Raw genomic sequence first — 57,671 nt, forward strand, 5'->3', positions numbered from 1 at the left:
GAGTATAGCTCAGCTGGTAGAGCGCGACCTTGCCAAGGTCGAGGTCACGAGTTCGAACCTCGTTACTCGCTCCAAATAAAAAAACGCAGCCGGTTGGCTGCGTTTTTTTATGCCTGAACACTATGGTTTAAAAATCAAAGATATAAGCCGCCAAATACAGCACGGCCAATGTAATAAGCAGGATGCTGGCTAGGTTGAGCACCAATCCGGCTTTTACCATATCTATGATTTTTAACTTGCCTGAAGCAAACACTATAGCATTGGGCGGAGTGGCAACCGGCATCATAAAAGCACAACTGGCCGCGACAGCGGCTGGGATCACCAGCATAGCGGCAGAGGTATCAAGTGATACGGCGACAGGGCCTAGTAAAGGTAAAAAAGCTGCCGCTGTGGCAGTATTACTGGTGATTTCGGTCAAAAATAGAATGACCGTGGTCACCAGTACAATTAGCATTACCAGATTAATATGGCCGAGCTGGCCAATTTGTGCCGCAATATAGGCGGATAAACCAGAGTTATCTATCTGGCTTGCTAATGTCAGGCCGCCGCCAAACAGTAGCAGCACGCCCCAGGGCAGTTTCTGGCAATCTTCCCACTGTAAAATACGTTGCCCGCTGCGCAGTGATACCGGCAAAATAAATAGCAAGGTTGCGGCACAGATTGCAATCAGGGTGTCATCAAGTTTAATGCCGCTAAGATCACTTAATAGTTTACGCAATATCCAGCACGTTGCCGCCAGCAAAAATACCGTCAATACCAATTTTTCAGCATTGTGCATAGCGCCTAGTGCCGCGAGTTTTTTCCGGTACAAGCTGCGGCTATCGACGCTGGCGACGTTATCCAGTCTGAAGTGAATTTGGGTTAGCCAAAACCAGCACACCAGTAATAAGCTGACGGACAGCGGCACACCAAACAGCATCCAGTCACTGAAACTAAGTTGTATCTGGTAACTACGTTCCAGATAGGCCGCTAACAATGCATTGGGGGGGGTGCCAATTAATGTAGCTACACCGCCGATACTGGCGGCATAGGCGATCGCCAGCAAGATTGCTTTGGCAAAGTTATCGTCAGTAACACCCTGTTCCTGTTGCATTGCAATAATGGATAATCCTATTGGCAGCATCATAACGGCGGTGGCGGTATTAGACATCCACATCGACAAAAAGGCGGTAACCAGCATAATGCCGGCAACCTGTTGGCTGGGTTTGCTGCCAACCAGTAACATCGTCATTAACGCTATGCGCTTGTGCAGGTTCCAGCGCTCCATCGCGATTGACAGGACAAAGCCACCAAGAAACAAAAAAATCAGTGGGTGCGCATAAGGCGCAGTGACATTAGCTATGGTATCCAGGCTAAGTAAAGGCACTATAGCAATAGGCAGTAGTGCTGTAACAGGAATAGGCACCGGCTCTGTGATCCACCAAAGTGCCATCCAACTACTAAGGCCGGTGATTAACCAGGCATTTGCTGACATACCGGCAAACCAGGGCGGACTCAGCAGTGTCAGCAAAAACAGTAACGGGCCTGCCAGCAAGGTTACATAGTATGGTAATTTAAGCTGAGCAGGCATAGCAGATCCTTGTGATGTTAGTCGTCGAAACTATTATTAGCGGCTGCGGCGTCAGCTGTTTTGCTGGAGGTCAATAATTGCGCTTCCAGCATACGAATTTCGATATCATCCAATAGCCGCCATTGGCCTGGCTTTAAGCCGGCTAAGCGAATATGCATAATACGGCTGCGTTTGAGCGTTTGTACTTCATATCCCAGATGTTCACACATACGGCGGATTTGCCGGTTAAGTCCCTGAGTCAGAATGATGCTGAAACTTTGTTTTGATTTTTGCGTGACAGTACAGGGCAGGGTAACAGTGTCCAGGATGGGCACGCCACTGCTCATTTGCCGGATAAAACGCTCAGTGATGGGTTTATTAACGGTCACCACGTATTCTTTGTCATGCGCATTACCGGCGCGCAGTATTTTATTTACGATATCGCCGTCATTGGTCAGAAAGATCAGCCCTTCTGAGGGTTTATCCAGCCGGCCGATCGGAAAAATCCGCTCCGGATAACGGATAGCATCAATAATGTTGCCATGAATATGCCGCTCAGTGGTACAGGTGATACCCACCGGTTTATGGTAGGCGATGTACACTCGTTTCGGCTTGTCTTTTAACGGCTTGCCATCGACCATTACATTGTCTTGCGCACTGACTTTCAGTCCCACAGTTGCAACCTTGCCGTTTACCGTTACCTGACCATTGTCGATAAACTTGTCCGCTTCACGGCGTGAACAAAAACCGGTGTCACTGATAAATTTGTTTAACCGGTACAGTATTTCTTCAGACATAATAACAAAACATCTCTAAGCACTTTTAATTGCTGCTAGTGTAGGGCTTGAGGGCATTTTTCGCTACACTGTCGGGTGCTTAAATCAATTTGGGGTAGCTATGTTGGCATTAGCAACACACTTGCCCGGTGTCAGTCGTCTGGCACTGGGATGCATGGGCTTTGGTGGCAGCTGGGATAATACGCCGACAACAGATGAACAGCAGCGTCAGGCATTTAGTGCTATTGATGCGGCTTTAGACAATGGCATTAACCTGTTTGACCACGCTGATATTTACACCCGGGGCAAAGCTGAACAGGTATTTGGTCAATATCTGGCACAGGCACCGGCAAAACGTGCACAGATGTTTATTCAAACTAAGTGCGCCATCCGTTTCGCGGACGATAGCGCGCCGGGGCGTTATGATTTTTCGCCTGAGTATATTGTTGCCTCGGTAGAGCAAAGTTTGCGCCGGTTAAATACCGGCTACATTGATATATTGCTGTTGCACCGCCCCGATCCTCTTATGCAGCCCGAGCTGGTGGCACAAGCTTTTGAGCAATTACAGCAGCAGGGTAAAGTGCGGCATTTTGGTGTATCCAACATGGGCTGGGCGCAAATGCAGTTGCTACAAGGTGCGCTGGCTCAGCCGCTGCTGGTTAATCAACTGCAAATGAGCCTGGCAGACATTAATTGGTTAGAAGAGAGTGTATTGGTTGGTATGCCGCAGGGTGGTCAGCGGCATTTTGGCTACGGCACTGTTGAATATTGCCAGCAACAAGGCGTACAACTGCAAAGTTGGGGCAGTCTGGCCAAAGGCGTATTTAGCGGGGCAGCGGTTCAAACGGCTCAGCAAGCGGCGACAGCGCAGCTGGTAGCGCAATTAGCTGGCCATTACAACTGCAGTGCAGAGGCAATAGTATTGGCCTGGCTGATGCGGCATCCGGCTGGCGTTCAACCTGTTATCGGCACCACTCAGCCAGAGCGTATTATCGCCTGCAGCCACTCAACTGATGTAAGGTTAAGCCGTGAGCATTGGTATCAGTTGTATGTCAGTAGCCGTGGCGAGGCTTTACCGTAAAAAAACAGACCCATAGTCGGGTCTGTTAGCTTGTTTTAGCTGACGTAAGCCGGTTTATTCGCTCTGCTCGGTATTTCTGCTATGGCTGGTTTTGTTGCCAGCCGGCGCATTAAGTGAAATAACCTTAGTTTTACTGATTTTATGCCGGTAAATTTCCCGCAGATATTTAATGGCTTTTTTGACGCTGTCGCGGCTTAAACGAATATCATTGATCGAGACAAATTTATCTTTGTTATGGATAAGTTCGCGGTACTTTTTCTCGTACATAGGCTTAATGGCATACCAGTTGGTATCGAGAATCTTTGCCGGATTTTCATGCTCATGTAGCATTTTATCTAATGCCACTTCGTCAAATTCGTCGGTGCGGATAAAATCAAGCATGGCTTTATCCAGTTGCTCATCAAAGCGGTAATTGTCTTTGGCAAAACAGCGTTTAATGTAGGCTACAATCAGCGTTAAAAAATCATCACTTAAACAGGGGCTTTTGACAATTAATGTCGTCAGCGAAATATTAGCTGAAGCACCAATGACCAAGGCGTAGCGCTTTAAGGTGGTATTGGGGAATAAGGCATTTAAATGCGATTTCAGCCGGTTTAAATCCATATAGGATAATTTATAGTCCTTCGGCAAGGAGATAATCGATACCACCGACGAGCAATTTTTAAAAAAGTGCAGATCTTTTAACTCAGAGGCGTTATAACCATTTTTTACATAACCTGCCAAAGTTTCGCGATAACGTGCCGATTCAATGGGTAGTAGGCTAATACCTTCAATAGCCTGGGTCACTTTATTAAAATGCGGCAAATCAATTGAGCGGAAAAACAAATCGTCAATATTTAGCCCGCCACTGGATTTATCAAACATTTTAAGTTTTTCGCCAGCCGCATCGGCTGGTACAACGGATTCAGCATAAGCCACCGCCACCGGGCCTGCCAGGCTCATAAATAAATCATTGGCGTCTAAGCGGATCGTTTCGCCAATGTCGATACCGGCACGGCGGAAGTAATTTTCATCGTAATCAGTGGTAACCGCCTGTGCGGTTAAAATATTAAAAATCTGCTGCGAAATATACTGGTTGGCATATTTCTCCATGGCATTGACGTCGATATGCTGAATGCCACCGTCGTCTGTTTCTTCTGCATATCGCATAATATCATTGGAAATCAACATCATGGCGTTCCATGGCCGGATGCGATGCATCACGCTGGATTCACTGCTGTCTTCATTGTCGAAGTTGTATGAAAAATCCCATTCCTCAGCCAGATACTTACACAGCAGGCGGCCAGCATTAATATGCAATGCTTCAGACATCTCCACGCCGTGGTCGGAAATATTCGGTAAAATACAAATGCCGCTGGTGAATATAGGTTCGAAAACAAAAGAGTGGCCGCGATTTTCTTCATCTTCTGCCAGAGTGCGGGTATCAAAGGTTTTACTCATATAGGCATATTGTTGTGCCAGGCCAAACTCAGAGGCCATACCTGAACCGGTACCGCCACCAGCACTGAAAATATAAAAATACAGCCTGGATTGGTTAGCCTTAATACCACAAGAGTCGATAAGGTAAGAATGAATAAACTTCCAGTCTGAGTTTGAGAAGCGCTGGGTATCCTTATTCAGGATTATTTTTGCCAGATATTGCCCCAAAATAGGGGCATTACCGGCACCACCGGCGTGCACTTCAGACAAATCCATAATTTTCATTTTGGTGTAATCATGCAAAAAGCCGCTTTTTTCGCCTTTGTGCGAAAAACGGATGCGTCCCTCGATGTCTTTGTCCAGATCGCCGAGCATGACCAGCGGCTCAATTAAAAACACTGGTTTTATCGTTTGCGAATTAGACAGATGTAAGCTGCGCTTGATCCAGCGCATTGGCCGGTATTCCTGCTCGCGTACCTGCTTTTCTTCGTTGTTAAACTCATTTAAATAAAAATTGCGGGCGTTATACACCAAAGAAGCCACATCGAGCGCTATATTCGAGCCACAGCGGCCTAAGCCAATCAGGCAGACTGACGGAAAGTGTTGCTGTTTTCTGCTTTGAATTTCATTGTCCGGGTTAGGCGCCGGAAACACACTGCTGCGCAAAGCATCCAGATTGGTCAAAATTTTGTTTAAGTCGCGCTCAGTAAAATACATATAGCGGTCGCTGGCGAAAGACGGCGTTATAGCCTGGGTTGCCGCTGATTTTCTCACCGCGCTTTTCAATACGACATCATCAGTAGTGGCGGTTTCAGGCTTTATCTTATTGTTCATCATGCTACTTCCTGTCTCTGGCGAGGCATTACTGCACATCATTTAAGTGAGTTCAGCATTAAAAGTAGTTGCTGGATAAAATTAAGGCAATGAAACAGCTTGAAAAAACGTCGCAGTTAAAAGAAGGCGTTGATGTTATTCGACAATACAAAACAATAAGTTAGTAAGTGGTCTGCTATTGTTGAGCAGACCACCGTGCCGTGCTGGTTACATATTAGGGTAATTGGGACCGCCAGCGCCCTCAGGTGTTACCCAGGTAATATTTTGCGACGGATCTTTAATGTCACAGGTTTTGCAGTGAATACAATTTTGAGCATTGATTTGAAATTTAGGCTCATTATTGTCGTCTTGTACTATTTCGTAAACACCTGCAGGGCAGTAACGCTGCGCCGGCTCATTATACTTAGCCAGATTAACCTGCAACGGAATGTTGCTGTCATGCAGTTTTAAATGACAGGGCTGCTCTTCTTCATGATTGGTGTTCGATAAATATACTGAGGATAACCGGTCAAAACTTAACGTATTGTCTGGTTTTGGATAGCTGATCTGTGCTGCTTCGCTGGCCAGTTTCAGCTGGGCATGATCTTGCCGCTCGTCTTTTAGGGTAAACGGTAATTTACCGCCAAACCAATTTTGCTCCAGAGTGTTAAAAGCGCCACCCCAGAAGGTGCCAAACTTGTGCAATGCCGGGCCAAAATTACGTGAACGATACAGTTCGTCATAAAGCCAGCTGTTTTGCAGGGCATCGGCGTAAGCCGTTAAGTCTTCACCGCCTTCGCTGCCTTGCTGCAATGCATTAAACAAGGTTTCCGCCGCCAGCATGCCGGACTTCATCGCGGTGTGGTTGCCCTTAATCTTGGCAAAATTAAGCGTGCCGGCATCACAACCAATGAGTAAACCACCATTAAAGCTCATTTTAGGCAGGCTATTCAGGCCACCTTTGGCGATTGCCCGGGCGCCGTAGCTGACGCGTTTACCACCAGCCAGATACTGGCTTATTACCGGGTGATGTTTATAGCGCTGAAATTCATCAAACGGGCTTAAATGCGGGTTGCTGTAATTAAGATCGATAATTAAACCCACCACCACCTGTTGGTTTTCTGCATGGTATAAATAACCACCGCCACACGTATCGCTGCTCAGTGGCCAACCTGCAGAGTGCACCACCAGGCCAGCCTGATGCTTGCTGGCCGGTACATCCCAGATCTCTTTAAAACCGATAGCATAGTGCTGTGGTGACTTATCCTTATCTAAGCTGAAATGCTTGATAAGTTGCTTACCCAGGTGGCCACGGCAGCCTTCGGCGAACACAGTATACTTGGCGCGTAACTCCATTCCGGGTATAAAGCTGTCTTTGGGTTGCCCCTGTTTATCCAGCCCCATATCGCCAATTAAAATACCTTTAACGGTATTGTCTTCAATTAATACTTCACTGGCGGCAAAGCCGGGGAAGATCTCTACGCCAAGTTGTTCGGCCTGTTGCGCCAGCCAGCGGCACAGGTTAGCGATGGAAACAACATAATTACCGCCATTGTGCATCGTTTTAGGTACGGCAAAGGATGGCAGTTTTACGGCATTATCGGCATTTTTAAACAGGTAAATATCATCATGAGTTACTGCGGTAGTTACCGGTGCGCCCTGAGCCTGCCAATCGGGCAGTAATTCATTTAACGCCCGGGGTTCAAAAACGGCACCAGACAGTATATGTGCACCAACCTCAGAGCCTTTCTCAACTACGCATACAGTTAGCTCAGTTGCCGCAGCACGGGCTTGTTGCATCAATTTAATGGCAGCTGATAATCCGGCCGGGCCTGCACCGACAATCACTACATCGAATTCCATTGATTCTCTTTCCACGGTACCGACCTCTTGGAGTTTATTATTTACAGCCATAGCTGCTTTTATCATGCTGTTTAGGGTATTGCAGGTTGACGTTAACGTCAACAGTAAGTAGATTGTGCCAAGCCAAACTATTATAGCTTTACCTTAACGTAAACCTGCGCTACTTAAGCCTGTTTGCGCAGGAAAAGAACGAGGACATTATGAAAATACTGGTGCCGGTAAAACGGGTTATAGATTACAACGTAAAGGTGCGGGTAAAAGCTGATGAAACAGCAGTTGACCTGGCAAACGTAAAAATGGCGTTAAACCCTTTTTGTGAAATCGCAATAGAAGAAGCCGTGCGTTTAAAAGAAGCCGGTACGGCGAGTGAAGTTGTAGTGGTGTCTATTGGTACTGCAGCAGTGCAAGAGCAACTGCGTACTGCATTAGCGCTGGGAGCCGATCGTGCGCTTCATATTGATACTGATTTAAATCTCGATTCGTTACAGGTCGCAAAATTACTGGCCAAAGTGGTAGCTGAAGAGCAACCGGGCCTGGTGATCTTAGGTAAGCAGGCCATCGACTCGGATAACAACCAAACAGGCCAGATGCTGGCAGCGTTAACAGGCATGGGGCAGGGTACTTTTGCCTCGGAAGTTAAAGTCAGTGGCGACAAAGTACAGGTAACCCGTGAAATTGACGGTGGTTTACAAACGGTAGAACTGACGTTACCTGCAGTCGTTTCAACCGACTTACGTTTGAACGAACCGCGTTATGCGTCGCTGCCAAATATTATGAAAGCGAAAAAGAAACCGCTGGAAACGAAAGCGGCTGACAGCTATGGCGTTGAGCTGAGCAGTAAAGTTAAGGTGTTAAAAGTTGCGGCGCCTGCGGTGCGCCAGGGTGGCGTCACAGTGGCGTCGGTGGCTGAGCTGGTTGATAAGTTAAAGCATGAGGCTAAGGTGATCTAATGGCTATTTTAATTATTGCAGAACATAACAACCACAGCTTGAAAAGCGAGACTCATAAGGTGGTGCAGGCCGCCAGCCAGATCGGCTCGGAGATTACTGTGTTAGTTGCCGGTGCCAACTGCAGTGCAGTCGCGACTGAAGCGGCAGCTATAAAAGGGGTGACCAAAGTATTACTGGCTGACAATGCTGTTTATCAGCATCAGTTGGCAGAAAACATTGCCCCTTTGGTTGCTGAGCTTGGTAAAGATTTCAGTCATATTCTGGCGGCCGCCACTACGACAGGTAAGAACTTTTTGCCCCGCGTTGCGGCGATGCTGGACGTGGCACAGATTTCAGATGTTATTGCTATAGAATCAGCTGATACTTTTGTCCGGCCTATATATGCCGGTAATGCAATTGCAACGGTACAATCTGCAGATACGATTAAAGTGCTAACGGTACGCCCGGCGGCATTCAGAGCAGCAGAAAGTGGTAACAGCGCAGAGATAACAACTCTGAGCACTGTACACGATGCCGGTGTGTCCAGCTTTATTGCTGAAGAGTTAACCAAATCTGAGCGTCCTGAACTGACAGCAGCTCGGGTGGTGATTTCCGGTGGCCGTGGCATGCAAAACGGTGAGAACTTTGCCTTATTAAACGGCATTGCGGATAAGCTGGGCGCCGCCATAGGTGCCTCGCGTGCGGCGGTAGATGCCGGCTTTGTGCCAAACGACATGCAAGTTGGCCAAACCGGTAAAATTGTTGCACCAGAGCTGTATATTGCGGTAGGTATTTCAGGGGCTATTCAACATCTGGCCGGTATGAAAGACTCTAAAGTCATAGTAGCGATCAACAAAGATGCAGATGCGCCAATTTTCCAGATTGCCGATTATGGTTTGGTAGCGGACCTGTTTAGCGTATTGCCAGAGCTTGAACAGCAATTGTAAACCGGATTAATTTGCCTGAAAGCCAGCATTTTGCTGGCTTTTTACGTTCTGGCTCTTGTTGCTGTTGAATATTCCGATTTAAGATAACCGGGTTTATGTTGACAGGATGCCATTATGCCCGCCGTGATCCGCCATGCAGAGCCAGCTGATATAGCAGCAATAAAAGCCATTTACGATCAGCCCAGTGTCTATGCCAATACACTGCAATTACCCTATCAGCCGGTGGCGAACTGGCAACGACTGTACAATGCGGACAGTGATTTTTATAACCTGGTCGCTGAAGTTGAAGGTAAAGTAGTCGGGCAGCTAGGTTTACAGGTGTGCCCGCGGCCGCGCCGGCGTCACGTGGCTGAACTGGGTATGGGGGTGTCAGAGCATTATCAGGGCCAGGGTATAGGCTCAGCTTTGCTGCGTTCAGCACTGGAGCTTTGTGATAACTGGTTGAATATACGCCGGGTAGAGCTGACAGTGTATGTAAACAATGAGGCGGCAATAGCCTTGTATGAACGTTTTGGCTTTGAGGCGGAAGCGGAGTTAACAGATTATGCGTTTCAATATGGTGGTTATGTTAATGCGCTGAGCATGGCACGCATTACCAGCCGTGATACCTGAGTAAAAAAACGGCGCCAAATGGCGCCGTTTTTAATGCGATTAGTTCATATCGCTGTTTTTCTTACATTGCACGGTGTCTACGCATTCGCCGTACAAATATAAACTATGATGGGTAAGTTTAATGCCGTTTTTCTCGGAAATTTCCAGTTGTTTGGCTTCTATTACATCATCTTCAAACTCGATAACTTTGCCGCATTTTAAGCACACCAGGTGGTCATGATGGTGGCTGCCGGTCAGTTCAAATACCGATTTACCACCTTCAAAATGATGGCGGGTTAAAATACCGGCATCATCAAACTGGTTTAACACACGGTATACCGTCGCTAAGCCTATGTCTTCACCAAGATCCAGCAGCAGCTTATATACGTCTTCGGCACTGATATGTTGGTTTTTTGGGTCCTGCAGGATCTCTAAAATTTTCACCCGTGGCAGGGTAACCTTCAGGCCGGCTTTACGTAATTCGCTGTTGTGATCTGACATAATAACTCTAACTCTGGCTTATATTTGCAAAAGATTATAGAGACATTATGCCGTGATTGAAATGGAAAAGCATCCCTTAACTGCAAGCATGGCTCTTGTGCTTGCCGCGTCAGTCAGTACAATAGCTGTCAACAGGTCATACCAGAGAAATAGCATGAAATGGGCTTTTAAACCGGCAGTGATGCGCCACCTACTAAATTTTTGGCCACCGTTCTTCTTTAGCGGTATACGTGTCGCCAAGCTTAGCGATGACTACCGTTATTGCAAAGTGGAGCTTAAATCACGCAAATGGACGCGTAATATTAACAATAGCCAGTTTGGTGGCTCAATGTTTGCCATGACAGATCCGATTTATCCGTTGATGTTGATGGGCGCCTTAGGAAAAGAGTATCTGGTATGGGATAAACAGGCCGATATTAATTTTATCAGCCCGGGTAGGGGGAAGCTGTGCGCTGAGTTTTGGTTGTCAGATGAAACCCTGGATGCGGTTAAAGCGGCAACAGCAGATGGCACTAAGCATTTTCCAGAGTTTTTGCTGCACATTAAAGATAGCCAGGGCCAGGTAGTCTGTGAGGTTAACCGTAAGGTTTATGTGCGCAAAAAAGCGCAGTACCGGCCAGAATAAAAGACATATAAAAAACCGGCGCTAAGGCCGGTTTTTAGTTTTACAGTGCTTCGAACTCTTTTAAGCTCATTTCTTCGTAAATCTGCTTGCACCACTGTTTAACGCGTTGTTCGGTAAGCTCAGGTTGACGATCTTCGTCAATGCCTAAGCCTACAAAGTGGTTATCATCAGCCAGAGCTTTGGAGGCAACGAAGTTGTAACCCTTAGTTGGCCAATGACCTACGATAATTGCGCCTTTAGGCTCAATAATGTCGCGCAGTGTACCCATAGCATCAAGGAAATACTCAGCGTAGTCTTCCTGATCACCGCAGCCAAAAATTGCCACCAACTTATTACTAAAGTCGATATTGTCCAACTCGGGGAAAAAATCATCCCAATCACACTGCGCTTCGCCATAATACCAGGTTGGAATACCCAGCAATAATAAGTCAAAAGCGGCGATATCTTCTTTGCTGCTTTTGGCGATATCACGCACATCAAACAAGTGTTTACCCAGCTCTTTCTGGATCATCTTGGCGATATGTTCAGTGTTGCCGGTATCGCTACCGAAAAAAATGCCTACAGTTGCCATTAATCTAACCTTCTTACCTGGTTAAAACTTGTGTCAGAATACTTTCAATATACGCACTGCGTGTCAAACCTGCTTTATCAGCCTGTTGCTCTAATGCGCTGTACAGCTGATCAGACAATTTAAACTCAATGCGCTTTAAACCTTTACTGCGATCACGCTTGACCTGATTACGTTTGTTCAGCCTAAGCTGCTCTTCTCGCGGTAACGGGTTGGTTTTGGGCCGTCCCGGACGCTTTTCCTGCGCAAACAAATCAATCGTGGTGCGATCAGTGGCAATTTTAGCCATTAATCCAAACCTTACTACTCGATAAAATAGGGCACTATGCTCTTGATAACAAACACTGCCGGCGATAGAAACAACACCAGCCAGACAAAAAATTGCCCCAGTTTGGGAGCATTACTTTTTTTTAGTACGTCTCTTATGGCTAAGATGATAAAGATGTATAACACACCCAATCCAAGCCACAAGCCTAAGCGTTCAAACTGCTCTATTGACACAGCACTTTACCTGAGCGGAAAAAAGTGCGCGCACTATAGCATAACTGCAGCAAAAATTTAGTGCGTTAGCTCAATAAAAAGTCCTTTACCAGCTTAGTAAAGGCAGCCGGCTTTTCGGCATGCAGCCAGTGGCCGGTGCCTTGTATCACTTTGGCCTGCGCCTTTGGAAATAACTGCATAATTTGCGCTTTATGCTCTGGCAAAATGTAATCAGAGTCACCGCCTTTTATAAATAATACCGGGCCTGTATAACAGCCCTTTAGCAGAGGGGCGCCGATAAGTTGCTGATAATTTGCTTGCAATGCCGCCAGGTTAAAGCGCCAGCTAAATTTATCATCTTGTTTTAGCAAGCTTTTTAGTAAAAACTGTCGCACGCCGGCTTCATTAATATGTTGGGCTAACTGAGTGTCGGCTTCGTTGCGGCTGGTGATAGCGTCCAGCTTTACTGCATTTAAACCGGCAAAAATATTGTTATGTCGCGCCGGGTAGGCTACGGGGGCTATATCGGCCAGGATCAGTTTGCTTACCCGCTGCGGCTGCTTAAGTGCAAAGGCCATCGCCAGTTTTCCCCCCATAGAGTGGCCAAGCAGTACGGCGGTATCAATACCAAGATTATCCAATGTTTGCGCCAGATCATCCGCCATTAACGGGTAGTTCATTTCATCACTGTGATCAGAGCGGCCATGGTTACGTACATCAATATTAACTACCTGGTACTGTTCACTTAAGCTGCGTTCAATCACACCCAGGTTTTCAAAGCTGCCAAATAAACCATGGATCAATACTACCGGGGCCTGGCCGGCTACCGCCTGGCCACTAATGTGGTTATATAAAAGCATAAAACACCTATCTTAGTATCTTTGCCTGAAGTCTATCAAATCATGCCGCTGGCGTCTGTCGGCAAGGCTTTATATAATGGGGCGACTTTTAAGTGCGCGGAATAAATATATGAAAACCATCGAAATAGATGACGAGCTATATCAGTATATTGCAGGTCAGACCCAACGCATCGGCGAGAGCGCTTCTGATATTCTGCGCCGTTTGCTGCTGGGCGATAGCAGTATTCAGCCAGAACCGCTAGCAGAGCCTGTGGTAGTTACGCCGGTGATTAGCAGTAATATTTTTGACTTAATAAACCGGCAGGATCTGCAGGCAGAGCAAAGTGTGGTAGGGCGGTTTTTATTTATTTTGTCTACGTTGGCACGGGCGCATAAAAAGCAGTTTGCTAAAGTGCTGGACATAAAAGGCCGTAACCGTTTGTATTTTGGCCACAGTGCTGAGGAGTTGTCAGAGGCGGGTAGTAGCACTAACCCGAAATTGATCCCGAATACCAATTTTTGGGTCATTACAAACTCTAACACGACCAGGAAAAAAATGATGCTAACTGAAACCGCTCTGAAACTGGGCTACAGTGAGCAAGACGCTGAACGTATTCGTGATTTGTTATAACAAGGAATTTATATGTCGCTACATGAGCTGGCAGGACAGCAGGTGCCTTCTGCGTTAGTACCCAACATCAGTCGGCTTATGACTGCCTACTATGTGCTGGAACCGGACGTTCATCAGCATGCAGAGCACAAAGTCAGCTTTGGTACCTCGGGCCATCGTGGCAGTGCATTGAAATGCTCTTTTAACGAGCCGCATGTGCTGGCTATTTGCCAGGCCATTGCCGATTACCGCAAACAGCAGGGCATTACCGGGCCCTTGTTCCTTGGCAAAGACACCCATGCCTTATCGGAAGCGGCTTTTGCCAGCGCTTTAGAAGTACTGATCGCCAATAAAATTCAGGTTTGTATTCAAAAAGATCTGGGTTTCACACCCACACCGGTAATTTCTCACGCTATTTTAACGCAAAACCAAGATGCCAGCGGCCGGTTAGCCGATGGTATTGTCATTACACCGTCACACAATCCACCGGAAGATGGCGGCATTAAATACAATCCGCCACACGGCGGGCCGGCCGATACTGACGTAACAAACTGGATTGAACAGCGTGCTAATCAGCTGCTGGCTAAAGAGCTCGAAGGCGTAAAGATGATGCCTTATGCACTGGCGCTGCAATCCGGCTACTGCCAGCATATTGATTATATTCAGCATTATGTAGACGATTTACAAAATGTTGTTGATATGGCGGCGATAGCTAAAGCGGGCATTAAAATTGGTGTCGATCCGCTGGGCGGTTCAGGTATAGCCTACTGGCCACGTATTGCTCAGCGTTATGGCCTGGATATAACCGTTGTTAATGACAAAGTAGACCCGGCATTTGCTTTTATGCCGCTGGATAAAGACGGCCAGATCCGCATGGATTGCTCGTCGGCTTATGCGATGGCCAACCTGATTCAGTTAAAAGATCAGTTTGATATTGCCATTGGTAATGATCCGGATTTCGACCGTCATGGTATTGTCACCCGCAGTGGTGGCCTGATGAACCCGAACCATTATCTGGCGGTGGCAATAAATTATCTGCTGGCAAACCGGCCGGATTGGGCGCCAGAATTAGCCATAGGCAAAACGCTGGTGTCCAGTGCCCTGATTGATCGCGTTGTCGCCGCGCGGGGACGTAAATTGCTGGAAGTTCCGGTTGGCTTTAAATGGTTTGTCGAGGGTTTGCACAACGGCAGCGTGGCTTTTGGTGGTGAAGAAAGTGCCGGTGCCAGTTTTTTACGCTTTGATGGCAGTGCCTGGTCTACCGACAAAGACGGTATTATTTTAGGTTTATTGGCAGCAGAAATGTTGGCAAAAACCGGGGTAGACCCTTACCAGCAATATCAGGCGCTGACCAAAGAGCTTGGCTCGCCGCTGTATCGGCGTTTGGACGCACCGGCAACGGCTGAGCAAAAAGCCGCGCTGAAAAAGCTTGATGTTAACAGCGTGACGCAAACCAGTTTGGCTGGCGACGACATTTTAGCCGTGCTGACCAAAGCAGCGGGCAATAACGCTGATATCGGTGGCGTTAAAGTAGTAACCCGCAATGGCTGGTTTGCTGCCCGGCCGTCGGGCACAGAAGATTCATATAAAATTTATCTGGAAAGCTTTGTCGGTGAAGCCCATCTGCTACAGTTAGAGCAGGACGCTAAGGCTTTTGTTGAATACGTATTCAGTAAAATATAAGCCATTGAAAACGCTACGAATTAAATTGTAACTCAATTTCAGACGTAGCGTTTTATTTTGCTAAGATGCGCCCATTAAGGTATTTTTTTGTAATAAGTCTACATTTGCCGCTATTTTGTTGAAAATTCAGGCATTAACAATTCAGGATTTGTAATGAAAAAACATACCGCGACAGAGGCAACGCCGGTTGCCCGGCTCAATACTGAGCAATTAAAAGACAATATAGTGCGGCATTTACATGCCAGTTTAGGTACTGACGTTAATAAAGCCAGCCCACAAGCCTGGTGGCGTGCCACCTGTGCGGCGATTAACGAGCAGGTATTTGATGGCTTACGCAATACCCAGCGCACTCACTATGAAAAAAACACCCGGGCATTACATTATTTCAGTCTGGAATATTTAATGGGCCGTTTGTTTAGCAATAATCTGCATAACCTCGGATTATACGACCAGGCGCGTCAGGCACTTGGCGAACTGGGAATGAATATCGCCGATCTGGAAGATCAGGAAGAAGACATGGCGCTGGGTAATGGTGGTTTGGGCCGCCTGGCAGCATGTTTTATTGATTCCCTGGCGACCCTGAACTATCCGGCTATTGGCTATGGTATTCATTATGAGCACGGCTTATTTAAGCAAAGCTTCCAGGATGGCCGGCAGATAGAGCGACCGGACAGCTGGCGTGAATACGGTAACCCATGGGAAATTTGCCGTCCTGAATCGGTGCAGGAAATTTCGGTGTATGGTTATGTCGAAACGGTCTATGACCTGCAGGGGCGAATGAAAAAAGTCTGGCACCCCGGCCGCATTATTAAAGGTGTGCCCTGGGATATTCCGGTAGTAGGTTATAACGGCAGTTCAGTTAATGTGTTGCGTTTATGGGAAAGCCGGGCCAGTGATTTTTTCAACTGGGACGTATTTAATTCTGGCGGCTACATTGATGCAGCGCGCGAGAATATCGAAGCTGAAACCATTTCTAAAGTATTGTATCCAAATGATGAGACCGATGCCGGTAAAGAGTTAAGGCTGATCCAACAATATTTCTTTGTGTCGTGCTCGCTAAAAGACATTATCCGTCGCTATAAACGCAGCCATGGTGATGATTGGAGCGATTTTGCCAAGCAGGTGGTTATTCAGCTAAACGACACCCACCCGGCCGTCGCCATTCCCGAACTGATGCGTATTTTAGTCGACCGCGCTGAAATGCAGTGGGATCAAGCCTGGAATTTGTGCCAGCAGGTATTTGCCTACACCAACCATACGTTATTGCCAGAGGCGTTGGAAAAATGGCCGGTAAGGTTGTTTGAAAAGGTCCTGCCGCGGCATATTGAAATTATTTATGAAATTAACCGCCGCTTCCTGGTCGAACAGGTAGATGTGCTGTGGCCTGGCGATAATCAGAAAAAGCGTAAGCTTTCTATCATCGAAGAAGGTCACGACCCTATGGTGCGGATGGGGCATTTGTCAGTTGTTGGCTCGTTTCGTGTTAATGGTGTTGCTGAAATACACTCGACACTGGTTAAATCCGATTTATTCCCCGAAATGGTGGCACTGTGGCCGGACAAATTCACTAACGTTACCAATGGTGTTACGCCAAGGCGTTGGCTAAAGGCGTGTAACCCCAGGTTATCGGCGTTACTGGATAAACAGGTTGGCACTAACTGGCCAACTGACTTAAAGCAGCTGTCAAAGTTTGCTGCCTTTGCTGATGATCCGGCAATTCAGGACGCCTTTATGGCGATTAAGCAGCAAAATAAAGCTGAACTGGCCAGTGTAGTTAAAAAACTAACCAATATCGATATTGACCCACATGCCATTTTTGATATCCAAATCAAACGTTTGCATGAATATAAGCGTCAACATCTGAATCTTTTGCATATCCTGGCACTGTATCGCCGTATTTTGCAGGAGCCTGACTACGACATGGTGCCACGGGTGTTTTTATTTGGCGCCAAAGCAGCGCCAGGTTATAAGCTAGCGAAAGAAATTATCTACGCTATTAATAAAATCGCCGATAAGATTAACCATGATAAACGGGTAAAAAACCGCATTAAAGTGGTGTTTATGCCAAATTATCGCGTTACCCTGGCCGAGAAGATGATCCCGGCAGCTGATGTATCTGAGCAGATCTCAACAGCGGGTAAAGAAGCCTCCGGTACCGGTAATATGAAGCTGGCCTTAAACGGTGCTGTTACCGTAGGTACGCTGGATGGTGCCAATATTGAAATTGCCGAAGAAGTGGGCAGTGATAATATTGCTATCTTCGGTTTAACGGTTGATGACGTTAAAGCGTTACAAGCTAAGGGTTACAACAGTAGCGATTATTACTATGCCGATCCGGAAATTAAAGCCATCCTCGATTGGCTGGAAACGGATTATTTTACTCCGGGTAAACCGGGTGAACTGGCAGCGATAAAACGCAGCTTGCTGGAAGGCGGCGACCCTTATCTGGTACTGGCCGACTTTGCCAGCTACGTTAAAGCTCAGGAAAAAATTGACCTTTGGTATCGTGACAAAACGTTGTGGGCGAAAAAGGCCATGCTAAATACAGCGTCGGTAGGCAAATTTACCTCAGATCGCTCTATTGAAGACTATGTCAGCCGCGTTTGGCAACTGCAAAAATGCGCAGTTAACGTAAAATAAGCCGTCGCAATACAGATAAAAGGCCTGTTGCATACAGGCCTTTTTTTATCAAACAAATATCATACAAGTCGTAAAGCTTTGTACCGGAAACATCATAAGCTTGCCTGAGTATTAGCTCAGGAGTTGTTATGATGCGTTACCTGTTAGCCTCAGTCATTTTGCTGCCACAACTCTTGCTGGCACAGCCTAACGAAATCAGCCAAATTAATTGGGCGATTAATACTGCACCGCCGTTTCATATTGTCAGTGGTGACTATAAACAACAGGGGTTGTGTGATGTGCTGATAGACGCCGTGCATCGTTACGTGCCCGAGTTGAAAAAACACCGTGAAATTTTACCGCAACCGCGTATTGGCCGGGCGCTTGAACGCGCAGAAAACCTCTGTTTCGCCTGCATGATCCATAAAAAGCAGAGTGAGCAGGGCGCTTACTACAGTGTGCCAACGCATGTGTATCTGCCGCATCAGATTATTGCCAATAACGCAGCGGCGCAGCGGATCCGAGAAAAATACCCGTTGCCGGTACCCTTAGCTGAATTACTGGCGGATGAAGAGTTTCATTTTGGTTACCCGGCCGGCCGCCGTTTTGGTGTGCTACAACCCTTAATAGAAGGCCAGGATAGCCGGCCCGGTAACCGGCTGGTGCGTTCGGGTGACAATGGCCCTGAGGCTATTTTGCAGATGATAGAAGCACAGCGACTGGATTACACCATAGATTACAGCATTATACGTCGCTACCATGAACTTAACACCGGCCAACTGTTGCAGCTATTACCTATCGCAGAAAACCACCAGCAACTGGTGCACGGTGCTATCGGTTGCAGCGACAGTAGCTGGGGGCGCAGCGTGATAGAAAAAATAAATCAGGCTATGCCACAAATTCGCGCCGACGCCGAGTTTAACCAAAGCCAGGATCTGTGGTTTGAACATCATCCACAATACCGCCAGCTTAATAAACGCGCGCTTGCGACAATTAAACCCAGATAGCCACTTGCCAGTTAATGGACGGCAACTTATAGTGGAAAAAAAGCTTACAGGGAAGCATAGTGTCAGCAGGTAGTTTAGTTTGTGTCGGCACCGGCATGACGTTGGGCTCACATATCAGCCCGTTATCCCGCAGTTATATTGAACAGGCCGAGGTAGTGTTTGTACTGGTGGCCGATGGCATTACCGAGAAGTGGATAGAGCAGATGAACGCTGATGTGCGCTCACTGCAGCCGTATTACCTGGAAGGTAAATCACGCATGATCACCTACCGTGAAATGGTGGCAGCCATGCTGGCCGAAGTTAAAGCCGGTAAAAAAGTGGTCGGCGCCTTTTACGGCCACCCCGGCGTATTTGCCTGGGTACCACACAACGCCATTAAGCAAGCGCGCGAGCTGGGTTACAAAGCCCATATGGAGCCAGGCATTTCAGCTGAAGACTGCTTGTATGCCGATTTAGGCATAGACCCCGGGAGTTCGGGGTGTCAGCACTTTGAAACCAGCCAGTTTATGTTTTATAAGCGTAATATCGATACCGCAGCCTATTTGGTGCTGTGGCAAGTCGGTATCGCTGGCGATCGGTCTTTGGCTAAGTTCACTACTGACAGTGAATACCGTAAAGTGCTGATAAAGCTGCTGGCAGAATATTATCCTCTGGATCATGAAGTGATTTTATACGAAGCGGCAACCCTGCCTATCCAGCCCAAACGCATTGACTATTTGCCTATAAGCGCCTTGCCCGATGCCAGTATGGATTTAAAAACCACGCTGATCATACCACCGGCAACTAAAGCGGAGCTTAATCTGACGTTATTAGAAGAATTGGAAAACTTGGTGCCGAGTGCGTAATGGTAATACTACCGGCAGCTGATCAGTTTTATTTTCAAGTAAAAGATTTGAGCGTTATTCCGCTTAGTGAAGAGCATGGTAATTTTTATACGCAAATCTACCGTGATGGCAAACTGATGAAACATATTGCGACACCCTTGTCGCAGGACAAAGCGCATCAGAGTTTTATCTTAGCGCTTAAACTGACTGCAGCTGTACCAGCCAAGCGATTGTTTTTGGTTATTCAAGCGCCACAGGTCGGGGGTTATGCGGGACTACTCTGTGTGTCGACAGTGCCTTCACAACCAAACTGTGTCGAAGTCGGTATTATGTTGATGCAGCAGTTTCATCGTTCTGGTTTGGCACAAACTGCTTTAGCAACACTATGTCACAAAGTATTTTCATTAATACCAAGTGTAACTATTATAGGCAGAATAGATCCGCATAATGCTGCTGCTAAAAAACTGGTTGCAAAGCTGGGTTTTGTGTATTGTAACAAAATCGGCTGTTATAACTTGTTTGCCGGTACATTTCAGTTTCAAGAAAAGCACAGAGGGAGTTAAATGAAGAATATAATTAATCTGCTTGATAAGCTTGGTAGTAGCGCTGAATTGCAGCAACTGGATATTGCTACCCTTGCGAAAATATCTAATCCACTCGACCTGGATGAGCAAGTACAGAAGGCAATTTTGAACCACGATAATAAAGCGCTCGAGATGTTGCTAAATGTCCGGAACAAAGTAGTGTGTGCGATTTGTCCGGCAGAAGAAGAGCCATCTGACACCCCACAAAAAGATGACGATGATCAAGACGACGCAGAAAAAGCTATCGCTTGTAATGGCTAATACCGGCAAATTTGGCAAGCGACGCTTGCATAAACCAGCAAAGTTTTTTTTTGCTGGTTTTTTTGTTTTTTGCAGTCTGAGCGCTATAGCTGATGAACGATTGGAAAAACTTGATGATCTTAAAGTCGTTGATGTGGCTGCATTTAGACAACAGCTTGCAATCTTAGAGCGCGAAAGCGATACATTATCTTTGGAAGAGCAGAACTATATTCGGCTATTGCAGGGTTACAATTTATTGCTTTTGGGAGACTTCAAATCTGCCCAGTCACATTTAGAATCAATGTTACAAAGTGACATTACCCCAGATCTGTTGTTTCGCGTAAAGGCGCTTTTAATCAATGCGCAAGCTGTGAGCCGAAACTATCACTCTGCTTTTTTATATTTGGAAGAAATTAGTCGGGCTCTACCACACGTTAATGATACGCGGGCAAAAGAGCATGGCCTTAGTGTTATTGCCTACACTTACAATCAACTAGAAGAATTTGACATTGCAAAGTACTACTCGCAAGCATTGGTAAATACTGCAACCTCTGAACGCGTGCGTTGCCATGCAAACCATCATTTACTTGAGTCGTTATATGGTCTTCAAAATTGGCCTGCATTTAATGAACTGGTTGAAAATGCTGTAGAACATTGCTTGCAGTTAAATGAACATGTTTTTGCAAATCTTATCAGAGTTAAACGCCACAGTTACCTGCTAGAAGTGGGTGATGTTGTAGCAGCAGAGCGTTATTACGCTAGCTATAAAAATGCATTGGAAAAAGTGGGTTATCCAATGTTAATAGCCAGTGCTTCTGCATTGGCTGCTAAAGGTGCTGTACAGCACGGACAATATGAAAAAGCTTTGCAACTGGCCCGGAACGCTTTACTACATTTGGATACTGAAGAATTTACTATCCCATTGGTTAATGCTTATTACACTCTATACAAAGTTTATGAATTAAAACAGAACTTTGGAAGTGCCCTACAGTTTTATATTAAGTATAGTGAGGCGGCAAAAGCGAACAGTGACAATAGGTTTATACAGCTACAGGCATACCATACTGTAAGAGCTGAGATTGAAGTAAAGAATCAGCGAATTGCTATGCTAGACAAAGACAACGAGGTGTTATCATTACAAAAAGATCTATTCGAGCAGGAAGCCAAACAAAATCGTCTTATTGTTCTGATACTGGCGTTTGTGTTGGTAATCGCTACGACACTAGCCTACCGCGGAATGACAGGACGTAAGCGTTTTAAAAAGATTGCCGAATACGACCAGCTTACCGGTATCAGTAACAGATACCACTTTAATAACCAGGCAAAAATAGCGCTGGATTACTGCGAAAACAATGCTAAACCAGTTGCGGTTATGTTGTTTGACCTGGATTTTTTTAAAACCATCAATGACACCCATGGTCATGCTGCCGGCGATTGGGCCCTGCAGCATGTAGTAAAAACCTGCCGTAATTTTATGCGTAACAATGATGTGTTTGGCCGTATTGGCGGTGAAGAATTTGCCGTGGTATTGCCGGGCTGTCACACCGATAAGGCAGTGTTGTTGGCTGAAATATGCCGTGATGCCATAGCGGCAATTGACAGCAGCGATAGCGGCAAGCAGTTTCCGCTCAGTGCAAGTTTTGGTGTTGCGGGCTCGGATACTTCCGGCTATCAGCTAAAGCAGCTATTGGCCGATGCTGATCATGCAATGTATCAGGCAAAAGAGTCAGGCCGCGATAAGGTGGCCGCTTATGCTGATTACCGTCCAGTCGTTTAGTCCGCTGCGGTTATAGGGTAGAATCAGCGCCAGTTTTATTACACGGAGCTGGCGTATGACCCAACAACCGATAGCAAACGGTGATTTTTTAACTCTTAGCTTGCAACATCCCGATGGCCTGGCGCCAATGCATTTTAATCTGCCTGATAACACTACCGTATCGGTATGGGATAGCGGTGTCATTTGCTTTGAACCTCAGCAGCCTGGCAGTAAAGATATCGTGCTATCCTGCGGTGTGCATGGTAATGAAACCGCGCCGATTGAAATTTGTGCTGAACTGGTACAAGAGCTGTTAACGGGTCAGTTAGTGCTGAAACAGCGCCTGCTGGTGTTGTTTGGTAATCCGGCGGCAATCAATGCCGGCACACGCGAAATCAATGAAAACCTAAACCGGTTGTTTTCCGGCCATCACAGTATGGGCGCCGGGCTGATTAATGCAGAACGTAAGCGGGCTAAGGCGCTGGAGGGCTATGTTAGCCGGTTTTATTCTGAGATACGCGTAACCGACGCGGTGCCGCGTAACCGATATTTATATGATCTTCACACCGCCATTCGTGGCTCCCGCTTTGAAAAATTCGCCGTATATCCGTTTTTACATGGCAAGCCCTGGCAAAAGGCAGAGTTTGAATTTTTACAGGCCTGTGATGTAACCACAGTACTGCTGATGCAAACCCCGGCATCCACTTTTAGTTACTACGCTTCAAACAGCCACGGTGCAGACGCTTTCACGATTGAACTGGGTAAAGTGCAGCCGTTTGGTCAGAACGATATGCAACGCTTTACCAAGGTGCGTACAGCACTGCGTCAACTGGTAACAGCCGATAATGTACAGACGCAGCCGTTTGATGAGCGGCAATTTCAGTTGTATCAGGTGTACCGTGCTATCAATAAACAAACTCAGGAATTTAAACTGCACTTTGCTGACGATGTGGAGAACTTTACCAGTTACCCGCTGGGTACGTTACTGGCAACAGATGGCGATACAGAGTACCGGGTAGAGCGCGAAGGTGAAGCTATTATTTTCCCCAATGCGAAAGTGGCTATAGGCCAGCGCGCTATGTTGATGGTGGTGCCGACTTCGGTGGCTAGCAACATTAGCTAAGGGGTAAGTACGGCAGTACAGCGCTGTAAAGAGTAAATTTATGCTGACAGTCGCTACTGACACCTGCCGCTGCAAACCTGAACGGCGGTTGCAATGCAGTTTACGTAAAGGTAAAGTTGCCGCCGATAATAATCAGAACACACCGGTGCATTTTAAAATGGTGCACAAAACGGGGAAAGCGGTAAAACCGCTATACTGAGTCGGTATAAGCAGAGTAGCGTCAGCCCGAAACCAAGGCCGGGCTGGTGCTACCAGCGACTTGTCTAATACGTATAACAAACAAGAGACACCCTATGAACAACCCAAATAACGCCACCATCACCACGGTGCACACTGCAGAGTTTACTGCCGGTGATGCGTTAAAAATCCCGACACTGCGCATTTTACGTGACGATGGTAGCTTGTATGACGGTGCTACTGCACCTGAGTTGGATAAAGCAACCGCGCTTAAAATGTACGACACCATGGTGTTTATCCGTGTATTGGATGAGCGCATGCTGGCTGCGCAGCGCCAGGGCCGCATCAGCTTTTATATGCAATGTCTGGGTGAAGAAGCCGCAACTATTGGCAGTGCCGCAGCATTGGATGATAAAGACATGATTATGGCGCAGTACCGCGAGCAGGGCGCGCTGCGTTATCGTGGCTTTACGCTGGAGCAGTTTATGAACCAGCTGTTTTCCAACGAAAAAGATTTGGGTAAAGGCCGCCAGATGCCGGTGCACTATGGCAGCAAAGATATTTACTACATGACCATATCATCACCACTGGGCACGCAAATTCCGCAGGCCAGTGGTTATGCCTATGCGCAGAAGTTGCGCGGCTTAAACAACACTACGATCTGTTACTTTGGTGAAGGTGCGGCCTCTGAAGGTGATTTCCACGCTGGCTTAAATATGGCTGCAGTACACAAAGCACCGGTGATTTTCTTCTGCCGCAACAATGGTTATGCCATTTCCACCCCGGCTAACGAGCAGTTTGTCGGCGATGGTATTGCCTGTCGTGCTGTTGGCTATGGCATGAAAGCACTAAGGGTTGATGGCGCCGATATCTTAGCCGTTTACCAGGCTACTAAAATGGCGCGAGACCATGCGCTGGCGCACAATGAGCCTGTACTGATTGAATCTATCGCTTATCGTTTAGGCGCGCATTCTTCGTCAGACGATCCAAGCGGCTACCGTTCAAAAGAAGAAGAAGAAAAATGGCGGCAAAATGACCCTATAGCCCGCTACCGCTTATGGTTGATTGACAAAGGCTGGCTAAACGATGCAGATGATAAAGCCACTATTGAAAAACTGCGCACTGAAATCCTTGATGCATTAAAGGTGGCAGAGAAAGTGGCCAAGCCTGGCATAGAGCATCTGATTTCAGATGTTTATGCGCAGCCGATACCGGCACTACAACAACAATTAGACGAATTAAAAGCGCATATCCGTAAGTACCCGGATGCGTATCCGGTAACGGCGGGGAGACTGGACTAATGGCAAAAATGAACATGTTACAGGCCATTAATAATGCGCTTGATTTAGCGATGGCCAAAGATGATGGCGTAGTGTGCTTTGGTGAAGATGTCGGCCATTTTGGCGGCGTATTCCGCGCGACCAGTAAATTGCAGGAAAAATACGGTAAAGCACGTTGCTTTAATACGCCGTTAACCGAACAGGGCATTGCTGGCTTTGCTAATGGTATGGCGGCGCAGGGCATGAAGCCGGTGGCCGAGATTCAGTTTGCTGATTATATCTTCCCGGCGTTTGACCAGATAGTAAATGAAACCGCGAAATTCCGTTACCGCTCAGGCAATGAGTTTAATGTCGGTGGCATAGTATTTCGCAGTCCTTACGGTGGCGGTATAGCCGGTGGTCACTACCACAGCCAGTCACCGGAAGCCTATTTTGCGCATACCCCGGGTTTAAAGGTTGTGATCCCACGTGATCCCTATCAGGCTAAAGGCTTGTTGCTGGCCTCTATTGCCAGCCCGGATCCGGTTATATTCTTTGAACCGAAGAAACTGTACCGGGCATCGGTTGGTGAAGTGCCGGAAGAATACTACGAAATTGAACTAGGCAAAGCCGAGGTGACCCAGCAGGGCAAAGATATTACTGTGCTGGCCTGGGGCGCACAGATGGAAATTGTGCAAAAAGCGGTAGAAATGGCAGAGCAAGACGGTATTTCCTGCGAAGTGATCGACCTGCGCAGTATTTTACCCTGGGATGCCGATACAGTAGCGGCTTCAGTGAAAAAGACCGGCCGCCTGCTGATAAACCATGAAGCGCCGCTAACCGGTGGCTTTGCCGGTGAAATTGCCGCAACCATCCAGCAAATGTGCTTCCTGCACCTGGAAAGCCCGATTGAGAGGGTCTGTGGTATGGATACGCCATACCCGCTGGCGCTGGAAAAAGAGTACGTGGCCGATCATTTAAAAACCTATGAAGCGATCAAACGCTCAGTAAACTTTTAACGGAGGCAGCAATGAAAAAAGATTTTATTCTGCCGGATATCGGTGAAGGTATTGTTGAGTGTGAAATTGTTGACTGGCTGGTTGCCGAGGGCGACACCATCACTGAAGATCAGCCGGTATGTGATGTGATGACCGATAAGGCGCTGGTACAGATTCCGGCGGTACACAATGGTGTGGTATCAAAACTGTATTACGCCAAAGGCGATATAGCCAAAGTGCATGCACCGCTGTTCGAAATGCAGTTGGCAGGCACCGATAACACTGAAGTCGCTGCGACGCCGGTAGCTGATACACAAGCGGTAGCGGCGTCTTCAGTCAGTGAAGATTTTATTCTGCCGGATATCGGCGAAGGTATTGTCGAGTGTGAAATTGTTGACTGGCTGGTTAGTGAAGGCGATGACATCGTTGAAGATCAGCCGGTATGCGATGTCATGACCGACAAAGCCTTGGTGCAAATTCCGGCCAAGTACTCGGGTAAGGTTACCCGCTTGTATTATGCCAAAGGCGATATTGCTAAAGTGCATGCACCGTTGTTTGCTATGCAACATGGCGGCCTGACAGCTGCGGCGCCAACGGCGGCAGCTAGTACAACCCCTACTGCAGCACCGGCTAAAGCCAGTTGTGCATTGCAGCAAAGCAGTGCCAAAGCCAGTGCCAGCACAATTATTAGCAACAATGGTAAAGCTCTCGCCAGCCCGGCGGTGCGTCGTTTAGCCCGCGAGCTGAGTATCGATATCAGTAAAGTGCCAGGCAGCGGTGAAAAAGGCCGGGTATACAAAGACGACGTGCGTGCTTTCGCCGATGGCAAAGTCGCTACTACGGCTGGCGCTGCAACAACAGCTAATGCAGTCACTACTGCCAGCGCGACAGCAGCGGCTGTAACAAGCGCTGGCGGCAGCCGCACTGAGCCAATTAAAGGCATTAAAGCGGCAATGGCGCGGCAAATGGTCGAATCGGTATCAACTATTCCGCACTTTACTTACTGTGAAGAGATTGATTTAACAGAACTGATAGCACTGCGCGCCAGTTTAAAAGATCAGTATGCCAAGCAGGGCGTGAAGCTGACGATGATGCCGTTTTTTATCAAAGCGCTGTCGCTGGCGATTAATCAGTATCCGATCATGAACGCCAAAGTAAATGCAGACTGCACTGAACTGACCTACTTTGATGATCACAATATTGGCATAGCGGTAGATTCTAAAATCGGTTTGTTAGTGCCAAATATCAAAGGTTGTCAGCATAAATCTATTATTGATATTGCCAACGATTTAACCCGCTTAACTGAACAGGCCCGTGAAGGTCGTGTTAGTCCGGCTGATTTAAAAGGTGGGACTATCAGCATTTCCAATATCGGCGCGTTGGGCGGCACAGTAGCTACCCCCATCATTAACAAGCCAGAACTGGCAATAGTGGCGCTGGGTAAAGTACAAACCTTGCCGCGCTTTAACAGTAAGGGCGACGTAGAGGCGCGACAACTGATGCAAATTAGCTGGTCGGGCGATCACCGTGTAATTGACGGCGGTACCATAGCGCGCTTTACCAACCTGTGGAAACAATACCTGGAGCAGCCATCGGCAATGCTGGTAGCAATGCGTTAACACTACGCTTGTTTTGCTGCTTGGTTTTAACCACGCTTTCTGCTAAAACCCACTCATTGTAGTGGGTTTTTTATTTTGTTTTGCTTTAGGAAAATTATGCACGAATTTGATGATTTACGGGTGCTGATGCAGGCACATAGCCCATTGATTGTGATTGAAAGTTACGAAGAGCCGCGTGCCTTACTGCTGATTAAACGCCTGGCGGTCAACTTAATGCGGCCGGTGTTTAAATGGACCATTACCGACGGCTTACAGCGGTTGGATAGCGAACATAGTGCACAGGCATTTAACGCCGAGCCCACCAATTTACTGGCGCAAATTAAAGGTACCCGCAATAGTGGCATCTATGTGTTGTGTGATTTTCACCCATTTTTAGCCGATGCCAAACATGTGCGTTATATCAAAGAAATTGCATTGGCACATGAACAATTGGGTCATACCCTGATTTTGCTCAGTCATGCCATTACTATACCGCCAGAGTTGAGCCGTTTAGCCTATCGTTTTGAGCTTAGCCTGCCGTCGGATCAGCAAATACGTCAACTGATACATGATATGGCTGACAGCTACACTGCCAGGCATGGCATGCTGGCTGAGCTAGGTGCTGAAAGTGTGGCACTACTGGTACAGAACTTACGCGGTTTAACCTTTGAAGAGGTGAAACGTTTAGCCTATAAAGCCATCGCTGATGACGGCGCTGTAACAAAAGACGATATACCGCGTATTAACCGTGCCAAATTCAGTTTATTACAAACCGATGGCGTGTTGTCGCAAGTGTTTGACAGTGTCGGCTTCGACAGCGTTATTGGCCTGACAAACCTGAAACATTGGATAACGCAGCGCCATAGCGCGTTTATCGACAATGCTAAAGATACTCCCAAGGGCGTATTACTAACCGGAGTGCAGGGTACAGGGAAAAGCCTGGCAGCAAAAGCGATTGCCGGTAGCTGGCAATTGCCGTTACTGCGCTTAGACATGGCTGCGCTGTACAATAAATATATTGGTGAAACAGAAAAAAACCTCGCTCAGGCTCTGGCGCTGGCTGATGCTATGTCGCCCTGCGTGCTGTGGATCGATGAAATTGAAAAAGGTCTCTCCGGTGGTGATAGCGATAACGGCGTGACACGGCGCTTACTGGGCAGTTTTCTGACCTGGCTATCCGAGCGTAAGTCGCAGGTGTTTCTGGTCGCCACGGCGAATAATATTCATGAGCTGGCACCGGAGTTGCTGCGTAAAGGCCGTTTTGATGAAATTTTCTTTGTCGATTTGCCGAACGAAACCGAAACGTTGCAGCTGCTTAAGTTACACCTGGCAAAACGCCAGCTTAACCTGGCCGACGAGGCGTTTCAGCCTGTATTGGCTTTGTGTAGCGGTTTCTCAGGTGCCGAGCTGGAACAAGCCGTGGTTGGGGCCAGTTTCCGTGCCAGGGCCGATGGTACTGCTTTTAGCCTGCGGCATTTAATGGACGAGCTGGCGGCGACCCAACCGCTATCAGTTGTTATGGCAGAACAAATTAATGCACTGCGTCAGTGGGCGTTGCAGCGCTGTGTACAGGCCTGAGGCAGATGCAATATAAAAACCAGCTACGAAACTTTTACATCCCGGAAGAGCAGTCTATTTACCTGCTTAATGCCAATGATGCTAAAAAACTCAAAGATTGGGTGGCGCTATGCGTCTCTGAGTTGGAAAAGCTCGGTTACAGTGACATAGCCTTAATAGGCAAGGGCGCCTATGGCTTCGCTTTTGCCGGACTGGATCGTGGCAATCAGGCTTGTGTCTTTAAGTTTTCGCGGATTAATTTACCGCAACATATACAGGAACGTTTGGCTGACGAGGCCTATATGTTGTCGCAGGTTCAGCATCCTAACGTACCGCGTTATATAACCTATCAGGTGATTAAAAAGCAGGGCATTCTGATGATGCAACGCGGCGCCGGCATCGATTTAGAGCACTACAGCTTAAAGCATGGCCGCTTAAGTGCACGTTTGCTGGTGGATATTGCCTGTCAGTTGGCTGACGTACTGCTGGCACTGCGCAGCCATAACAAAGATGGTGAACTACAACCCATAGTACACGGCGATGTTAAACCCTCTAACCTGGTGTTTGACGAGCACAGTGGCCATATCAGCCTGATAGACTGGGGCTCGTCAGTGTTTGCTCAGCTAGATGCCAATGGTCAGTATTTAGCCAATAACGTAATGCAGTTAATGTCCTCGGATCTGCAAAACTCAAATGCGCGTATGGGCGATGTGTATTTTATTGGCCCCGAACAGCGTATCGGCGCCTTGTCCAGTCCGCGATTTGATGAGCAAGGTGTTGCCGGAACATTATATGCACTGGCATCCGGCCAGTCTTGCCGTTTTGGCAACAAAGCCATTCCGGCACGTAGTTTAGGCTTGCCGGTTGAGTTTGCGACGATGCTCGATAGTATGTTGGCAGATGATGCCGGCTTGCGCGCTCAGGCCGGTGATTACTTTTTGCAGCATATGTCGCGATTAAAACACCTGGTGCTTCCTGAGTTGCCATTGTTTGATGATACGGCACAGTTGCCGGTGTGGATAAGCCCTCAGGTGCGCGAGCTTGACACCGTGGTGTATTCATCGCGCAAGTCGTTTTTGCGCGAACACAGCGAGGAAGAAGGCATAGCTTATGTTGATGACGTGCAGCTTGAGCGTTACTACAAAAACTATTTGCAGGGCATGGGCGAAACAGAAAAAGCCTTTGTTGCTGCAGTCAGCCGATTGGCGCGTTACCCGGTAGTGGGTGGTTTGGCTATTCACTGGCAGGCGGGTGGGGTGTACATTGACTCGAGTCTTAACTTATATGATGAGAGTCTGGCACAATCGTTTGCCTTGTCTGTCAATAATGTCGTCGCACTGGCCCGCGCCATAGCCAAAGTGGGCATTTTTAAAGCCTGTTTATTTAATGCCCGCAATACTATTCATATCAGCCGTGATAGTACGGCACAGCCTTTTATTGCCGCAGCCGATGCTGCTATACCCTATCAGTTGGCACCGGTGCTAAGTAGCGAAGATGCCAGCAAACAACATTCGTACTTTGAAGATGGCAAAGATCCGGACGAGCAACTGGTATTGCCCGATGCCATTATGGACGATATCGCCAGGCTGAACCTAATCCGGCATACCGGTTGTATTATTTTTGAAGTAAGCAGCTTGTATATGAAGATCCACAGCTATTATCGCTTATTAGATCCGGCGGCAGAGTCGGAATTTAACCGTCTGCTGCAAAGTATTTTGCGTAAGGTGGCATTAATTAGTGGTGAAGGCGTCGGTGGTTTTATGAAATTGCCTTACAAGGATACGCGGTTTTTTAGCCATCAGCCGCAACAGCCTCCTTGCTACTATCCGGCAAATCCGGCGAAACAGCTAAGCGGTAACGCTAAAAATTGTTCGAATCTCAACCAATCTGGCGATAGCTAATCAGAAAACGGTCCATTCGCTGAAATCTTTGCCGTCAGGTGGTTTAAATTCACAGGTAAAACGAGTAATGTACGGGTTTTGAGCATTAGTCAGAACTTCATATTTAATGTCGAATGATAAAACTGCGTTATACCGCTTACTGAACCAGCAAGCGCGCGCTCTTATTGAGCAGGAAAGCGATCTTATTGCCAATATGGCAAATCTTAGTGCGTTACTATTTAACCAACTGCCTGACCTAAACTGGGCCGGTTTCTATATTATGCGTAATGGAGAACTGGTGTTGGGGCCATTTCAGGGCCAGGTGGCCTGTGTGCGTATTGCCGTAGGAAAAGGCGTATGTGGCACTGCCGTGGCGACCGGCGAGGTGCAACTTGTTAACGACGTACATGAATTTCCGGGTCATATTGCTTGTGACGCTGCCAGTAACTCTGAAATCGTCTTACCTTTGCGCCATAATAATGAAATTATTGCGGTATTAGATATTGATAGCCCGAAGCTGGCGCGATTTGATGCCGACGATCAGGCCGGGCTCGAGCAACTGATCAGCGTGTTCGAACAACATCTGGCAGCATCACTATGAAAGATGCAATCTCTATTCACGATTATTTGTTTGATATTGCAGATATTGGTGACTGGGAAGGTGACGAAGAGCTGGTGACAGATAAAATTAACAGTATCTATCACAGTGTATGGCAGGCATTACCGACAGATATAACCGCCAGCCAGGTTGAACATTTGCTTCCCGGCATTTGGGATCAACTGCGCGGTGGTACCGTGCTGCTAGAAGCGGATGAAGACGAATTAATAGATTGGGCTTTGGCTTATGTGCGCCAACAGCTGGAAGAAGGTATACCGGACGCGGATACCGTAGATGAAGAAGAGTGAAGCGTTAATGACCACCCCAACTGAACAAAATGTTAAAACGACAAATGTAAAAGACGTATTGGCTTACCTTGCTGATAAGTTTCCCGCCTGTTTTAGTTTAACAGGTGAAGCAAAACCGCTGAAAATTGGTATTTTTCAGGATTTAGCTGAACGCTTGCAAACAGACGAAAGCGTGAGTAAAACCCAGTTACGTCAGGCGTTGCGGGTGTACACATCCAGCTGGCGCTACCTGGAAGCCACTAAAGAAGGTATCGCCAGGGTAGACTTAGATGGCGTCGACGGTGACCTGATTGATGCTTCACAAGCAGAACACGCCAGCAAAACGCTGGAACAAAGTAAGGCCAAAGCGGCCGAAAAGCGTAAAGCACGTATTGCTGAAGCTAAAGCAAAACAAGTTAATACGGTAGCAGACAAACCTGCTTACAAAAAAAATCAGAACAAAAAGCCGATTCCGGCTTCTAAAGAGGCTAAGGTTAACCAGAAACCAGCCAGAGCAGAACCCGTGGCGGCAAAGCCAGTGACTCTGCAACCGGTAGTGATGTCTGCAGTGGTTGCAGGTGCAAAAGTACTGATTAAGCTTGGGCAGAATCCAATGCCGGCAACAGTACTGGAAGTCAACAAAGATGATGTCACTGTGCAGCTGGGATCTGGTATGGTAATAAAAACCCGGCAGGATAGTTTGTATCTGGCCTGACTAATACAGAGTAGCTTATGAAAAAATGTTCAGTACTTGCGACAGCACTGTTTGTTACGTTTGGCACTAGTGCCTCAGATGTAAATACGGAACCGCTGGTGCTGCCGGTTGTTACGCAGGCAGCTCAACATGCAACGGCCAGTAAGCGAATTACTGCGCTGTTTACCCGCGGCCACTACAGCAAAGTGCAGCTTGATGATGCCTTGTCTTCAAAGATGTTTGATACCTACCTGAAGAACCTGGATTATTATCGCAATGTACTGACCAAAGCCGATGCGGCAAGCTTTGAAAAATACCGTACACAGTTTGATGACGCCATCAACAAGGGCAACTTAAATCCGGCTTTTGAGATGTTTAATCTTACGCTACAACGGCGGGCAGAACGTTTTGACTATGCTTTGTCGTTGCTGGAATCCGAGTTTGATTTTTCTGTTTCCGACCAATATGTCTATGACAGAGAGAACGCCAACTGGCCGGCGGACACCGCAGAGCTGAATGAAATTTGGCGGCAGCGGGTAAAATTTGATGCGCTTAATCTGAAACTGGCCGGTAAAACGGCTACAGAAATCAAAGATATTTTAGCTAAACGCTATCGCAATACTAAGAAGCGCCTGACACAAACTGAAAGTGAAGACGTCTTCCAACTGGTAATGAATTCCTTCGCCCGCAGTATTGAAGCTCATACCTCTTATCTTTCTCCGCGCAATGCTGATCGTTTTCAGCAAGAGATGAATTTGTCGCTGGAAGGTATTGGTGCTGTGCTACGTGCTGATGAGGATTACACCGTGATCCAGAGTCTGGTTCCTGGTGGTCCGGCTGATATGACGCAAAAACTGAAGCCGAAAGACAAAATTATTGGTGTAGCGCAAGACAAAGCCGATTTTGTCGACGTTATTGGCTGGCGTTTGGATGATGTAGTTGATCTGATCAAAGGACCCAAGGGCAGCACAGTGCGGCTACAAGTGGTGGGAGCCAATGACATCGGTACCAGTCAGTCGCAGGTTATTAGTATAGTTCGTGACAAAATCCGTTTAGAAGACCGTGCTGCAAAAGCAGAAGTATTTGAACCTCAGCTGTCAGAGCTGGACCAAAAAATTGGTGTGATCAGCATTCCAGGTTTTTATAACAATCTGGCAGAAGACGTTAAAAAGCTGCTGGCTGAGCTGAAACAAGCCAATGTTGACGGCATAATCGTTGATTTACGTGGCAATGGCGGTGGTTCATTGCAGGAGGCGACCTTACTGACCGGATTATTTATCGATCGCGGCCCGGTGGTTCAAATTCGTGAAGGTGATGGCAAGGTATCAGTGTCACAGGACAATGACGGCGTCAGCTTTTATGATGGTCCGTTAACCATTATGGTCGACCGCTACAGTGCTTCAGCGTCAGAAATTTTCGCTGCTGCAATGCAGGATTATGGCCGGGGCCTGGTAGTAGGTGAGCAAACATTCGGTAAAGGCACAGTGCAGCAACACCGTGGTCTTGGACGGATATATGATATGTTTGACAGCCCGCTTGGCAGTGTGCAATACACCATAGCGAAATTTTATCGTATCAATGGTGGCAGCACGCAGCACAAAGGTGTGATCCCGGATATTCTGTTTCCAACTGCCATTGACCCGCAGGAATGGGGCGAAAGTAAAGAAGAGTACGCCTTACCCTGGGACTCTATCAACGCCGCACATTACGACAGCCTGTATGATATCGGTACTTTAGTGCCAAGCCTGCGTGAAAAACATCAGGCTCGCATTAACGCAGAGCCGGAATTTCAGTATCTGCTTGAAGACATTAAAGAGTACAAACAGAACGCAGATGATAAAACCGTGTCATTGAAAGAAGCTGAGCGTGTTGCCGAGCGCGACGATAGCAAAGCACAGCAGCTTAGCCGGGTTAACCAACGTTTACAGCGCCTTGGCATGCCAACGGTTGACTCGCTTGACGATGTGCCGGAAAAACTGGAAAAAATTGATCCATTTTTAGAAGAAGCGGCCAATATCACCGCTGATTTAAAAATGGTGAGCCGTCTGGCGAAAAAATAAATAAAAAGCTACAAAGATACAGCAAGGCGGTAGCAATACCGCCTTCTTTTTAAGTGCAAAAAACATAATAATTATAAAGGTTTACTATGAGTTCACGTGGTGAGTTTTCTTCGAGACTGGGGTTTGTATTAGCCGCCTCAGGATCGGCAGTCGGTTTGGGGAATATCTGGGGCTTTCCGACGCAGGTTGCCAGCAATGGCGGAGCAGCTTTTGTATTGATGTATCTGATATTGGCCTTTTTGTTAGCTTATCCGGTACTGATGGCCGAGTTGTTAATAGGTCGGGCGACTAAGGCCAATGTTGTCGATGCGTTAGGTCAGGTTGCCAGAGGTAACACCGGCCGCTGGGTAGGCGGCTGGGGTATTGTTACTGTGTCGCTTATTTTAGCCTTTTACAGCATTGTCGGCGGTTGGATGCTGGCGCACACCATTGAAGCCATTGTTAATTTACTGGGCTTTGAACAGGTATCACAGTGGCTGCTGGCTTTTTCGCTGGAGCGCAACTTACTGTTTTGTGCGGTATTTATGGCGCTGACAGTGGGCATAGTCAGTGGTGGCGTGGTAAACGGTATTGAACGCTGGTCGGTGCGTTTAATGCCGACACTTTTCGTCATAATGTTGGTTTTGTTTGGTTATGTCATGACGCAAAACGGTGCAATGGACGGCCTGAAAGTGTATCTGTTACCTGATTTTACCCAGCTGCTTACCCCGGATTTATTGATCAGCGCTATGGGGCAGGCATTCTTTTCGATGTCGCTTGGCGTGGGGACTATGTTGATTTACGGCTCTTACGTCAGCCATAGCGAGAATTTGCCGCGCCTTGGCGCTGCGGTATCGCTGGTTGATATAGGGGTAGCGGTGCTGGCTGGCTTGTTAATTATTCCAGCTATGTATGTCGCTTTGCATAATGGTGTGCAGATCTTCGCTGAAGATGGCCGTTTATTGTCTGAAGATACGCTTATTTTTACCGTATTGCCGTCATTGTTTGCCACTATGGGGGTTGTTGGTGGTGTTGTTGCCTGTGCGTTTTTTCTATTGATGTCTATAGCTGCACTGACGTCGTCAATCTCTATGCTGGAAGTGCCGGTATCTTATGTGGTTGAAAAGCATAATATTGCCAGACAAAAAACGGTATGGCTGATAGCGGCAATAATCTTCGCGCTAAGCTGCCTGATCATTATGAACTTTGCCACCTTATTTGGATTTGTGATTGCGCTGACTACCCGATATAGCCAACCGTTATTGGGCTTAATGTTGTGTTTGTTTGCCGGCTGGGTTTGGCGACGCAACGAGATACTGCAGGAATTGAAAAAAGGCGATGCCCTGGCTGAACAAAGCTTATTCTGGCGCATCTGGCCCTGGTACGTTAAATTTGTCTGTCCGGTCATCATTGTAGTGATGTTCTATCGTTCGTTTTAATTTTTGCTGTAGCATTTTATAACTATAAAGAGCAGGGGCCGCAGTGCCCTTAGCCTGTCGGAGCCTTTGATGTCTGAAAAACAACCCAGCTTTCTGGATGCGGCCATACCGCTTATCGTGTTGATTATACTGCTGTCTGGTTCAGTATTTTTGTTTGGCGATAACTCTTCATATGGGCCAAACCAAATTGCCTTATTTATGGCGACAGCCGTCGCAGTGGTGATAGGGTTGAAAAACGGCTATCGCTGGTCGGTAATGGAAAAAGCGATGGTGAAGGGGATTTCATTGTCGCTGGGCGCGGTGCTGATCCTGTTGTCGGTTGGAGCATTAATTGGTACCTGGATGCTGTCAGGTACAGTGCCGACATTAATTTATTATGGCCTGCAGCTATTAAGCCCAAGCTGGTTTTACGCCGCCAGTTGTTTGTTATGCGGCATAGTGGCAATGAGCATTGGCAGCTCCTGGACAACCGCTGCCACCATAGGTGTTGCGCTGATTGGTGTAGCAGCCGGCTTGGGGTTATCACCGGCTATTACCGCCGGCGCTATAGTATCTGGCGCATACTTTGGCGACAAAATATCGCCATTGAGTGAAACGACTAACCTGGCGCCTGCAGTGGCCGGGGCTGATTTGTTTGACCATATCCGTCACATGTTATGGACGACAGTACCGAGTTTTGTCATAGCGCTATTGTTATTCACCATCGTCGGTTTTAATTCTGACGTCAGTTCTGATTTTGCCAGAATCGATGAAATTACCAGCGTATTACAAGATAACTTTGCCATTAGTTTTGTCTCGTTGATCCCATTGTTTGTGTTATTAACGATGGCGATTAAAAAAGTGCCGGCATTTCCAACAGTTTTTATTGGAGCTCTGCTTGGCGCTGTCTGGGCGGTGTTGTTCCAACAAGATTTGTTGGGGCGCTTGATTGCCGCTGATGTACCTTCTGCACTGGGTATCACTAAGTTAATCTGGCACACCCTGCATGCTGGTTTTACTATCGACACCGGCAATGCCAGTTTAAATGACCTGCTAAGCGGTGGCGGTATGTCCAGCATGCTGAATACTATTTGGTTGGTGTTTAGTGCCATGATGTTTGGCGCCACCATTGAGAAAATCGGTCTGTTGCGCAAGTTTGTCAGTTCTATTTTGCATTTTGCCCGCAGTACCGGCTCGCTGATCACCAGCACTATTGCTACCTGTTTTGTTACCAATGTGCTGACCGCCGATCAATATATGTCTATCGTTATGCCGGGCCGGATGTATAAAGAAGAGTACGAGCGGCGCAATCTGGCACCGGTAAATTTATCCCGTACCCTGGAAGATGGTGGCACTATTACCAGCCCGTTAATCCCCTGGAATACCTGTGGTGCCTATATGCATAGCGTATTGCAAGTCAGCCCGTTAGATTATGCATTTTATGCGTTCTTTAACCTGATAAACCCGGTGCTGGCGATTATTTATGCCTACTGCGGTATCAAAATACTGAAACTCACTCCGCCAGACTCATTGCTGCAGCCTACACAAGCTAAAGCCTGAGTGAAAAAGCCTGAATCTGTCAGGCTTTTTTGTCATTATTACAATAATGTTTTTTAAATTGTCCGAGAGCATTTATGTCAGCACAGACTACTAACCGGATCGCCCGTTCGCGTCACGATTACCAGGCGCCGGCATTTACCATCAAAACTATGCAGTTAAGTTTTAACCTGCATAGCACGGCAACCCGTGTTACTGCGGTAATGCAGGTAAATCGTGAAACGCCCGGTGCTGCGCTGCAATTGGACGGCCAACACTTAACGTTAATTGCTATAACTCTTGATGGTCGCAAACTGAGTGCAGAGCACTATCAGTTATCCGCTGATGGCCTGGTGTTGCCCGAGGTGCCGGATAGTTTTGAACTCTGTATTGAAACGGAAATTGCCCCCCAGCACAACACGGCACTTGAAGGCCTGTATATGGCGGGCAATACCTATTGTACGCAATGTGAAGCTGAAGGTTTTCGGCGGATAATGTTTTTCCCGGACCGTCCCGATGTACTGTGCCAGTACACCGTCACCATAAAAGCCGATGCTAAAACCTATCCTTACCTGTTGTCGAATGGCAACAAAATTTCAGATCATATCGACGAGCTGGGTTTGCGAACTGTGCAGTGGCATGATCCTTTTCCCAAGCCTTGTTATTTGTTTGCCTTGGTAGCCGGCGATTTTGATTTAGTGACAGACAACTTTATTACCCAGTCAGGTCGTGATGTCCGCTTAGAGCTGTTTGTTGATAAAGGCGCAGCAGCAAAAGGTGACTTTGCTCTGCAGGCATTAAAACGAGCCATGCGCTGGGATGAGCAACGCTTTAACCTTGAGTATGATCTGGATATTTACATGGTCGTCGCTGTTGATTTTTTTAATATGGGCGCGATGGAAAATAAAGGTCTGAATATTTTTAACAGCAAGTATGTGCTGGCCGATGCTGCCAGCGCGACAGACAGAGATTATTTTAATATTGAATCTATTATCGGTCATGAATATTTTCATAACTGGACCGGTAACCGCGTAACTTGTCGTGATTGGTTTCAGTTAAGCCTGAAAGAAGGACTAACAGTATTTCGTGATCAGGAATTTAGCGCTGACATGGGTTCGGCGACGTTGTCCCGTATTGATGCAGTTAAATTAATTCGTTCGGCCCAATTTGCTGAGGATGCCAGCCCGATGGCGCACCCGATCCGGCCAGAGCAAGTGCTGGAAATGAATAACTTTTACACTGTCACAGTTTACGATAAAGGTGCCGAAGTCATCCGCATGTTGCAAACACTGCTGGGACGGCAGTTATTTGCCAGTGGCTTGACACTGTATCTTAAACGTCACGACGGACAGGCAGCAACCTGCGACGATTTTATCCGGGCTATGCAAGATGCCAGCGGTTATGACCTCACGCAATTTGCGCTGTGGTACAGCCAATCCGGCACCCCGGTGCTGACCGTAAAGCAGCAGTACGATGCGGATACTAAACAACTTAGCCTGACACTAAGGCAAGAAACTGCGGCAACTGCCGATCAGGCCACTAAGCAAGCCTTATTGTTGCCGATTGCGGTCGAGTTACTTTTCGCAGACAACAGCAGGCAAAAACAGCTGTTTTGCCTTACTGACGCAGAGCAGCAATTTGTGCTGCCTGACGTAGCCACAGAGCCTGTAGTTGTTTGGTTAGAGCATTTTTCTGCGCCGGTTAAATTGCACTGTCAGGCTACAACTGAAGACTTACTGCAGATTGCTGCACAGGCGTCAGATGGTGTGGCACGCTGGGATGCCATGCAGCAATACTGGAGCCGGCAAATAACTGCGGTTATGCAGGGCGCAGCAGTGCAAACCGTGATAACAGCTGAACTTGTTGCGCTGCTAAAACAGTGGCTGGAACTGCCGGCAGCGGATTTGGCATTGACCGCAGAATTATTAACCTTACCTGATTTTGACACTTTGGCAGAGCAGCACGATGAAATCCCGGTTGACGCTATTTTATCTGCTCTCAGCAGCATTAAAATGTTTTTAGCGCAGCAGCTACGAGAGGCGTTTTTACAGTGTCTGCACAACCTGCCGCAGCCGGCTTACCGCTATCAGCAGCAGGATGTTGCCATACGCCGGTTGCGCCATCTGTGCTTAAGTTATATGGCGCAGTTAGCAGAATATGACGTCGTGTTGCAGCAGCACTACCAGCAAGCTGACAACATGACCGACACCATTGCGGTGCTAATGGCCACTCAGCAAGCCGGATCTGCACTTTTTCCACAACTGCGGGACGATTTCTGCCAGCGCTGGCAACATGACGCCCTGGTGATGGATAAAGCTTTCGCTTTAGTCGCAACAGATCCCGCGGATACAGTGTTTGCAGGTATAGCGGCAATGCAACAGCATCGGCAGTTCAGCTGGAAAAACCCCAATCGCGTGCGGGCGCTGTTTTCGGCGTTTAGTATGCGAAATCCGCAGCAATTTCACCGGCTGGACGGCGCAGGCTATCGCTTACTACTTGAGGCGATAACTAAGCTTGATCCGATCAATCCGCAAGTATCAGCAAGGCTGGTAACGCCACTGTTAAGCTGGCGGCGCTTTGATAAAACCCGACAGCAATTAATGTTGGATGCACTGCAGCTTTTAGCTGCCCAGTCAAACTTAAGCAATGACCTGTTTGAGAAGGTCAGTCGAAGTTTGCCATAATGCCACAGTACAAGTTTAATGCTGTGCTCAGCACTGAGCAGTGCCTCGGGTATTACCGCGGTGAGATCAAATATGTGCTGGTAACCACAGATGAGGGGTTGCGTATTCAGTTGCATTTTCGCCATCTGCAGCCTTTTGTTGATGCGTTGGGATTACGTGGGCGGTTTCGGCTAAGTGTAACTGAACAGGGTAGTTTTCAGCGGTTGGAAAAAATTAATTAGAGTGAATACTTTAAACGCTGAATTAAAACAATAACTTGCTTAACTGTCTGGTTTGACCTTTAATTTCATTAGCTTAGAAACAATGTCGCAACAGTGTAATGGTTAGATTAAACCTGACAGCACTAAATGTGGCGGAAAGTTGAGCGCTATTTGTAAAAACTGAATACAAATCAACAGATTTACGACATAGCAGGCCTTGCCTGTAGCCTTAAATGATGTAATTATTTTAGCTAGGTAAGCTGAGATCGGATCAGTTGGCTTAGTAATATAACTAAAAAAACATTTATAAATCCTGTTGGGACAGGGGGGGAGATAACAAGATGAAAAAAAGGTCAATAACCTTTGCTAAGAAGCCCTTAGCTGTGGGTGTTGCATCCGCGCTGTTTGCTTTGACAATGGCGCCGGTACATGCCGCATCCTGGAGTCTGGGTGATGTAGATATCACTTTCGACTCAACCTTCTCATACGGTGGTAGCTGGCGTATGGAAGACCGTAATTGGGATACCATCAGTAAAGTTAACCATCCGCGCTTCGATTGGGAAGGTTATAACGCCGCAACAAATAACATTTATACCCCTTCACAAATTTGGCAACAGCCAGGTGCTTATTCCAGCAATGGTGACGCCGGTAATCTGAATTATGACCGGGGCGATATGTTTAGCAGCCTGTTTAAAGGCTTGCATGAATTATCTATTACCAAAGATAACATCGGTCTTTTCACCCGCTTTATGTATTTTTATGACTTTGCGCTAATGGACAAGGAAGGTGCTTACACTAACCCTGTTTCTGGCCAGCGGGTCGATCCTTGTGCAGATAAAGATGCCCGTAGTCTGACCTGTCGTGATGTCCGCTTACTGGATGCTTACGTTTACGGCAACTTTAGTTTTAACGATGGCATGAACCCACTGACGGTTAAATTAGGTCAGCAAGTGCTCAGTTGGGGTGAAAGTACCCTGATCCAGCACGGTATCAATATTACGCCTATCGATGTTGGTGTCGCCCGCGCACCTGGCGCTGAGTTAAAAGAAGCTTATATTCCTGTTGGTATGCTGACGTTGAATATTGGTTTGACAGAGAACTTGTCGACAGAAATGTTCTATCAGTACGAGTGGGTTAATAGTTACTTGCCGGTACCGGGTACTTATTTCTCTACTAACGACTTTGCCGGCGAAGGCGGCTACCTGCAAAATGTGCAGTTAGGTTTTACCGGCAATCCGGATATAGATTTAAACCATCTGCTTAGCAGTCTGAACATGCTTGGCTCGGCTGTTGCCTCTGGTGCTTTGCCTGCTGCGACTGCAGCGCAAGCCTATTTAGCCTATCCAACGAAAGTGACGTTGCGCCCCTATGGCAGTGCCGGCGAACTTAAGCCAGAAGATGGCGGTGAATACGGTATTAAATTCGAATACTTTTCACCTGAGCTGAACGACACTGAGTTTGCATTGTATTACATGAACTACCACAGCCGGGTGCCTCTGATTTCAGGTATTGCCTCTGATTTTTCTCAGGCCGGAGCTGATATTGGCCGCTTAGCTGCTATGGCAGCGTCTGGTGGCGTTACCAAGGAAAATATTACTCAGTTAGGTGCGTTTTCCAAAGCGCTGATTGAATATCCTGAAGACATCAAACTGTACGGTTTCAGTTTCAATACCACAGCAGGTGAAACCTCTGTCGCTGGTGAAATCTCGTTCCGTAAAGATGAACCACTGCAAATTGACGACGTAGAGATTCTTTATGCCGGTATGCCGGAGCAGTTAGCCAATGCAGGTTTACGTCCTGATCTGGCGGGCATTTCGCAAATAGGCCGCGATCCACGTTATGGTCAGAAAGTGATGCCGGGACAAAAAGCTCAGGGTTTCATTGTAAGTGATACCTTGCAGGCCCAAATGACCTTTACCCACTTATTCGGCCCAACACTGGGTGCGGATAACTTGTCGATGTTAGCAGAAGTAGGTGGTATCAGTATTCAGGATATGCCAGATCAAAGCGTTTTACGGTTGAATGGCCCTAATACTGATCGCAGCGGTGGCCCATTACTGGGGCTGGATGGCAGTGGTAATCTGGTAAACAAAGATGGTTTGCATACCGGTTTGTCAAACGGTGCCGAGACTAATCCGTTTCCAACTGCATCTGCCTGGGGTTACCGTTTACTGGCTAAAGCCGACTACAACAACGTATTTGCTGGTGTAAACCTGTCGCAACGTGTTGTATTTTCACACGATGTAAATGGTATTACGCCTGATCCGTTATTCCTGTTCGTAGAAGATCGTAAGTCACTGGCGTACGCGGTAAGTTTTGATTACCTGAGCAAGTGGTCAGGTGAGCTGTCATACAACGTATTCTGGGGTGGTCAGGGCACAACCAATAATGTAGCCGACCGCGACTTTATCTCTTTTAACATTAAGTACTCTATTTAAGGGACGAGCACTAATTATGAAAAAACTCACCCTACTGACCTCAGCAATGGCATTGGTATTAAGCTGCTCTGTGGCTGCTAAGGTTACTCAGGAACAAGCCAACCGGCTTGGCAATGACTTAACGCCATTAGGTGCAGAAAAAGCGGCTAACGCAGATGGCTCTATCCCAGCGTGGACGGGCGGCATTACAGCTGCGCCGGCTGGCTATACGCCTGGTATGCATCACCTGAACCCATTTGCTGACGACAAAGTGTTGTTTACCATTGATAAAAGTAACGTAGAGCAATACAAATCGCTGTTAAGCCCGGGCCAGATTAGTTTGTTCGAGCTGTATCCTGATACCTTTAAAATGAATGTGTATCAAACACGCCGTACTGCGTCTTACCCGCAGTATGTTTATGATGCTACTAAAAATATCGCTACTCAGGCTGAATTGGTCGAAGGCGGTAATGGCATTGTAAATGCGGCTATAGGGGTACCGTTTCCGATCCCACAAAATGGTTTAGAAGCAATATGGAACCATCTGTTGCGCTATCGTGGTGTTGCTGCCAGCCGTAATGGTGGCCAGGCTGCGCCTACCGCAACCGGAGCCTATACGGTGATAGGTTTTGATGAACAAATCATGTTCAAATATTCAGAGCCCAATGCCACTGCCGAAGCGTTAACTGCAGAAAATATTCTATTTCGCTTTAAGCAGGGTGTAACCTCACCAGCCCGTTTGGCCGGTACAGCGTTACTGGTGCATGAAACGATGGATCAGGTTAAGACACCACGTCAGGCCTGGACTTACAACACCGGTCAACGCCGTGTACGTCGCGCACCAAACGTTGCTTATGATGCACCGGGTACAGCATCAGATGGTTTACGTACCACAGATGACTTTGACATGTTCAATGGTTCGCCTGACCGGTATAACTGGCAGTTAAAAGGCAAGCAGGAAATGTACATTGCCTATAATGACTACAAATTGCACAGCAATGACGTTAAATATGCCGACTTGCTGCAAGCTGGTCATATCAACCCGGACTATGTGCGTTGGGAGAAGCACCGAGTTTGGGTAGTTGAAGCAACATTAAAAGACGGTACCCGCCACGTTTATGGCAAACGGGTGTTTTATATTGATGAAGACAGCTGGCAAATTCATGTGGCAGATCTGTACGATAACCGTATGGAACTGTACCGTGTCGCCTTTGCACATGGTCTGAACTATTATGAAGTGCCGACACACTGGAGTACGTTGGAAGTGTATCACGACCTGAACTCCCGTCGTTATATCGCCATTGGTCTGGACAACGAAGACAAAATGTATGACTTCTCTGTGCAGTTGTCCGATGCTGATTTTACGCCGGCAGCATTGCGTCGTGAAGGTACCCGTTAACTTTCATGCATTACGGTTACGGTTGGCCTAGTGCCAACCGTTTTTATTTGCAAGGTACAGTAGAGTAATAGTTCAAGATATGTCTAATAAATTCATGCATTTAGTTGCAATAAGTTCTGCTTTGTTGACCGCTGCCGTTTCGGTGCAAGCCGATCAGGTAGAGCCGCAAGCCGCTTATCAGATGCCGCTGGCAGCCAACTCTTTGTTGACTGATATTATAGACGTGCAAGGCACTGCGCTGGTTGTAGTGGGTGAGCGCGGACACATTCTGGTGAGTAAGGATGGTGAGCAGTGGCAGCAGGCACAAGTGCCGGTGCAGGCTAATCTGAACAGTGTTTATTTTGCCAACAAACAATATGGCTGGGCTGTTGGCCATGATGCCAGCATTTTACACACCACAGATGGTGGCTTAAGCTGGCAGATACAACATTTTGCCCCTGAGACAGACAAACCGCTGTTTGATATATATTTCTCTGATCTGCAAAATGGCATTGCCGTTGGAGCTTATGGCTTATTTTACCGATCCCTTGATGGCGGTGTAAGCTGGAACAAAGAGTTTCATCCAGAGTTGCTGTCCGAAGACGATCAGGATTATCTGGCTGATTTGCAGCAGACGGATCCAGACTTATATGTGATAGAGCAGGGTGCGATTTTGCCACACTTTAACCGGCTGTTTGCCGACGGTAATGTGTTGTACATGGTAGGCGAAGCCGGATTTGCCGCTAAAAGTACAGATCTTGGTCAAAGCTGGAGCCGGCTGGAAGAATTTTATAATGGTTCATTGTTTGACATTACCCGCTCTGAGCAGATGAGCCTGATAGCAGTGGGCCTGCGGGGGCACGCTTTTAAAAGTACTGATCAAGGCAACACCTGGTTGCCGCTGGAGCTGGAAGAAACCGCAACCTTCAACAGCGTATTTTCAGATGCTGCAGGACGGTTATACCTGGTAGGTAATGCCGGTAGTCTGCTAGTCAGCAACAATGACGGCATCAGTTTTAGTGACAGCTCACAGGCCAATGGTAAGGCTATTGTCAATGGCCTGGTGTGGCAGGACAAATTAATACTGGTCACCGAAACCGGTGTAAAAACGATCAAACTAAGTGAATTAGAATAAAATGAGTATTAACAGACTGGTCAATAAGTTTGAATATGCATTGTTCCGCCATCGGGCAATGGTTATTGTTGTCTTTTTGCTGGCAACCTTGTTTTTATTATTTAAAGCAACGTCAATTAAACTCGATGCCGCTTTTACAAAAAATATTCCGTTAAAACATGAATATATGCAAACCTACCTGCGCCATGCGCAGGACTTTGGCGGCGCCAACAATATTCTTATCTCGCTATGTGATACCCGTGGCGACATTTTTAACGCTGACTTTTTTAACAGTTTGCGCAACGCACATGACGAACTACTGTATACCCCTGGTGTTAACCGGGTACAGGTAAAATCGTTATTTAGCCCCAGTACCCGTTTTGTTGAAGTTGTTGAAGATGGCTTTGCCGGCGGCCCTGTTATTCCGGCTGATTTTGTTGCTAACGCCAGCGGTTTGGCAAAGGTGAAAGAAAATACCGAGAAAGCCGGCATTATTGGCCGGATGGTAGCGGATGATTACAGCTGTGCGATGATTTCTGCCCAGTTGCTGGAAACCGATCCGGACAGCGGCGAAAAGCTTGATACTATCGGTTTTGCCAGTACGCTGGAGCAAAATATCCGTGGTAAGTACGAAAATGACAACCTCAGTGTACATATCATTGGTTTTGCCAAAATGGTGGGTGATGTTGCCGATGGTGCAAAAGGTGTTTTAGCCTTTTTTGCCGTAGCCATTGCTGTTACATCTATTATGGTGTTCTTTTTTTGCCGCTCGTTAATGCTGACGATTTTGCCGATAGCCTGTTCGCTGATGGCAGTAGTCTGGCAGATGGGATTATTGTCGGTGCTGGGTTTTGGTATCGATCCGATGTCGATATTGGTACCGTTTCTGGTGTTTGCTATCGGTGTTAGCCATGGCGTACAAATGATCAATTCAACCGGCAAGCGGGTTGCTGCCGGTATGGACGCCAAAACAGCGGCGCAAGCCAGTTTCCGCAAACTGCTGGTACCGGGCGGGGTAGCGTTACTGTCAGATACGGTTGGTTTTTTAACACTGTTGATTATTGAAATAGGCGTGATCCGCGAACTGGCTATTACAGCAAGTTTAGGTGTCGCGGTAATTATTCTGACCAACCTCATTTTGCTGCCGGTATTGATGTCTTTTGTTAAATTCAGTGCTAAGTATAAAGCGCGCGCGGCAGCGCCTTCAGCTGCGGCTGAAAAAATCTGGTATGCGTTATCGGCGTTTGCAACGCGTAAATATGCTGCCGTTATTTTGCTTAGTACTGCAGTGTTATTTGCCTTTGGTTATATGCAAAGCCAGCAACTGAAAATTGGTGACTTACATGCCGGAGCGCCAGCGCTGCATGAAGAATCCCGTTACAACCAGGATACTTTTTTAATCACCGACCGCTATGCCATTTCTGTCGATTACATTAATGTGATGGTAGAAACCATACCCAGCGCCTGTACTGAGCACGATATTATGCAGCGAATCGACCAGTTTCAGTGGCTGATGGAAAATGTTCCCGGGGTGCAATCAGCAGTGTCACTGGCTTCTGTGTCAAAAACCATTAATGCCGCCTTTAACGAGGGCAATGTTAAATGGCGCATCCTGCCACGCAACACGCAAAGTTTGGTACAGGCTTCTGCCCGGGTTGAAACCAGCACCGGCTTGTTAAATGCCGATTGCTCAGTGATGCCGGTGATGTTGTTTTTAGAAGATCACAAAGCAGAAACCATCGAGCGGGTGGTGGCTGCAGCTAAGCAATATGGCGCTGAACTGGGTGATGAAGACACCCGTTTTATGCTGGCATCCGGGCCGGCCGGCGTTATGGCGGCAACAAATGAAGCCGTGTCAGAAGCCCAGCAACCTATGATGTGGTATGTCTACGGCGCGGTAATTTTGTTATGTCTGCTTAGCTTCCGTTCGTTGCGCGCCACTATTTCGGTGATATTGCCGCTGTACGTGGTGTCGGTATTGGCAACGGCGCTGATGACCAAACTGCAAATTGGTTTAACGGTATCAACCTTACCGGTTATTGCCTTAGGGGTGGGGATAGGTGTCGATTACGGTATTTACATACTGTCTAACATGACGCAAATGTTACGCGATGGTGCGCCACTGCGTGAGGCCTACTTTGAAGCATTAAAAGAACGCGGCAGTGCGGTACTGTTTACTGGTATTACACTGGCGATAGGTGTCAGCACCTGGGTTTTCTCTGCCCTGAAGTTTCAGGTGGATATGGGCATACTGTTAACCTTTATGTTTATCGTTAATATGCTCGGCGCGATAGTGGTGTTGCCGGCACTGGCTGCTTTTTTATGGCGGCGCAGGTAAAAATATTCCTGCATGAATAAACAAGAAAATGGCCGAAAGGCCATTTTCTATTTACGCTAGTTGAATAAGTTGTCAGAGCCTTTAAAAATCACTGGTTTAACCAGCATAAAAGGCAAAAATAGTGCTCGAAAAGCGCTACAATTGGCACTACACTGCGCAGCTGACACGCTCTGGTATGTTCGGTAGCGCCTGCTTTACAGCAGTGACTGCAAAAAGGATACAAAAATGGCACTGATAGACGGTCAACCCTCTGTATTACTACAAAATGTTAATAAACTAATTAAACAAAAAGTGAAAGATCAGGTGCACCTGATCGAAAAGTTTGCCTATACCTTGTATGGCAATATGTCGAATGAAGATTTAGTTGGCCGCAATGACAGCGACTTGTATGGCGCCGCACTAAGTTTATGGCAAACCTTTAATCGTCACGCACAACCTGACGCAATGATCCGGGTGTTTAATCCGGAAATTGCTAAGCATGGCTGGGAGTCTAAGCACACTGTGGTTGAAATAGTGGTTGCGGATATGCCCTTTTTGGTTGACTCGGTGCGCATGGCATTAAGCCGTCTTAATATTACTGCTCACCTGTTACTGCATTACCCATTGCAGACCGAGCGTGATGATAAAGGCAACATCACGGATTTCTTTAAGCTTGGCAGTAAAGACACGGCCAGCACACAACAAACCGTATTTCATATAGAAATAGATCGGCTGACTGACAAAGCCGCTATTTCGGCGCTGACTGACGAATTGCACTCAGTAATGGAAGATGTTTCACTGGCGGTACAAGATTGGAAACCCGCGCGTGAAAAGTTAAAGCAGGTCATAAAAAACTTACCAAAGCAAAGCGGCAAAGCCAGCAAGGCTGAAGTAGAGCAGGTTAATGACTTTTTAAACTGGCTGGTTAAAGATAACTTTACTTTACTAGGTTATCGCGAGTACCGCATTAGCCCGGTTAAAGGTGACTACCAGATTTGTGGTATTGATGATACGTCGCTGGGTTTAATGCGCCGCACATCGTCTCGTGAACTGATGCTGTCTGAATTACCTGAATCTGGCCGTAAGCAGGCACTGAGTCAGGCGCTGTTAATCCTGACCAAAACCAACAATAAATCCCGTGTTCACCGTCCGGCTTATATCGATTATATCGGCGTAAAAAAATTCGATAAAGACGGCAAAGTCATTGGCGAAGATCGTTTTATCGGTTTGTATTCCTCGTCGCTGTATAACAACAGTGCCGGCGATATTCCGCTGCTAAAAGATAAACTGGCTGCGGTTATGCAAAAGTCAGAATTTGCCGTCGGTACCCATGCTTACAAAGCCTTGCTCAATATCCTGGAAACTTATCCGCGTGATGAGCTTATTCAGGCGACCGCAGATGAATTACTGCACGTAGCCATGGGCGTACTGCAAATGCAGGAACGTGATATGACGCGGGTCTTTATGCGTAAAGAACCCTTTGGCCGTTTTGTTACGACTATGGTGTATGTACCGCGCGAGCGTTACAACACCCAGCTGCGTAAAGAAACCCAGGTCATTTTACAAAACGCACTGGGTAGCGACGAGCCGGTGGAGTTTACCACCTATTTCTCTGAATCTGTGCTGGCACGTACCCATTATCTGGTACGGATCAGCGATAGCCATGTCGAGTATAAAGTGAAAGATATTGAACGTAATCTGGTTGAAGCCGCCCGCACCTGGGAAGACAAATTAGAAAGTGCGCTGATAGGTGTCTATGGTGAAGCGCGCGGCCGCGAGCTGATTGGTAAATATGTTAATGCCTTCCCGCGCAGCTACAAAGAAGAGATGCTGCCAAACGATGCTTTGGTCGACATTGGTAAGCTAGAAGCGCTGAATGATGAGCATAAGCTGGAAATGCTGTTTTACCGGCCGCAGGAAGAAAAAGCTGAAAGCAAAGCGGTGCGGTTAAATCTGTTCCATAAAGACCATCCGATCCATTTATCTGATGTGCTGCCAATGCTGGAGAACTTCGGCTTACGCGTGATCGGCGAGACACCTTATGCCGTTAAATGCGCCGATGGCACCGTTAGCTGGATATTAAATTTCGCTATGGAACTAAACTGTGCGGTACCGGCAGACTTTGAAGCGGCACAGAACTCGTTTCAAAACTCCTTTGCCAAAGTATGGGCTGGCCAGTTAGAAGATGACGGTTTTAACAAGTTGATCCTCGGTGCTGGACTGAGCGGACGTGAAGCATCGCTGCTGCGCGCCTATGCTAAATATAAACGCCAGATTGGCGGCACGTTTAGTCAGTCGTACGTTGAGAGCACTTTTACCCGCTATGCAGAGCTGGCCAACTTGTTGGTTCAGCTATTTAACAGCAAATTTGAGCCGAAGTCGAAAGCGACTGCCAAAACCATTGAAAAACTGGAAGAGCAAATCACCAGTCAGTTGGAGCATGTGGCTAACCTGGATGATGACCGTATTATCCGCCGCTTTGTTGACATGATTAATGCCACCCTGCGCACCAACTATTTCCAAAAATTAGCTGATGGTGCCGACAAGCCGTATATCTCGTTTAAGATTAAATCCGATCTTATTCCGGACATGCCGTTACCAACGCCAATGTTTGAGATCTTTGTCTACTCGCCCAGAGTAGAAGGCGTACATTTGCGCTTTGGCAAAGTAGCTCGCGGTGGCTTGCGCTGGTCAGATCGCCGGGAAGACTTCCGTACCGAAGTACTCGGGCTGGTAAAAGCCCAACAGGTAAAAAATACCGTTATCGTACCAACCGGCTCAAAAGGTGGTTTTGTCTGTAAAAAACTGCCGGAAACCGGCGGGCGTGAGGCTTTCCTTAACGAAGGTAAAGAGTGCTACCGCACCTTTATTCGTGGTTTGCTGGATATTACCGACAATATCGTACAGGGCGCTGTAGTACCGCCAAAAGACGTAGTCCGCCATGACGAGGATGACCCTTATCTGGTAGTTGCTGCAGATAAAGGCACGGCTACGTTTTCTGATATCTCCAACGGTATCTCGGAAGAATATGGTTTCTGGCTGGGTGATGCCTTTGCCTCTGGTGGTTCAAACGGTTATGACCATAAGAAAATGGGCATTACGGCCCGTGGTGGCTGGGAGTCAGTTAAGCGTCACTTCCGTGAAATTGGCATAGACTGCCAAAACACCGATTTTACCTGTGTTGGCATTGGTGATATGGCCGGCGATGTGTTTGGTAATGGCATGTTATTGTCCAAGCATATTCGTTTGCAGGTGGCGTTTAACCATATGCATATTTTTATCGATCCGAATCCGGATGCGGCAAAAAGCTGGCAGGAACGTGAGCGGCTATTCAATTTACCGACCTCAACCTGGGATGACTACAATAAGGCGTTAATTTCAGAGGGCGGTGGTATTTTCCTGCGTAGTGCCAAAGCGATTAAACTGTCGCCGCAGATGAAAGAAATGCTTGGCACCACCAAAGCCAGCATGACCCCTAATGAGCTTATCCGCGAAACGCTGATGATGCCGGTAGATCTGATTTGGAACGGCGGTATTGGTACCTACATTAAAGGCAGCAGCGAAAGCCATGCTGAAGTCGGTGATCGGGGTTCAGAGCCGCTGCGGGTTAATGGTAAAGATTTGCAGGCAAAAATCTTTGGCGAAGGCGGTAACCTGGGCGCGACCCAACGTGGCCGGATTGAATTTGCCATGCATGGCGGCCTGATCAATACCGACTTTGTCGACAACGTTGGTGGCGTAACCTGCTCAGACAATGAAGTAAACATAAAAATCTTACTGAATACTCTGGTATCGGCTGGCGATTTGACACTAAAACAGCGTAATAAATTACTGCTGGATATGACTGATGATGTGGCAGCAATCGTTATTAAAGACTGCTATCGTCAAACTCAGAGCATTAGCATTTCTTCCTTGCTTGGCTCTGAGCAGTTAAAAGAGTACACCCGTTTTATTCATACGCTGGAAAAAGACGGCAAGTTAAACCGTGAGCTGGAGTTTTTACCATCTGACGACGAGCTGGCAGAGCGTATGGCCAAAGGCCAGGGCTTAACCCGGCCAGAGCTGTCTATTCTGACGGCTTACGGCAAAATGGTATTGAAAGAGCGTTTGGTATTACCGGAAATTTTTGAGAACGCTTATTTTAAACGCCAGTTGTTTGCAAACTTCCCGCAGATGCTGCAGAACAAGTATGCTAAAGAAATGGAAAACCATCCGCTGAAGGGCGAAATTATCGCCACTAAACTGGCGAACATGCTGGTAAACGAGATGGGGCCTAACTTTGCTCAGCGCATGCAGGAAGAAACCGGTGCCAGCGTTGGTGAAGTAACGCTGTGTTATGCCATAGCGCGTGATTTGTTTGATATGGCTGCCGTTTGGCGCAAAGTAGAACAGCTGGATAACGTGATCCCGGCTGAGCTGCAAACCCGTTTGTTGCATCAGTTGCGCCGTACTATGCGCCGGGCAACCCGTTGGTTCCTGCGCCATCGCAATAAGGCATTGGATATTCAACAGACTGTTGATTTCTTCAAACCGGCTTACCAGCAATTGGCTAAGGATTTGGCCAAATACCTGGCACCATCTGAGTTGGAACAGCTGCAACAAAAGCAAGCTAACTTTGTTGAGCAGGGTGTGCCTGAAGAAGTCGCTCAGTACTTATCGCAACTTAGCACGCTGTTCTCGGTAATGGATATTGCTCAGGTTGCTGATACCGAGAAGGTGTCACTGCCAATGGTTGCTGAAATTTACTTTAAATTAGGCGACAAGTTGGATCTGCACTGGTTCCTCGATCAAATTACCGCGCAACCGGTCGCTAACCACTGGCAGGCACTGGCGCGGGCATCATACCGTGAAGAATTAGACTGGCAGCAACGGGCACTGTCTGCTGTTGTGGTACGCAGCTGTGGCAAGGTATGCGCGGCAGATGAGGTGATAAACAGCTGGATCAGCGCGCATGACGCCTTACTGGAACGTTGGCGGTTAATGCTGGCCGAGTTTAAAACTACTAAGAGCCATGAATTCGCTAAGTTTTCAGTGGCGCTACGTGAATTAATGTTATTAAGTCATCACTGCGATCCTGTAAAATAAGGCGTTAAGTCGCTACAATACCCCGGCTGGTCCGGGGTATTTTTTTGGTTAAATAAGGCTGATTATGTTTTATCCTATTGCGCAAAAACTGATGTTCGCTTGTGACGCTGAATGGTCACATAATTTTGCTTTAGGCAGCTTAAAACAGCTGTCACACACGCCATTGGCCGCCTTGTGGCGGCAGAAACTTCAGGCTAAGCCGGTTACGGTGGCAGGCATACGTTTTGATAATCCGTTAGGTCTGGCAGCCGGCCTGGATAAAAACGCAGAATGTATTGATGCCTTTGGTCAGATGGGCTTTGGTTTTATTGAAGTGGGTACCATTACGCCAAGGCCACAATTGGGTAATGACAAGCCGCGCATATTTCGGTTGCCGCAGTCGCAGGCCATTATTAACCGTATGGGTTTTAACAATAAAGGCGTGGACTATCTGGTACACAACGTGAAAAACGCCAGCTATAAAGGCGTGTTGGGTATAAATATCGGCAAAAACAAAGACACACCAAACGAGCAGGGTAAAGATGACTATGTGCACTGTATGCGCAAAGTATATGCCCATGCCAGCTATATTACGGTAAATATTTCGTCACCCAATACCCCGGGGTTACGTGATTTGCAGTTTGGCGATGCACTACTTGATTTGCTGCAAAGCGTGAAAAACGAACAACTGGACTTACAGGCGCAGTACGATAAATATGTGCCGGTGTTTGTCAAAATTGCCCCTGATATGGATCTGGTTGCCGTGCAGCAAGTGGCTGAAACCTTGCTTAAAAGCAAAATGGACGGCGTAGTGGCCACCAACACCACACTGGACAGAAGCCTGGTACAGGGCCAGCGTTATGCCGACGAAGCCGGCGGTTTAAGCGGTTTACCGGTACGGGATAAAAGTACCCAGGTGTTGGCACAGCTGCGCCAGGCTGTTGGTGCAGATTTGCCAATTATTGGCGTAGGCGGTATCAGTGACGCTGCGTCAGCGCAGGACAAACTTGCTGCCGGGGCGAATTTATTACAGGTATATACCGGCTTTATTTATCGTGGTCCGGCATTAATTAAAGAGATCGTTGATAGCTTATAAGGATCGGGAGCTGATCCTGCATTGTTAGAACAAAAAAGTCTTTAACATCCTGATCAGCTTAGTGTATTTCTGTAAACGATTAATAAATAACCATTATCTTATCCGCAGGGAATTGCATGTTAAGGCCATCAGAACGCTGGTACTGGAGTTACAGCCAAACACGGGACCGTTTGATACTCGACTTATCGGACGATGCGCAGTTTTGCGCGCCTTTTAGTGCCGGCCAGTTGCTGCATATACCAAGCCGGCAAGCGTTGTCGATGGCTGAAGCCGAATCGTTCTGGGCGATAGATAACAGCTTGCAAGCGCTGGAGTTACCTGCCGCTGTAAGGCTGGAATTGTGTCTGACGGCGTTAAGTTGCCAGTTTCTGCAACAGCAAGCCCATAAAAGCTGGTATTTTCAACAAGCCAGCCACTGTGATGCCCAACTGTTTGATGTGGTAACACTGCGTGGCTTAAGCAGCCAGTATGCGTTGGTAGTTGCGGCTGAACCTGATTGTGTCAGCTGTCTGCTACTTGGCGAGCTCAGCTCTCTGGCCGGTAAAGTATTGCCGCGCTTGACGGTTATTCGCGTACTGCGTAACCGCATCAGTGAACTGGATGTCGCCATTCCTTATCGTCACATTGCCTGATTTTTTGCCACAGTTATTTCCCTTAGCCAACGATGCGACTACACTAGCGCCAGTTTAATCTGTCAGAAGCTATGTTATGTCACAGCCGCCGTTACAAAACCCGCAACTTGAGGCATTTTTTGCTCAGCTTAGCGCCGCTATCAGCGAGCAGCAATTAGTTAAGTTGGTACTAAGTAAATACAAAGGTGCTGAACCTCTCAAACAGCTGCAAGTTCGTCCGGTGCTGTTAAAACAACAATGGCAACTCAGTTTTACTTATAAATATCAGACTAACGACCAAAGTAAGAATTTTACTGCTGAGGCTGCACTGGCTGAGCTACAGCGCATTATTGCTACTGAGTTCAGCGCAGCTAACCTATTTACCCAACAACAGGAAGTACAACTTAACATCAGTAAGAAAGGTAAGGCGTTAATTCAGGCTAAAAAACTCAACACTGAGGTAAAAGTCGCTACCGTTGAGCATAACCGGGAAAAACAACGCTATTTAACGCTGGAGCGGCCATTTTTACGTGAACTAGGTGTTACCGACGCAGAGCAGCAACTTATTCCGGCTATGTCACGCAAATGGAAGCAGATAAACAAGTTTATCGAAATATTTTCCGGCGCCGTTACCGACAGTGGCCTGGCGTCACAACAACAGCTGCACATAGCCGACTTTGGCTCGGGCAAAGCTTATCTGACCTTTGCGGTACATGATTATCTGACCAATAGCCTTGGCCTTGCGGCACAGGTGACCGGCGTAGAGTTGCGCCAGGCGCTGGTGGATCATTGCAACCACACCGCAACTAAACTGGACCTGGCCGGTATCCGGTTTGAGCAGGGGGATGTTAAACATTTTAAAGCCCGCGGCATTAATGTGATGATTGCGCTACACGCTTGTGATATCGCAACCGACTACGCCATTCACATGGGGATAGCCACCGGCGCTGAGATCATCATGTGCTCGCCGTGTTGCCACAAAGAACTGCGGCCACAATTAACGCCACCGGCGGTACTGGCCGGCCCGCTGAATTATGGTATTCATTTGGGGCAGGAAGCTGAAATGCTTACCGACAGCCTGCGGGCTATGTTGCTTGAGGCTCAGGGTTATGACACTAAAGTGTTTGAGTTTATCTCGCTGGAGCATACCAGCAAGAATAAGATGATATTAGCGACTAAGCGCCGCCAGGCGCGTGATAACAGCAAAGTACTGCAACAGATTACTGAGCTTAAGGCTTTTTACGGTATTAAGCAGCAGTGTCTGGAAACACTGCTGCAGAGCAGTAACGTTTAGCTGAGCTCAAAAAAAGGTTGGCAGTTGCTGCAGCAGATTATAGTTATTATCTGTCAGCCACAGGCTGCGCCATTTATCGAATGTCAGACAGGGATGTGACGTTACCAGCAAAACGATATCACCAACCTGCGGTTTAAGCTGTGGCGGGTAATGCCAGAAGCAGTGCTGATCCATAATGCGAAATGTACTGGACGGTGTGGCCAGAGTGGTCAGTATGTTGCCAGCACGATACACAGCTACTACTGCAGGCAGGCCGGCATCAAAGGCGACATCCCGCTTGCCACAGGCGATGATGGCCAGACCATCTTCAGGTAATGACTGTATATAGGCGGCAATTTCCAGGGCATTTTGTAGCGGCGGCCCCAGCCGGTTTGCCAAACCGCAACGTTGCTGTACCAGCAACTGAGCTTGCTGATAGATACCATGATCATGACTAACATAACAACCTGGCCGCAATACCACCAGCATATCGTCCGGCAGCGTTGCCCGGTTTAACTCCTGCGCCACGATGTCATACCAGGCTGAGCCTGCGCCGCTGAGTACCATTTGCTTATATTGCAACAGTTGCTGGCGAAACAGTGCCTTGGCCAGAGCCGCCGCCTGCTGAATAAAGCGCTTTATGTTGTTGCTGTTATCGTCATGTGCCACAGCACCTTCATAAAAGCTGATGCCCGCCAGCGCCAGGCCGGGCAAGGGGGCTATTTGTTGCGCCAGCGCCAAAGCTTGTTGATTATCGCGACAGCCACAACGGCCAGCTACGCCGCCCAGCTCAATCAGCACCGGTAATAGCTGATTGCGGCCGGCGAAAGCCTGCGACAATGTAATCGCATTGTCAGCATTATCAACAAACACAAATATCTCGATGCCAGCAGCCAGCAAGGAGCTGATGATTTCTATATTCGCTGCGCCAACCAACTGATTGGCCAATATTATATGACGAGCTCCGGCTTCTGCTGCTATGTATGCCTGATAGGGCGTTGCCACTGTCAACCCCCAGGCTCCGGCAGCCAGCTGAGCCTGCAACAGCCAGGGCGTCATACTGGTTTTAGCATGTGGTGCCAGCAGTACCTTACTGTGGTTGGCGAAGCGCTGCATCCAGTCAATATTGTGCAGCGCGGCCTCTTGTTTTAACAACAGAGCGGGCAGGCTAATCTGCTCTTTAAACACGTTTGGCGCCGAGCCAGCAACAATGCAGGCAGATTTGTGTTCTATTTTGTGGTACTTAATAACATTCACTGTCATACCCCTAATATGGATGCTGTACTAATTTATTGGCTAAAACACCGTAACAAACTGACTTTACTATTTACTTTTTGCATTTGATGGTACAAAGTATCTTCTATATATCAGATTGTGTTACTTTTACAAGTGTTACTGAGTAACAAAGCAGGAAAACCAATACTATGAGCTATGAAATTGATGTGCTGTCGCGCATATCTGAACGCTTTGTCGAAATGAGTGAATCTGAACAGCGGGTTGCGCAGCTGATCCTGGACAATGTTAAGGCTGCCACTGAAATGAGCATTGCCCGTTTAGCCGATGCCGCCAGCGTAAGTCAGGCCACTGTCACGCGGTTTGCCCGCACGGTAGATTGCAAAGACGTGCGGCAGTTAAAAGTAAAACTGGCGCAATCATTGGCAGTCGGCCAACGTTTTGTCGAAGAAACCCCAGATTTAGATGGTATTCAGGGCGTATATGAAGCGATTAAAAATACGCTTGATATCAGCCGTAAGTTGCTGGTTGAAGCTGATATTCATCTTGCGGTGAGTTATCTGCAACAAGCCAGAATGATTTTTTGCTTTGGTATGGGCGGTGGCTCCTCTATTGGCTCACAAGAGTTGCAATACCGCTTGTTTCGCTTTGGTATGCCGGTCAGCAGTTATCAGGATGGTGTGTTAACCAGAATGGTGGCCGCTTCAGTTGAACCACAGGATGTGGTGGTGGCTATTTCGCTGACCGGTAATACCGCTGAAATTATTGATGCGGCAGCGATAGCCCGGCAATACGGAGCCAAAGTGATTGCTATTA

46 protein-coding genes (1 of these 46 running past the window's edge) are annotated in these 57,671 nt (G+C 47.4%); 36 read left to right on the forward strand and 10 right to left on the reverse strand.

The genetic code is table 11. The features are described 5' to 3' along the window. Positions 1 to 127: 127 nt before the first annotated feature. Together MN202_RS17970 and rluF are read right to left on the reverse strand one after the other, a co-directional pair. The gene (locus MN202_RS17970; protein ID WP_335737523.1) at positions 128 to 1,570 is read right to left on the reverse strand and encodes an SLC13 family permease; all 1,443 of its coding nucleotides are present in this window, start codon (positions 1,568 to 1,570) and stop codon (positions 128 to 130) included. A 17-nt stretch (positions 1,571 to 1,587) separates the two neighbouring features. Next, on the reverse strand, positions 1,588 to 2,346 hold the full coding sequence (gene rluF / locus MN202_RS17975; protein WP_335737524.1) for a 23S rRNA pseudouridine(2604) synthase RluF: 759 nt from the start codon (positions 2,344 to 2,346) through the stop codon (positions 1,588 to 1,590). Positions 2,347 to 2,446: 100 nt separating this feature from the next. Here rluF and MN202_RS17980 point away from each other — a divergent pair, with 100 nt between their 5' ends. After that, positions 2,447 to 3,406 (forward strand): aldo/keto reductase, encoded by a 960-nt coding sequence (locus MN202_RS17980; protein WP_335737525.1) that lies wholly within the window; start codon positions 2,447 to 2,449, stop codon positions 3,404 to 3,406. Between the two features lie 54 nt (positions 3,407 to 3,460). On the opposite strand, the gene MN202_RS17985 is transcribed toward MN202_RS17980, so the two are convergent. Next, complete coding sequence (locus MN202_RS17985) at positions 3,461 to 5,542, reverse strand: hypothetical protein (RefSeq protein ID WP_335737579.1); 2,082 nt, start codon at positions 5,540 to 5,542, stop codon at positions 3,461 to 3,463. A gap of 324 nt (positions 5,543 to 5,866) precedes the next feature. Further along, positions 5,867 to 7,501, reverse strand: coding sequence for an electron transfer flavoprotein-ubiquinone oxidoreductase (locus tag MN202_RS17990; RefSeq protein WP_418334697.1), 1,635 nt, complete (start codon positions 7,499 to 7,501; stop codon positions 5,867 to 5,869). 200 nt (positions 7,502 to 7,701) lie between these two features. Between MN202_RS17990 and MN202_RS17995 the strand changes: the two genes are divergently transcribed. The 3 genes from MN202_RS17995 to MN202_RS18005 all read left to right on the forward strand — a co-directional run bounded on the left by MN202_RS17995 (position 7,702) and on the right by MN202_RS18005 (position 9,989). Further along, positions 7,702 to 8,451: an electron transfer flavoprotein subunit beta/FixA family protein gene (locus MN202_RS17995; RefSeq protein ID WP_335737527.1), complete on the forward strand. Its 750-nt coding sequence runs from the start codon at positions 7,702 to 7,704 to the stop codon at positions 8,449 to 8,451. Next, positions 8,451 to 9,377, forward strand: a complete 927-nt coding sequence (locus MN202_RS18000) for an electron transfer flavoprotein subunit alpha/FixB family protein (RefSeq protein ID WP_335737528.1) — start codon at positions 8,451 to 8,453, stop codon at positions 9,375 to 9,377. Before MN202_RS17995 ends, MN202_RS18000 begins: the two co-directional genes overlap by 1 nt. A gap of 114 nt (positions 9,378 to 9,491) precedes the next feature. Continuing rightward, positions 9,492 to 9,989, forward strand: a complete 498-nt coding sequence (locus MN202_RS18005) for a GNAT family N-acetyltransferase (RefSeq protein ID WP_335737529.1) — start codon at positions 9,492 to 9,494, stop codon at positions 9,987 to 9,989. 39 nt (positions 9,990 to 10,028) lie between these two features. On the opposite strand, the gene fur is transcribed toward MN202_RS18005, so the two are convergent. Continuing rightward, complete coding sequence (fur, locus tag MN202_RS18010; RefSeq protein ID WP_335737530.1) at positions 10,029 to 10,469, reverse strand: ferric iron uptake transcriptional regulator; 441 nt, start codon at positions 10,467 to 10,469, stop codon at positions 10,029 to 10,031. Between the two features lie 154 nt (positions 10,470 to 10,623). Between fur and MN202_RS18015 the strand changes: the two genes are divergently transcribed. Beyond that, positions 10,624 to 11,094 carry a DUF4442 domain-containing protein gene (locus tag MN202_RS18015; RefSeq protein WP_335737531.1) on the forward strand — a complete coding sequence of 157 codons (471 nt, stop codon included), beginning with the start codon at positions 10,624 to 10,626 and terminating at the stop codon, positions 11,092 to 11,094. 40 nt (positions 11,095 to 11,134) lie between these two features. On the opposite strand, the gene fldA is transcribed toward MN202_RS18015, so the two are convergent. The 4 genes from fldA to MN202_RS18035 form a co-directional block, all read right to left on the reverse strand. Beyond that, on the reverse strand, positions 11,135 to 11,665 hold the full coding sequence (fldA, locus tag MN202_RS18020; RefSeq protein WP_335737532.1) for a flavodoxin FldA: 531 nt from the start codon (positions 11,663 to 11,665) through the stop codon (positions 11,135 to 11,137). 13 nt (positions 11,666 to 11,678) lie between these two features. Beyond that, a complete protein-coding gene (gene ybfE / locus MN202_RS18025) occupies positions 11,679 to 11,951 on the reverse strand; it encodes a LexA regulated protein (RefSeq protein ID WP_335737533.1) in 273 nt (90 codons plus the stop codon). Positions 11,952 to 11,965: 14 nt separating this feature from the next. After that, positions 11,966 to 12,163 carry a DUF2788 domain-containing protein gene (locus MN202_RS18030; RefSeq protein WP_335737534.1) on the reverse strand — a complete coding sequence of 66 codons (198 nt, stop codon included), beginning with the start codon at positions 12,161 to 12,163 and terminating at the stop codon, positions 11,966 to 11,968. 65 nt (positions 12,164 to 12,228) lie between these two features. Then, positions 12,229 to 13,002, reverse strand: a complete 774-nt coding sequence (locus MN202_RS18035) for an alpha/beta fold hydrolase (RefSeq protein WP_335737535.1) — start codon at positions 13,000 to 13,002, stop codon at positions 12,229 to 12,231. 109 nt (positions 13,003 to 13,111) lie between these two features. Between MN202_RS18035 and MN202_RS18040 the strand changes: the two genes are divergently transcribed. The 30 genes from MN202_RS18040 (at position 13,112) to MN202_RS18185 (ending at position 55,643) form a co-directional block, all read left to right on the forward strand. Continuing rightward, positions 13,112 to 13,612: a replication initiation regulator SeqA gene (locus MN202_RS18040; RefSeq protein WP_335737536.1), complete on the forward strand. Its 501-nt coding sequence runs from the start codon at positions 13,112 to 13,114 to the stop codon at positions 13,610 to 13,612. Positions 13,613 to 13,624: 12 nt separating this feature from the next. After that, positions 13,625 to 15,274 (forward strand): phosphoglucomutase (alpha-D-glucose-1,6-bisphosphate-dependent), encoded by a 1,650-nt coding sequence (gene pgm, locus MN202_RS18045; RefSeq protein WP_335737537.1) that lies wholly within the window; start codon positions 13,625 to 13,627, stop codon positions 15,272 to 15,274. 153 nt (positions 15,275 to 15,427) lie between these two features. Continuing rightward, on the forward strand, positions 15,428 to 17,914 hold the full coding sequence (locus tag MN202_RS18050) for a glycogen/starch/alpha-glucan phosphorylase (protein WP_335737538.1): 2,487 nt from the start codon (positions 15,428 to 15,430) through the stop codon (positions 17,912 to 17,914). Between the two features lie 128 nt (positions 17,915 to 18,042). Further along, positions 18,043 to 18,900 carry a hypothetical protein gene (locus MN202_RS18055; RefSeq protein WP_335737539.1) on the forward strand — a complete coding sequence of 286 codons (858 nt, stop codon included), beginning with the start codon at positions 18,043 to 18,045 and terminating at the stop codon, positions 18,898 to 18,900. Positions 18,901 to 18,959: 59 nt separating this feature from the next. After that, positions 18,960 to 19,745, forward strand: a complete 786-nt coding sequence (locus MN202_RS18060) for an SAM-dependent methyltransferase (RefSeq protein ID WP_335737540.1) — start codon at positions 18,960 to 18,962, stop codon at positions 19,743 to 19,745. Next, positions 19,745 to 20,287, forward strand: coding sequence for a GNAT family N-acetyltransferase (locus MN202_RS18065; RefSeq protein WP_335737541.1), 543 nt, complete (start codon positions 19,745 to 19,747; stop codon positions 20,285 to 20,287). Before MN202_RS18060 ends, MN202_RS18065 begins: the two co-directional genes overlap by 1 nt. Next, on the forward strand, positions 20,288 to 20,569 hold the full coding sequence (locus MN202_RS18070) for a hypothetical protein (RefSeq protein ID WP_335737542.1): 282 nt from the start codon (positions 20,288 to 20,290) through the stop codon (positions 20,567 to 20,569). After that, positions 20,526 to 22,325 (forward strand): GGDEF domain-containing protein, encoded by a 1,800-nt coding sequence (locus MN202_RS18075; RefSeq protein WP_335737543.1) that lies wholly within the window; start codon positions 20,526 to 20,528, stop codon positions 22,323 to 22,325. The genes MN202_RS18070 and MN202_RS18075 overlap by 44 nt, the downstream gene beginning before the upstream one ends. Positions 22,326 to 22,380: 55 nt before the next feature. Further along, positions 22,381 to 23,427, forward strand: coding sequence for a succinylglutamate desuccinylase (gene astE / locus MN202_RS18080; RefSeq protein ID WP_335737544.1), 1,047 nt, complete (start codon positions 22,381 to 22,383; stop codon positions 23,425 to 23,427). 293 nt (positions 23,428 to 23,720) lie between these two features. Beyond that, the gene (locus MN202_RS18085; RefSeq protein ID WP_335737545.1) at positions 23,721 to 24,905 is read left to right on the forward strand and encodes a thiamine pyrophosphate-dependent dehydrogenase E1 component subunit alpha; all 1,185 of its coding nucleotides are present in this window, start codon (positions 23,721 to 23,723) and stop codon (positions 24,903 to 24,905) included. Beyond that, positions 24,905 to 25,882, forward strand: a complete 978-nt coding sequence (locus tag MN202_RS18090; RefSeq protein ID WP_335737546.1) for an alpha-ketoacid dehydrogenase subunit beta — start codon at positions 24,905 to 24,907, stop codon at positions 25,880 to 25,882. The genes MN202_RS18085 and MN202_RS18090 overlap by 1 nt, the downstream gene beginning before the upstream one ends. Before the next feature lie 11 nt (positions 25,883 to 25,893). Further along, positions 25,894 to 27,480: a dihydrolipoyllysine-residue acetyltransferase gene (locus tag MN202_RS18095; RefSeq protein WP_335737547.1), complete on the forward strand. Its 1,587-nt coding sequence runs from the start codon at positions 25,894 to 25,896 to the stop codon at positions 27,478 to 27,480. Between the two features lie 96 nt (positions 27,481 to 27,576). Next, positions 27,577 to 29,037 carry an AAA family ATPase gene (locus tag MN202_RS18100; RefSeq protein WP_335737548.1) on the forward strand — a complete coding sequence of 487 codons (1,461 nt, stop codon included), beginning with the start codon at positions 27,577 to 27,579 and terminating at the stop codon, positions 29,035 to 29,037. Positions 29,038 to 29,042: 5 nt separating this feature from the next. Then, the gene (locus MN202_RS18105) at positions 29,043 to 30,917 is read left to right on the forward strand and encodes a protein kinase domain-containing protein (RefSeq protein ID WP_335737549.1); all 1,875 of its coding nucleotides are present in this window, start codon (positions 29,043 to 29,045) and stop codon (positions 30,915 to 30,917) included. Between the two features lie 106 nt (positions 30,918 to 31,023). Continuing rightward, positions 31,024 to 31,497: a GAF domain-containing protein gene (locus tag MN202_RS18110; RefSeq protein WP_335737550.1), complete on the forward strand. Its 474-nt coding sequence runs from the start codon at positions 31,024 to 31,026 to the stop codon at positions 31,495 to 31,497. After that, positions 31,494 to 31,802, forward strand: a complete 309-nt coding sequence (locus tag MN202_RS18115) for a hypothetical protein (RefSeq protein WP_335737551.1) — start codon at positions 31,494 to 31,496, stop codon at positions 31,800 to 31,802. Before MN202_RS18110 ends, MN202_RS18115 begins: the two co-directional genes overlap by 4 nt. Further along, on the forward strand, positions 31,789 to 32,496 hold the full coding sequence (proQ, locus tag MN202_RS18120) for an RNA chaperone ProQ (protein ID WP_335737552.1): 708 nt from the start codon (positions 31,789 to 31,791) through the stop codon (positions 32,494 to 32,496). Before MN202_RS18115 ends, proQ begins: the two co-directional genes overlap by 14 nt. A gap of 17 nt (positions 32,497 to 32,513) precedes the next feature. Continuing rightward, entirely contained in the window at positions 32,514 to 34,535 is a 2,022-nt protein-coding gene (prc, locus tag MN202_RS18125; protein ID WP_335737553.1) for a carboxy terminal-processing peptidase, read from the forward strand. Between the two features lie 86 nt (positions 34,536 to 34,621). Next, the gene (locus MN202_RS18130) at positions 34,622 to 35,953 is read left to right on the forward strand and encodes a sodium-dependent transporter (protein ID WP_335737554.1); all 1,332 of its coding nucleotides are present in this window, start codon (positions 34,622 to 34,624) and stop codon (positions 35,951 to 35,953) included. A gap of 69 nt (positions 35,954 to 36,022) precedes the next feature. Continuing rightward, complete coding sequence (gene nhaC / locus MN202_RS18135; RefSeq protein WP_335737555.1) at positions 36,023 to 37,492, forward strand: Na+/H+ antiporter NhaC; 1,470 nt, start codon at positions 36,023 to 36,025, stop codon at positions 37,490 to 37,492. 74 nt (positions 37,493 to 37,566) lie between these two features. Further along, a complete protein-coding gene (gene pepN / locus MN202_RS18140; protein WP_335737556.1) occupies positions 37,567 to 40,152 on the forward strand; it encodes an aminopeptidase N in 2,586 nt (861 codons plus the stop codon). Beyond that, complete coding sequence (locus MN202_RS18145) at positions 40,152 to 40,373, forward strand: DUF2835 family protein (RefSeq protein ID WP_335737557.1); 222 nt, start codon at positions 40,152 to 40,154, stop codon at positions 40,371 to 40,373. Before pepN ends, MN202_RS18145 begins: the two co-directional genes overlap by 1 nt. Positions 40,374 to 40,693: 320 nt before the next feature. Then, the gene (locus MN202_RS18150) at positions 40,694 to 42,790 is read left to right on the forward strand and encodes a DUF1302 domain-containing protein (RefSeq protein ID WP_335737558.1); all 2,097 of its coding nucleotides are present in this window, start codon (positions 40,694 to 40,696) and stop codon (positions 42,788 to 42,790) included. A gap of 16 nt (positions 42,791 to 42,806) precedes the next feature. Beyond that, on the forward strand, positions 42,807 to 44,168 hold the full coding sequence (locus MN202_RS18155; protein WP_335737559.1) for a DUF1329 domain-containing protein: 1,362 nt from the start codon (positions 42,807 to 42,809) through the stop codon (positions 44,166 to 44,168). Between the two features lie 79 nt (positions 44,169 to 44,247). After that, complete coding sequence (locus tag MN202_RS18160) at positions 44,248 to 45,282, forward strand: WD40/YVTN/BNR-like repeat-containing protein (protein ID WP_335737560.1); 1,035 nt, start codon at positions 44,248 to 44,250, stop codon at positions 45,280 to 45,282. A 1-nt stretch (position 45,283) separates the two neighbouring features. Further along, entirely contained in the window at positions 45,284 to 47,599 is a 2,316-nt protein-coding gene (locus tag MN202_RS18165) for an efflux RND transporter permease subunit (protein WP_335737561.1), read from the forward strand. Between the two features lie 225 nt (positions 47,600 to 47,824). Then, on the forward strand, positions 47,825 to 52,663 hold the full coding sequence (locus MN202_RS18170) for an NAD-glutamate dehydrogenase (protein ID WP_335737562.1): 4,839 nt from the start codon (positions 47,825 to 47,827) through the stop codon (positions 52,661 to 52,663). 64 nt (positions 52,664 to 52,727) lie between these two features. Continuing rightward, a complete protein-coding gene (pyrD, locus tag MN202_RS18175) occupies positions 52,728 to 53,738 on the forward strand; it encodes a quinone-dependent dihydroorotate dehydrogenase (protein ID WP_335737563.1) in 1,011 nt (336 codons plus the stop codon). A gap of 116 nt (positions 53,739 to 53,854) precedes the next feature. After that, a complete protein-coding gene (locus MN202_RS18180; RefSeq protein WP_335737564.1) occupies positions 53,855 to 54,370 on the forward strand; it encodes a cell division protein ZapC domain-containing protein in 516 nt (171 codons plus the stop codon). Positions 54,371 to 54,446: 76 nt separating this feature from the next. Then, on the forward strand, positions 54,447 to 55,643 hold the full coding sequence (locus MN202_RS18185; protein WP_335737565.1) for a class I SAM-dependent methyltransferase: 1,197 nt from the start codon (positions 54,447 to 54,449) through the stop codon (positions 55,641 to 55,643). A gap of 6 nt (positions 55,644 to 55,649) precedes the next feature. Here the strand turns inward: MN202_RS18185 and MN202_RS18190 are convergent, their stop codons facing one another. Continuing rightward, positions 55,650 to 56,879, reverse strand: coding sequence for a type III PLP-dependent enzyme domain-containing protein (locus tag MN202_RS18190; protein ID WP_335737566.1), 1,230 nt, complete (start codon positions 56,877 to 56,879; stop codon positions 55,650 to 55,652). 167 nt (positions 56,880 to 57,046) lie between these two features. On the opposite strand from MN202_RS18190, the gene MN202_RS18195 reads away from it, so the two are divergent. After that, positions 57,047 to 57,671 carry the 5' portion of a MurR/RpiR family transcriptional regulator gene (locus tag MN202_RS18195; RefSeq protein ID WP_335737567.1) on the forward strand. 239 nt of this gene lie beyond the right edge of the window, so the window shows 625 of its 864 coding nt (coding positions 1-625); it begins with the start codon at positions 57,047 to 57,049; its stop codon lies off the right edge, out of view.

The organism is Rheinheimera muenzenbergensis, assembly GCF_036984005.1.
Taxonomy (GTDB): Bacteria; Pseudomonadota; Gammaproteobacteria; order Enterobacterales; family Alteromonadaceae; genus Alishewanella; species Alishewanella muenzenbergensis.

Bases quoted from the DNA above. Each gene is read 5' to 3' on its own strand.
- MN202_RS17970 (WP_335737523.1), bottom strand. From the start codon at position 1,570: ATGCCTGCTCAGCTTAAATTACCATACTATGTAACCTTGCTGGCAGGC.
- rluF (WP_335737524.1), bottom strand. From the start codon at position 2,346: ATGTCTGAAGAAATACTGTACCGGTTAAACAAATTTATCAGTGACACC.
- MN202_RS17980 (WP_335737525.1), top strand. From the start codon at position 2,447: ATGTTGGCATTAGCAACACACTTGCCCGGTGTCAGTCGTCTGGCACTG.
- MN202_RS17985 (WP_335737579.1), bottom strand. From the start codon at position 5,542: ATGTATTTTACTGAGCGCGACTTAAACAAAATTTTGACCAATCTGGAT.
- MN202_RS17990 (WP_418334697.1), bottom strand. From the start codon at position 7,501: ATGGAATTCGATGTAGTGATTGTCGGTGCAGGCCCGGCCGGATTATCA.
- MN202_RS17995 (WP_335737527.1), top strand. From the start codon at position 7,702: ATGAAAATACTGGTGCCGGTAAAACGGGTTATAGATTACAACGTAAAG.
- MN202_RS18000 (WP_335737528.1), top strand. From the start codon at position 8,451: ATGGCTATTTTAATTATTGCAGAACATAACAACCACAGCTTGAAAAGC.
- MN202_RS18005 (WP_335737529.1), top strand. From the start codon at position 9,492: ATGCCCGCCGTGATCCGCCATGCAGAGCCAGCTGATATAGCAGCAATA.
- fur (WP_335737530.1), bottom strand. From the start codon at position 10,469: ATGTCAGATCACAACAGCGAATTACGTAAAGCCGGCCTGAAGGTTACC.
- MN202_RS18015 (WP_335737531.1), top strand. From the start codon at position 10,624: ATGAAATGGGCTTTTAAACCGGCAGTGATGCGCCACCTACTAAATTTT.
- fldA (WP_335737532.1), bottom strand. From the start codon at position 11,665: ATGGCAACTGTAGGCATTTTTTTCGGTAGCGATACCGGCAACACTGAA.
- ybfE (WP_335737533.1), bottom strand. From the start codon at position 11,951: ATGGCTAAAATTGCCACTGATCGCACCACGATTGATTTGTTTGCGCAG.
- MN202_RS18035 (WP_335737535.1), bottom strand. From the start codon at position 13,002: ATGCTTTTATATAACCACATTAGTGGCCAGGCGGTAGCCGGCCAGGCC.
- MN202_RS18040 (WP_335737536.1), top strand. From the start codon at position 13,112: ATGAAAACCATCGAAATAGATGACGAGCTATATCAGTATATTGCAGGT.
- pgm (WP_335737537.1), top strand. From the start codon at position 13,625: ATGTCGCTACATGAGCTGGCAGGACAGCAGGTGCCTTCTGCGTTAGTA.
- MN202_RS18050 (WP_335737538.1), top strand. From the start codon at position 15,428: ATGAAAAAACATACCGCGACAGAGGCAACGCCGGTTGCCCGGCTCAAT.
- MN202_RS18055 (WP_335737539.1), top strand. From the start codon at position 18,043: ATGATGCGTTACCTGTTAGCCTCAGTCATTTTGCTGCCACAACTCTTG.
- MN202_RS18065 (WP_335737541.1), top strand. From the start codon at position 19,745: ATGGTAATACTACCGGCAGCTGATCAGTTTTATTTTCAAGTAAAAGAT.
- MN202_RS18070 (WP_335737542.1), top strand. From the start codon at position 20,288: ATGAAGAATATAATTAATCTGCTTGATAAGCTTGGTAGTAGCGCTGAA.
- MN202_RS18075 (WP_335737543.1), top strand. From the start codon at position 20,526: ATGATCAAGACGACGCAGAAAAAGCTATCGCTTGTAATGGCTAATACC.
- astE (WP_335737544.1), top strand. From the start codon at position 22,381: ATGACCCAACAACCGATAGCAAACGGTGATTTTTTAACTCTTAGCTTG.
- MN202_RS18085 (WP_335737545.1), top strand. From the start codon at position 23,721: ATGAACAACCCAAATAACGCCACCATCACCACGGTGCACACTGCAGAG.
- MN202_RS18090 (WP_335737546.1), top strand. From the start codon at position 24,905: ATGGCAAAAATGAACATGTTACAGGCCATTAATAATGCGCTTGATTTA.
- MN202_RS18095 (WP_335737547.1), top strand. From the start codon at position 25,894: ATGAAAAAAGATTTTATTCTGCCGGATATCGGTGAAGGTATTGTTGAG.
- MN202_RS18100 (WP_335737548.1), top strand. From the start codon at position 27,577: ATGCACGAATTTGATGATTTACGGGTGCTGATGCAGGCACATAGCCCA.
- MN202_RS18105 (WP_335737549.1), top strand. From the start codon at position 29,043: ATGCAATATAAAAACCAGCTACGAAACTTTTACATCCCGGAAGAGCAG.
- MN202_RS18110 (WP_335737550.1), top strand. From the start codon at position 31,024: ATGTCGAATGATAAAACTGCGTTATACCGCTTACTGAACCAGCAAGCG.
- MN202_RS18115 (WP_335737551.1), top strand. From the start codon at position 31,494: ATGAAAGATGCAATCTCTATTCACGATTATTTGTTTGATATTGCAGAT.
- proQ (WP_335737552.1), top strand. From the start codon at position 31,789: ATGAAGAAGAGTGAAGCGTTAATGACCACCCCAACTGAACAAAATGTT.
- prc (WP_335737553.1), top strand. From the start codon at position 32,514: ATGAAAAAATGTTCAGTACTTGCGACAGCACTGTTTGTTACGTTTGGC.
- MN202_RS18130 (WP_335737554.1), top strand. From the start codon at position 34,622: ATGAGTTCACGTGGTGAGTTTTCTTCGAGACTGGGGTTTGTATTAGCC.
- nhaC (WP_335737555.1), top strand. From the start codon at position 36,023: ATGTCTGAAAAACAACCCAGCTTTCTGGATGCGGCCATACCGCTTATC.
- pepN (WP_335737556.1), top strand. From the start codon at position 37,567: ATGTCAGCACAGACTACTAACCGGATCGCCCGTTCGCGTCACGATTAC.
- MN202_RS18145 (WP_335737557.1), top strand. From the start codon at position 40,152: ATGCCACAGTACAAGTTTAATGCTGTGCTCAGCACTGAGCAGTGCCTC.
- MN202_RS18150 (WP_335737558.1), top strand. From the start codon at position 40,694: ATGAAAAAAAGGTCAATAACCTTTGCTAAGAAGCCCTTAGCTGTGGGT.
- MN202_RS18155 (WP_335737559.1), top strand. From the start codon at position 42,807: ATGAAAAAACTCACCCTACTGACCTCAGCAATGGCATTGGTATTAAGC.
- MN202_RS18160 (WP_335737560.1), top strand. From the start codon at position 44,248: ATGTCTAATAAATTCATGCATTTAGTTGCAATAAGTTCTGCTTTGTTG.
- MN202_RS18165 (WP_335737561.1), top strand. From the start codon at position 45,284: ATGAGTATTAACAGACTGGTCAATAAGTTTGAATATGCATTGTTCCGC.
- MN202_RS18170 (WP_335737562.1), top strand. From the start codon at position 47,825: ATGGCACTGATAGACGGTCAACCCTCTGTATTACTACAAAATGTTAAT.
- pyrD (WP_335737563.1), top strand. From the start codon at position 52,728: ATGTTTTATCCTATTGCGCAAAAACTGATGTTCGCTTGTGACGCTGAA.
- MN202_RS18180 (WP_335737564.1), top strand. From the start codon at position 53,855: ATGTTAAGGCCATCAGAACGCTGGTACTGGAGTTACAGCCAAACACGG.
- MN202_RS18185 (WP_335737565.1), top strand. From the start codon at position 54,447: ATGTCACAGCCGCCGTTACAAAACCCGCAACTTGAGGCATTTTTTGCT.